54 protein-coding genes and 1 riboswitch (2 of these 55 only partly in view) are annotated in these 56,919 nt (G+C 53.7%); of the genes, 29 read left to right on the forward strand and 25 right to left on the reverse strand.

Going from position 1 to position 56,919, the window contains the following annotated elements; genetic code table 11:
• A protein-coding gene (gene pgl / locus FDW96_RS20675; protein WP_042309651.1) for a 6-phosphogluconolactonase crosses the window boundary here: on the forward strand, positions 1-237 show its final stretch. It extends 759 nt beyond the left edge of the window; 237 of the gene's 996 nt are visible here — the last part of the coding sequence; its start codon lies beyond the left edge, outside the window; the stop codon is at positions 235-237.
• An 82-nt stretch (positions 238-319) separates the two neighbouring features.
• On the opposite strand, the gene FDW96_RS20680 is transcribed toward pgl, so the two are convergent.
• Entirely contained in the window at positions 320-1,603 is a 1,284-nt protein-coding gene (locus FDW96_RS20680; protein ID WP_061381947.1) for a putative acyl-CoA thioester hydrolase, read from the reverse strand.
• Positions 1,604-1,827: 224 nt separating this feature from the next.
• On the opposite strand from FDW96_RS20680, the gene hutI reads away from it, so the two are divergent.
• The 5 genes from hutI (at position 1,828) to hutH (ending at position 8,140) form a co-directional block, all read left to right on the forward strand.
• On the forward strand, positions 1,828-3,051 hold the full coding sequence (gene hutI, locus FDW96_RS20685) for an imidazolonepropionase (protein WP_137366203.1): 1,224 nt from the start codon (positions 1,828-1,830) through the stop codon (positions 3,049-3,051).
• The gene (gene hutG / locus FDW96_RS20690) at positions 3,048-3,989 is read left to right on the forward strand and encodes a formimidoylglutamase (RefSeq protein WP_137350186.1); all 942 of its coding nucleotides are present in this window, start codon (positions 3,048-3,050) and stop codon (positions 3,987-3,989) included. The genes hutI and hutG overlap by 4 nt, the downstream gene beginning before the upstream one ends.
• Before the next feature lie 86 nt (positions 3,990-4,075).
• A complete protein-coding gene (locus FDW96_RS20695) occupies positions 4,076-4,795 on the forward strand; it encodes a histidine utilization repressor (protein ID WP_137350185.1) in 720 nt (239 codons plus the stop codon).
• Between the two features lie 137 nt (positions 4,796-4,932).
• A complete protein-coding gene (hutU, locus tag FDW96_RS20700) occupies positions 4,933-6,618 on the forward strand; it encodes a urocanate hydratase (RefSeq protein ID WP_137366204.1) in 1,686 nt (561 codons plus the stop codon).
• Position 6,619: 1 nt separating this feature from the next.
• Positions 6,620-8,140 carry a histidine ammonia-lyase gene (hutH, locus tag FDW96_RS20705; protein WP_137366205.1) on the forward strand — a complete coding sequence of 507 codons (1,521 nt, stop codon included), beginning with the start codon at positions 6,620-6,622 and terminating at the stop codon, positions 8,138-8,140.
• Between the two features lie 96 nt (positions 8,141-8,236).
• Here the strand turns inward: hutH and FDW96_RS20710 are convergent, their stop codons facing one another.
• Both FDW96_RS20710 and bioA read right to left on the reverse strand, forming a co-directional pair.
• Positions 8,237-8,713 carry a kinase inhibitor gene (locus FDW96_RS20710; RefSeq protein WP_038639028.1) on the reverse strand — a complete coding sequence of 159 codons (477 nt, stop codon included), beginning with the start codon at positions 8,711-8,713 and terminating at the stop codon, positions 8,237-8,239.
• A 57-nt stretch (positions 8,714-8,770) separates the two neighbouring features.
• On the reverse strand, positions 8,771-10,060 hold the full coding sequence (bioA, locus tag FDW96_RS20715) for an adenosylmethionine--8-amino-7-oxononanoate transaminase (RefSeq protein WP_137366206.1): 1,290 nt from the start codon (positions 10,058-10,060) through the stop codon (positions 8,771-8,773).
• Positions 10,061-10,136: 76 nt separating this feature from the next.
• Here bioA and bioB point away from each other — a divergent pair, with 76 nt between their 5' ends.
• The 5 genes from bioB (at position 10,137) to uvrB (ending at position 16,400) form a co-directional block, all read left to right on the forward strand.
• A complete protein-coding gene (gene bioB / locus FDW96_RS20720; RefSeq protein WP_061381921.1) occupies positions 10,137-11,177 on the forward strand; it encodes a biotin synthase BioB in 1,041 nt (346 codons plus the stop codon).
• The gene (bioF, locus tag FDW96_RS20725; protein ID WP_137366207.1) at positions 11,174-12,331 is read left to right on the forward strand and encodes an 8-amino-7-oxononanoate synthase; all 1,158 of its coding nucleotides are present in this window, start codon (positions 11,174-11,176) and stop codon (positions 12,329-12,331) included. The genes bioB and bioF overlap by 4 nt, the downstream gene beginning before the upstream one ends.
• Positions 12,315-13,070, forward strand: coding sequence for a malonyl-ACP O-methyltransferase BioC (gene bioC, locus FDW96_RS20730; RefSeq protein WP_137366208.1), 756 nt, complete (start codon positions 12,315-12,317; stop codon positions 13,068-13,070). Before bioF ends, bioC begins: the two co-directional genes overlap by 17 nt.
• Positions 13,063-13,761 (forward strand): dethiobiotin synthase, encoded by a 699-nt coding sequence (gene bioD, locus FDW96_RS20735; protein WP_137366209.1) that lies wholly within the window; start codon positions 13,063-13,065, stop codon positions 13,759-13,761. Before bioC ends, bioD begins: the two co-directional genes overlap by 8 nt.
• A gap of 617 nt (positions 13,762-14,378) precedes the next feature.
• The gene (gene uvrB, locus FDW96_RS20745) at positions 14,379-16,400 is read left to right on the forward strand and encodes an excinuclease ABC subunit UvrB (RefSeq protein ID WP_042309626.1); all 2,022 of its coding nucleotides are present in this window, start codon (positions 14,379-14,381) and stop codon (positions 16,398-16,400) included.
• Positions 16,401-16,491: 91 nt separating this feature from the next.
• Here uvrB and yvcK read toward each other — a convergent pair whose 3' ends face one another.
• Positions 16,492-17,400, reverse strand: coding sequence for a uridine diphosphate-N-acetylglucosamine-binding protein YvcK (gene yvcK / locus FDW96_RS20750; RefSeq protein WP_137361551.1), 909 nt, complete (start codon positions 17,398-17,400; stop codon positions 16,492-16,494).
• A gap of 289 nt (positions 17,401-17,689) precedes the next feature.
• A riboswitch (molybdenum cofactor riboswitch) is annotated at positions 17,690-17,835 on the forward strand.
• Here yvcK and moaA point away from each other — a divergent pair.
• From moaA to FDW96_RS20780, 6 genes are all read left to right on the forward strand, one after another.
• Positions 17,823-18,812: a GTP 3',8-cyclase MoaA gene (gene moaA, locus FDW96_RS20755; RefSeq protein WP_061381916.1), complete on the forward strand. Its 990-nt coding sequence runs from the start codon at positions 17,823-17,825 to the stop codon at positions 18,810-18,812. It overlaps the preceding riboswitch by 13 nt.
• Before the next feature lie 18 nt (positions 18,813-18,830).
• Entirely contained in the window at positions 18,831-19,343 is a 513-nt protein-coding gene (gene moaB, locus FDW96_RS20760) for a molybdenum cofactor biosynthesis protein B (RefSeq protein ID WP_003035187.1), read from the forward strand.
• Positions 19,344-19,345: 2 nt separating this feature from the next.
• Positions 19,346-19,831: a cyclic pyranopterin monophosphate synthase MoaC gene (gene moaC, locus FDW96_RS20765; RefSeq protein ID WP_061381915.1), complete on the forward strand. Its 486-nt coding sequence runs from the start codon at positions 19,346-19,348 to the stop codon at positions 19,829-19,831.
• A complete protein-coding gene (gene moaD, locus FDW96_RS20770) occupies positions 19,824-20,069 on the forward strand; it encodes a molybdopterin synthase sulfur carrier subunit (RefSeq protein ID WP_042309621.1) in 246 nt (81 codons plus the stop codon). The genes moaC and moaD overlap by 8 nt, the downstream gene beginning before the upstream one ends.
• 1 nt (position 20,070) lies before the next feature.
• Positions 20,071-20,523 carry a molybdopterin synthase catalytic subunit MoaE gene (gene moaE, locus FDW96_RS20775; protein ID WP_137366211.1) on the forward strand — a complete coding sequence of 151 codons (453 nt, stop codon included), beginning with the start codon at positions 20,071-20,073 and terminating at the stop codon, positions 20,521-20,523.
• A gap of 41 nt (positions 20,524-20,564) precedes the next feature.
• Complete coding sequence (locus tag FDW96_RS20780; RefSeq protein WP_040230421.1) at positions 20,565-21,269, forward strand: Bax inhibitor-1/YccA family protein; 705 nt, start codon at positions 20,565-20,567, stop codon at positions 21,267-21,269.
• Positions 21,270-21,320: 51 nt separating this feature from the next.
• Here the strand turns inward: FDW96_RS20780 and FDW96_RS20785 are convergent, their stop codons facing one another.
• The 3 genes from FDW96_RS20785 to FDW96_RS20795 are packed head-to-tail and all read right to left on the reverse strand — an operon-like array spanning position 21,321 to position 24,282.
• Complete coding sequence (locus FDW96_RS20785) at positions 21,321-22,283, reverse strand: YbhN family protein (protein WP_047025514.1); 963 nt, start codon at positions 22,281-22,283, stop codon at positions 21,321-21,323.
• Positions 22,283-23,524 (reverse strand): cardiolipin synthase ClsB, encoded by a 1,242-nt coding sequence (clsB, locus tag FDW96_RS20790; RefSeq protein WP_061381914.1) that lies wholly within the window; start codon positions 23,522-23,524, stop codon positions 22,283-22,285. The genes FDW96_RS20785 and clsB overlap by 1 nt, the downstream gene beginning before the upstream one ends.
• A complete protein-coding gene (locus FDW96_RS20795) occupies positions 23,521-24,282 on the reverse strand; it encodes an endonuclease/exonuclease/phosphatase family protein (RefSeq protein WP_042309615.1) in 762 nt (253 codons plus the stop codon). The genes clsB and FDW96_RS20795 overlap by 4 nt, the downstream gene beginning before the upstream one ends.
• 132 nt (positions 24,283-24,414) lie before the next feature.
• Between FDW96_RS20795 and FDW96_RS20800 the strand changes: the two genes are divergently transcribed.
• Positions 24,415-24,825 carry a YbhQ family protein gene (locus FDW96_RS20800; RefSeq protein ID WP_042309614.1) on the forward strand — a complete coding sequence of 137 codons (411 nt, stop codon included), beginning with the start codon at positions 24,415-24,417 and terminating at the stop codon, positions 24,823-24,825.
• Here the strand turns inward: FDW96_RS20800 and FDW96_RS20805 are convergent.
• From FDW96_RS20805 to cecR, 5 genes are read right to left on the reverse strand one after another with little or no spacing between them, the layout of a single operon-like run.
• The gene (locus FDW96_RS20805) at positions 24,787-25,893 is read right to left on the reverse strand and encodes an ABC transporter permease (protein ID WP_003831543.1); all 1,107 of its coding nucleotides are present in this window, start codon (positions 25,891-25,893) and stop codon (positions 24,787-24,789) included. The genes FDW96_RS20800 and FDW96_RS20805 overlap by 39 nt on opposite strands.
• A gap of 10 nt (positions 25,894-25,903) precedes the next feature.
• On the reverse strand, positions 25,904-27,037 hold the full coding sequence (locus FDW96_RS20810) for an ABC transporter permease (RefSeq protein WP_137366212.1): 1,134 nt from the start codon (positions 27,035-27,037) through the stop codon (positions 25,904-25,906).
• Entirely contained in the window at positions 27,030-28,766 is a 1,737-nt protein-coding gene (locus tag FDW96_RS20815) for an ATP-binding cassette domain-containing protein (protein ID WP_137366213.1), read from the reverse strand. Before FDW96_RS20815 ends, FDW96_RS20810 begins: the two co-directional genes overlap by 8 nt.
• On the reverse strand, positions 28,759-29,754 hold the full coding sequence (gene hlyD, locus FDW96_RS20820; RefSeq protein ID WP_137366214.1) for a secretion protein HlyD: 996 nt from the start codon (positions 29,752-29,754) through the stop codon (positions 28,759-28,761). Before hlyD ends, FDW96_RS20815 begins: the two co-directional genes overlap by 8 nt.
• Entirely contained in the window at positions 29,751-30,428 is a 678-nt protein-coding gene (gene cecR / locus FDW96_RS20825; RefSeq protein WP_137366215.1) for a transcriptional regulator CecR, read from the reverse strand. The genes hlyD and cecR overlap by 4 nt, the downstream gene beginning before the upstream one ends.
• A 221-nt stretch (positions 30,429-30,649) precedes the next feature.
• On the opposite strand from cecR, the gene rhlE reads away from it, so the two are divergent.
• Complete coding sequence (gene rhlE / locus FDW96_RS20830) at positions 30,650-31,993, forward strand: ATP-dependent RNA helicase RhlE (RefSeq protein ID WP_137366216.1); 1,344 nt, start codon at positions 30,650-30,652, stop codon at positions 31,991-31,993.
• 68 nt (positions 31,994-32,061) lie between these two features.
• Here rhlE and FDW96_RS20835 read toward each other — a convergent pair whose 3' ends face one another.
• Positions 32,062-32,796 carry a GntR family transcriptional regulator gene (locus FDW96_RS20835; protein WP_003831553.1) on the reverse strand — a complete coding sequence of 245 codons (735 nt, stop codon included), beginning with the start codon at positions 32,794-32,796 and terminating at the stop codon, positions 32,062-32,064.
• Between the two features lie 202 nt (positions 32,797-32,998).
• Here FDW96_RS20835 and FDW96_RS20840 point away from each other — a divergent pair, with 202 nt between their 5' ends.
• The 5 genes from FDW96_RS20840 (at position 32,999) to FDW96_RS20860 (ending at position 40,367) form a co-directional block, all read left to right on the forward strand.
• Entirely contained in the window at positions 32,999-34,351 is a 1,353-nt protein-coding gene (locus tag FDW96_RS20840; RefSeq protein ID WP_137366217.1) for an adenylosuccinate lyase family protein, read from the forward strand.
• A gap of 33 nt (positions 34,352-34,384) precedes the next feature.
• Positions 34,385-35,806, forward strand: coding sequence for a DASS family sodium-coupled anion symporter (locus tag FDW96_RS20845; protein ID WP_137366218.1), 1,422 nt, complete (start codon positions 34,385-34,387; stop codon positions 35,804-35,806).
• Positions 35,807-35,973: 167 nt separating this feature from the next.
• Positions 35,974-38,124, forward strand: coding sequence for an ATP-dependent DNA helicase DinG (gene dinG, locus FDW96_RS20850; RefSeq protein ID WP_137366219.1), 2,151 nt, complete (start codon positions 35,974-35,976; stop codon positions 38,122-38,124).
• A gap of 28 nt (positions 38,125-38,152) precedes the next feature.
• Positions 38,153-39,121 carry a DNA-binding protein YbiB gene (ybiB, locus tag FDW96_RS20855; protein WP_079224882.1) on the forward strand — a complete coding sequence of 323 codons (969 nt, stop codon included), beginning with the start codon at positions 38,153-38,155 and terminating at the stop codon, positions 39,119-39,121.
• A gap of 160 nt (positions 39,122-39,281) precedes the next feature.
• The gene (locus FDW96_RS20860) at positions 39,282-40,367 is read left to right on the forward strand and encodes a malate/lactate/ureidoglycolate dehydrogenase (protein ID WP_079224880.1); all 1,086 of its coding nucleotides are present in this window, start codon (positions 39,282-39,284) and stop codon (positions 40,365-40,367) included.
• A gap of 97 nt (positions 40,368-40,464) precedes the next feature.
• Here the strand turns inward: FDW96_RS20860 and ybiJ are convergent, their stop codons facing one another.
• The 3 genes from ybiJ to mcbA form a co-directional block, all read right to left on the reverse strand.
• Entirely contained in the window at positions 40,465-40,725 is a 261-nt protein-coding gene (ybiJ, locus tag FDW96_RS20865) for a DUF1471 family protein YbiJ (protein ID WP_006685371.1), read from the reverse strand.
• Positions 40,726-41,026: 301 nt separating this feature from the next.
• Positions 41,027-41,293 carry a DksA/TraR family C4-type zinc finger protein gene (locus FDW96_RS20870; protein ID WP_042309595.1) on the reverse strand — a complete coding sequence of 89 codons (267 nt, stop codon included), beginning with the start codon at positions 41,291-41,293 and terminating at the stop codon, positions 41,027-41,029.
• Positions 41,294-41,436: 143 nt separating this feature from the next.
• Positions 41,437-41,697 (reverse strand): DUF1471 family periplasmic protein McbA, encoded by a 261-nt coding sequence (gene mcbA / locus FDW96_RS20875; RefSeq protein ID WP_006685368.1) that lies wholly within the window; start codon positions 41,695-41,697, stop codon positions 41,437-41,439.
• A gap of 211 nt (positions 41,698-41,908) precedes the next feature.
• Between mcbA and rlmF the strand changes: the two genes are divergently transcribed.
• The gene (rlmF, locus tag FDW96_RS20880; protein ID WP_042309591.1) at positions 41,909-42,835 is read left to right on the forward strand and encodes a 23S rRNA (adenine(1618)-N(6))-methyltransferase RlmF; all 927 of its coding nucleotides are present in this window, start codon (positions 41,909-41,911) and stop codon (positions 42,833-42,835) included.
• On the opposite strand, the gene ybiO is transcribed toward rlmF, so the two are convergent.
• The 6 genes from ybiO to rhtA form a co-directional block, all read right to left on the reverse strand.
• On the reverse strand, positions 42,832-45,069 hold the full coding sequence (ybiO, locus tag FDW96_RS20885) for a mechanosensitive channel protein (RefSeq protein ID WP_137366220.1): 2,238 nt from the start codon (positions 45,067-45,069) through the stop codon (positions 42,832-42,834). The two genes, rlmF and ybiO, sit on opposite strands and share 4 nt — an antisense overlap.
• 117 nt (positions 45,070-45,186) lie before the next feature.
• Complete coding sequence (gene glnQ / locus FDW96_RS20890) at positions 45,187-45,909, reverse strand: glutamine ABC transporter ATP-binding protein GlnQ (protein ID WP_042309588.1); 723 nt, start codon at positions 45,907-45,909, stop codon at positions 45,187-45,189.
• On the reverse strand, positions 45,906-46,565 hold the full coding sequence (gene glnP / locus FDW96_RS20895) for a glutamine ABC transporter permease GlnP (protein WP_006685364.1): 660 nt from the start codon (positions 46,563-46,565) through the stop codon (positions 45,906-45,908). The genes glnQ and glnP overlap by 4 nt, the downstream gene beginning before the upstream one ends.
• A 137-nt stretch (positions 46,566-46,702) precedes the next feature.
• A complete protein-coding gene (glnH, locus tag FDW96_RS20900; protein WP_061381903.1) occupies positions 46,703-47,449 on the reverse strand; it encodes a glutamine ABC transporter substrate-binding protein GlnH in 747 nt (248 codons plus the stop codon).
• Positions 47,450-47,814: 365 nt separating this feature from the next.
• Entirely contained in the window at positions 47,815-48,318 is a 504-nt protein-coding gene (gene dps / locus FDW96_RS20905; RefSeq protein ID WP_038639118.1) for a DNA starvation/stationary phase protection protein Dps, read from the reverse strand.
• A gap of 304 nt (positions 48,319-48,622) precedes the next feature.
• The gene (rhtA, locus tag FDW96_RS20910; protein WP_042309586.1) at positions 48,623-49,510 is read right to left on the reverse strand and encodes a threonine/homoserine exporter RhtA; all 888 of its coding nucleotides are present in this window, start codon (positions 49,508-49,510) and stop codon (positions 48,623-48,625) included.
• Between the two features lie 400 nt (positions 49,511-49,910).
• On the opposite strand from rhtA, the gene ompX reads away from it, so the two are divergent.
• Positions 49,911-50,426 (forward strand): outer membrane protein OmpX, encoded by a 516-nt coding sequence (gene ompX / locus FDW96_RS20915; protein WP_003035257.1) that lies wholly within the window; start codon positions 49,911-49,913, stop codon positions 50,424-50,426.
• Positions 50,427-50,489: 63 nt separating this feature from the next.
• Here ompX and FDW96_RS20920 read toward each other — a convergent pair whose 3' ends face one another.
• Positions 50,490-52,076: a phosphoethanolamine transferase gene (locus FDW96_RS20920; RefSeq protein ID WP_137366221.1), complete on the reverse strand. Its 1,587-nt coding sequence runs from the start codon at positions 52,074-52,076 to the stop codon at positions 50,490-50,492.
• Positions 52,077-52,353: 277 nt separating this feature from the next.
• The gene (gene mntS / locus FDW96_RS20925; protein WP_042309581.1) at positions 52,354-52,482 is read right to left on the reverse strand and encodes a manganase accumulation protein MntS; all 129 of its coding nucleotides are present in this window, start codon (positions 52,480-52,482) and stop codon (positions 52,354-52,356) included.
• Between the two features lie 186 nt (positions 52,483-52,668).
• On the opposite strand from mntS, the gene mntR reads away from it, so the two are divergent.
• The gene (gene mntR / locus FDW96_RS20930; protein ID WP_042309579.1) at positions 52,669-53,142 is read left to right on the forward strand and encodes a manganese-binding transcriptional regulator MntR; all 474 of its coding nucleotides are present in this window, start codon (positions 52,669-52,671) and stop codon (positions 53,140-53,142) included.
• Positions 53,139-54,248, forward strand: a complete 1,110-nt coding sequence (locus FDW96_RS20935) for an anion transporter (protein WP_137366222.1) — start codon at positions 53,139-53,141, stop codon at positions 54,246-54,248. The genes mntR and FDW96_RS20935 overlap by 4 nt, the downstream gene beginning before the upstream one ends.
• Before the next feature lie 45 nt (positions 54,249-54,293).
• Here the strand turns inward: FDW96_RS20935 and ldtB are convergent, their stop codons facing one another.
• Entirely contained in the window at positions 54,294-55,214 is a 921-nt protein-coding gene (ldtB, locus tag FDW96_RS20940; RefSeq protein WP_042310152.1) for a L,D-transpeptidase, read from the reverse strand.
• A 232-nt stretch (positions 55,215-55,446) separates the two neighbouring features.
• Between ldtB and FDW96_RS20945 the strand changes: the two genes are divergently transcribed.
• Positions 55,447-56,919, forward strand: the 5' portion of a protein-coding gene (locus FDW96_RS20945; protein ID WP_042309575.1) for an ABC-F family ATPase. 123 nt of this gene lie beyond the right edge of the window; 1,473 of the gene's 1,596 nt are visible here — the first part of the coding sequence; the start codon lies at positions 55,447-55,449; its stop codon lies beyond the right edge, outside the window.

The raw sequence follows: 56,919 nt of genomic DNA on the forward strand, positions 1-56,919 counted from the left end.
ACGGTGTTTAGCGTCTCAGAAGACGGAAGTGTGCTGACGAAAGAAGGCTTCCAGCCGACCGAAACGCAACCGCGCGGTTTTAATATCGACCACAGCGGTAAATACCTGATCGCCGCCGGGCAAAAATCTCATCACATCGCGGTGTACGAGATCGCTGGCGAACAAGGGTTGCTGACGGAGAAAGGTCGTTACGCGGTAGGCCAGGGCCCGATGTGGGTGGTGGTTAACGCGTACTAATATTGCGTCTAATGCCGGATGAGTATCCGGCACATTGCCCGGCAGAGCATGAGTCTGCCGGGTTTACATCAGAGAATGGCGATTACTGCTTAGGTTCAGCAATCACTTTGCTACCAATACCGCGGTTGTTGTATTCCCACATGCGGTTGAAGTTGGTGTCGTTCAGGTTGCGCTGGATTTCGCCTTTATCATCTTCCGCACCGGTATTACCGGTAAATGGATGTTTTGAGATAACGCTGTCAGCCCACGGTTTCGCCATGTTAAAGCCTTCGTTAATCACGCTGTCGCGAATAACCACCTGTCCATTGGTGTTAGAATCAACATCCAGCGAGCGGCCCAACTGCGCCACGCCATCACCACTTGCCGTGAAGCGGCTATTGATAGCCAGGAAACCGTAGTAGATGTTTGACAGGGTAGCCGGTGCAAACACGTAAGCTTCCTGCTGGGTACGGGAGTTCACAACGCGGAAATCGGTGTTATCGAATACCACCGCGCCACGACCAGACACGATATCCACATCGCCTTCAATGTAGCTGTTCGTCACCAGCGTACGCGGCTGGCGATCGTTTTCCAGACGGTTTTGTACGCCGCTGTTGGTCACGAAGAAGGTATTCTGACGGCCCAGGATGTTGACCTTGTTGATCTGCACTTTATCGCCATCGGTACGCAGGGCGACGGCCGGATGGTTACCTGCATCAACGCTATCACCGAGGTTGTTTTCGATGGTCAGGTTCTGCAATTGCAGACCGTTATTTTGCGACCAAACGACGGCCGAACACATCACGCCAATATTCGTGCCGCGCTTGTTCTGGCAATTATCAAACATATACCACGCAGGTTTGCCCGGCATATATTTACCGCCCGGGTTCACCGTACGACGCCAGTCAGCGGTGCTCATATCACCGTCAATGGCCTGGCCAATTTTCACATCCAGCGGTTTTTCACCAGTACCATAAAGCGTCAGGCTACCCGTCGCTGCCGGAATATAGACCGTGCCCTGATACTCACCCGGCATGATCGCGATGTACTGACGTTTGTTGGTACGTTTGATGATTGCCGCATCAACCGCAGCCTGAATGCTGGTATGCGTCACGCCCTGGGTGCCTGCCGGGCCAACGACAAAGTCAGGCTGCGCGGGCAAAGTAATAGCAGAGGGGCTCCATGGCGCGGTATTTGGCGTCAGCGCGGAAAAATAGTGCGCGGCGACGAAGTTTTTCGCTTCATTGGCCGACAGAATCGGGCGCGAAGCGGTGCCTGGCGCGGTCTGATCGGAAGGAATTTGATCGGGCGGTGTAGAGCTACAGGCGGTCAGCGTCACGCCAAAAGCCATTGCCAGCGCCAGACGGGAAACTGATGATATGTTCACAGGTTGCTCCGGGCTTTGAAAGTTATCCATTGAAGCCTGCTTTTTTATACTAAGTTGAGCGAAACGGGAAGGTTAAAAGGTAAAAAGTTCTTTTTTATCGCCGTAATGCCCGGCGCGGAGAGACCTTATATCACAAATAGATAACAATTATGGTCCTTCAGGTTGACAACATCCGCGGAATCAAAAATAAATGTCTATACAACCTATGACAAGTGGTGAGTCAAATGCAGCAATTCTTCCCTGATGATGTTATCTGGCGCAATGTTCGCCTGGCGACCATGGATCCTGAACGTGATAACCCGTATGGGCTGGTGGATGGACATGCGTTGATCGTCCGCCAGGGTAAGATTCGCGCTATTGTGCCGGAGTCTTCGTTATACCTCACACATGACAATACCTTTGATATGCAGGGCCGGCTGGTTACCCCTGGCCTGATCGACTGCCATACGCACCTGGTCTTTGGCGGGAATCGCGCAGGTGAATGGGAGCAGCGGCTTAACGGTGTTTCCTACCAGCAGATAAGCGCCCAGGGGGGCGGTATTAATGCCACCGTGTCGGCGACCCGCAGCGCCACTGATGAACAACTTCTTCATATAGCGCATCAGCGTATGGAGCGGTTGATCAAAGAAGGCGTTACGCTACTGGAAATAAAGTCCGGTTACGGCCTTGATTTGCAAACAGAAGAGAAAATATTGCGCGTGGCGGCAGCGCTGGCGGCGGAAAATGTGGTTGAAATAAGCCCGACGCTGTTGGCTGCCCATGCTACCCCTGCGGAATACCAGGGCGATCCTGACGGCTATATTACGCTGGTGTGTGAGACGATTTTGCCGCAGTTGTGGGAGCAAGGGCTATTCGAGACCGTCGATCTGTTTTGTGAAAGCGTCGGTTTTACGCTGGCGCAGAGTGAGCGGGTGTTCCAGGCCGCACAGGCGCTGGGCATCCCGGTCAAAGCGCATGTTGAACAACTGTCACTGCTCGGCGGCGCCCAACTGGTGAGCCGCTACCACGGTTTATCAGCCGACCATATTGAATATCTTGATGAAGCGGGCGTGGCGGCGATGAGCCAAAGCGGTACGGTTGGGGTGTTGTTGCCCGGCGCTTTCTATTTCCTCAAAGAGCAACAGCGTCCGCCGATAGAGCTGTTACGGCAATATCAGGTGCCGATGGCGGTGGCGACTGACTTCAACCCTGGCACCAGTCCGTTTATCAGTCTGCACTGGGCGATGAACATGGCTTGCGTCCAGTTTGGCTTAACGCCGGAAGAAGCGTGGGCAGGCGTCACCCGTCATGCGGCCCGGGCGCTGGGACGTCATGCCACTCACGGTCAATTGAAGGCCGGGTTTGTGGCTGATTTTGTGGTGTGGGATGCCGAACTCCCGGTTGAGATCCTCTATGAGCCAGGGCGTAACCCGCTCTACCAACGTGTATTTAAAGGACAAGCTGCATGACTAACTGGCAACCTGCTTCTCCTGCACTATGGCAGGGGCGAGATGACCGCGCCGAGTCGCCGACTGCGCTGCGCCTGTTTCAGACGATTACGCTGAGTCCGGCGTTTTCCCCGGAAATGTACTCTGAGCAGATAGCACTGCTTGGTTTTGCCTGTGATGAAGGCGTTAAACGTAATCAGGGGCGTACGGGAGCCGCCGGAGCGCCAGACGCGCTACGTAAAGCGCTGGCGAATTTAGCCAGTCACGACGGGCATCAGCGGCTGGTGGATCTGGGCAATATTGTAGCGCAGGCCCCCGATCTTGAGGGCGCGCAGCAGGCGCTACGCAAGGCGGTACAGCGCTGTCAGCAGGAGAACATGCGTACCCTGGTGCTGGGGGGAGGGCACGAAACCGCGTTTGCGCATGGCGCTGGCGTGCTGGATGCGTTCCCGCAGGCAAAAGTGGGCATCATCAATCTCGACGCGCATCTCGATTTGCGTCATGCCGACCAGGCCACATCCGGTACGCCGTTTCGCCAGCTGGCGCACCTTTGCGATGAACAGCAGCGCGGATTTCACTATGCCTGTATCGGCGTCAGTCGGGCGGCAAATACCCAGGCGCTGTGGGATGAAGCGCAGCGGCTCGGTGTCACCGTGGTGGAAGATTTGCACTGTGATTCGGCACAGGCCCAGCTGGCGCAGTTTGCCTCTGGCGTGGATGTCATCTATCTGACTATCGACCTTGACGTGCTGCCGGTTTGGGAAATGCCCGCAGTGTCAGCGCCCGCTGCGCTGGGCGTACCGTTGGCGACGCTGTTGGGGCTGATTGAACCCCTTTGTCGTAGCGGTAAACTGCAGGCGGTGGATATGGTTGAATTTAATCCACGCTTTGACGATGATGGCAGAGCGGCACGCGTTGCGGCGCGATTAGGCTGGCAAATTGCGCACTGGTGGCACTGACATGCCTGAGGGCGTTACGCTTATCAGGTTCGGGTAATGTCTGTAAACTATACCCATTCACATTTCAGCTTAAGGAAGGCACACGCATGCTCCCATCCCGTTCTGCTCCGGCCCCTTTTTACGAAAAGGTAAAACAGGAGATCAGCGAAAAAATTGCCAGCGGCATCTGGCAAGCTCACGATCGTATCCCGTCTGAGGCAGAGCTGGTGGCACAGTATGGTTTTAGCCGAATGACCATCAATCGGGCACTGCGTGAGTTAACGGATGAGGGGTTGCTGGTACGTTTGCAGGGGGTGGGGACGTTTGTCGCCGAGCCAAAAGGTCAGTCTGCGCTGTTTGAAATTCGCAGCATTGCGGATGAAATCAACGCCCGTCAGCATCAGCACCGCTGTGAGGTACTGACCCTGGAAAGAACCCAGGCAAATGCGCAGCAGGCTTTGGTGTTAAACGTTAAAGAAGGCACCCCCATTTTTCACTCCATCATGGTGCACTACGAGAACGATTTGCCGGTACAAATTGAAGATCGCTGTGTGAATGCGGAGATTGTGCCGGAGTATCTGGCGCAGGATTACAGCCAGACCACGCCGCACGCTTACCTGTCGCTGATCGCCCCTTTAACGGAAGGTGAGCACATTGTCGAAGCGGTACGCGCCACTGCTGAAGAGTGCGCGTTGCTGAATATCAAAGAACACGATCCCTGCTTGCTGATCCGTCGCAAAACCTGGTCCGCGTCATCCATTGTCTCTCATGCCCGTTTGCTGTTTCCGGGTTCCCGTTATCGCCTGCAAGGACGGTTTATGTCCTGATGTCGGGATACCAAAACCGTGATTGCTGACGCAATATAATAAAAATGTATCTTAATTGTTAAAATCATCCTTGCGGCAGCTTGTATAGACAAGTATATGTTACTTATCTATCCGACGTCCGTGAGGAGTTTTCTGTCATGTCCCATAGCAAATATCGTCAGCAGGATATTCGTGCCCCGCGTGGCACCACCTTAATGGCCAAAAGCTGGCTGACCGAAGCCCCGCTGCGCATGTTAATGAACAACCTGGATCCCGACGTGGCGGAAAATCCGCATGAGCTGGTGGTATACGGCGGGATTGGCCGCGCCGCGCGTGACTGGGAATGTTACGACGCCATCGTTAATGCGCTGACGCAACTGGAGAGCGATGAGACCCTGCTGGTCCAGTCGGGTAAACCGGTCGGTGTGTTCAAAACCCATGACAACGCCCCGCGTGTACTGATTGCTAACTCTAACCTGGTTCCGCACTGGGCAACCTGGGAGCACTTCAACGAGCTGGATGCTAAAGGACTGGCGATGTACGGTCAGATGACCGCCGGGAGCTGGATCTACATTGGTAGTCAGGGCATCGTGCAGGGGACGTATGAAACCTTTGTTGAGGCCGGGCGTCAGCATTATCAGGGTAACCTGAGCGGACGCTGGGTGCTAACCGCCGGGCTGGGCGGGATGGGCGGGGCGCAGCCGTTAGCCGCGACGCTGGCTGGCGCATGCTCGCTGAACATTGAATGTCAGCAAAGCCGCATTGATTTTCGTCTGCGGACCCGATACGTGGACGAGCAGGCGACATCGCTGGACGATGCGCTGGCGCGTATCGATAAGTATACCCGTGAGGGTAAAGCGGTTTCCATTGCGCTGTGCGCGAATGCCGCCGACGTTGTGCCGGAGCTGGTGAAACGTGGTGTGTGCCCGGATATGGTGACCGACCAGACCAGCGCCCACGATCCACTGCATGGTTATCTGCCGTCCGGGTGGAGCTGGGAAGAGTATCAGGCGAAAGCGGTGTCCGATCCGCAGGGTACAGTGCAGGCGGCGAAACGCTCAATGGCAACGCATGTTGAAGCGATGCTGGCATTTAGCAAAATGGGCGTACCGACGTTTGATTACGGCAATAACATTCGCCAGATGGCCAAAGAGATGGGCGTGGAAAATGCCTTTGATTTCCCCGGCTTTGTGCCAGCGTATATTCGACCGCTGTTCTGTCGTGGCATTGGCCCGTTCCGCTGGGTGGCGCTTTCCGGCGATCCGCAGGATATTTATAAAACCGATGCCAAAGTGAAAGAGATCGTGGCTGACGATAAGCATCTACATCACTGGCTGGACATGGCGCGTGAGCGGATTAACTTTCAGGGCTTACCGGCGCGTATCTGCTGGGTCGGCCTGGAATGGCGCCAAAAGCTGGGGCTGGCGTTTAATGAAATGGTGCGCAGGGGGGAAGTGTCCGCGCCAATTGTTATTGGCCGTGACCATCTGGACTCCGGCTCCGTTGCCAGTCCGAACCGCGAAACCGAAGCCATGCGCGATGGGTCTGACGCCGTATCCGACTGGCCGCTGCTGAATGCGCTGCTGAACACCGCCAGCGGTGCGACGTGGGTGTCATTGCACCACGGTGGCGGAGTGGGAATGGGTTTCTCCCAGCATGCCGGGATGGTCATTGTTTGTGATGGCACTGATGAAGCCGCTGCGCGTATTGCCCGGGTATTGCATAACGATCCGGCCACCGGGGTGATGCGCCACGCTGACGCCGGGTATGATATTGCGGTGGAATGTGCTGTCGAAGAAGGATTGAATTTGCCGATGGTTGCTGCGACGCAGGGGAAACGCTGAGATGAATACCATGACATTAACGCCGGGCCAACTGACTTTTGCACAGCTCCGTGACATCTGGCAGCAGCCGGTCCAACTAAGCCTTGATGCCAGCGCGATTGACGCCATTAATGCAAGCGTCGCCTGCGTCAATAACATTGTCGCTGAAGGCCGTACGGCATACGGCATTAATACCGGTTTTGGCCTGCTGGCCCAGACCCGTATCGCCACAGAAGATTTGCAGAATTTACAGCGCTCGTTGGTGCTTTCCCATGCGGCTGGCGTCGGCGAGGCGCTGGACGACGCGATGGTGCGTCTGATTATGGTGCTGAAAATCAACAGCCTGGCGCGCGGTTTTTCCGGTATTCGCCTGAGCGTGATTGAAGCGCTGATTGCGCTGGTAAATGCCGAGGTGTATCCGCTGATCCCGGCGAAAGGCTCAGTGGGGGCATCGGGTGACCTGGCGCCGTTGGCGCATATGTCTCTGACGCTGCTGGGTGAAGGGAAGGCGCGCTGGCAGGGGGAATGGCTCCCGGCGACCGAAGCGCTGAAAAAGGCCGGGCTGGAGCCGATAACGCTGGAAGCAAAAGAAGGGCTGGCACTGCTCAACGGCACCCAGGCGTCCACCGCCTTTGCGCTGCGCGGGTTATTTGAAGCTCAGGAGCTGTTCGCGTCTGCGACGGTGTGCGGGGCGTTAACCACCGAAGCTGTGCTCGGTTCCCGCCGCCCGTTTGATGCCCGCATTCATGCGGCGCGAGGACAGCGTGGACAGATTGATGCCGCAGCACTTTATCGCCATGTGTTGAGCGACACCAGCGCGCTTTCGCAGTCGCATCATAACTGTGAAAAAGTGCAGGATCCGTATTCTCTGCGCTGTCAGCCGCAGGTGATGGGGGCGTGTCTGACGCAAATGCGCCAGGTATTGGATGTCCTGCTGGTGGAAGCTAACGCGGTTTCCGACAACCCGCTGGTATTTGCCGAAGAGGGCGATGTGATTTCAGGCGGCAACTTCCATGCCGAACCGGTGGCGATGGCGGCAGATAACCTGGCGCTGGCGATTGCGGAAATCGGGTCGTTATCGGAGCGACGCATTGCGCTGATGATGGATAAACACATGTCGCAGTTGCCGCCGTTCCTGGTGAAAAACGGCGGAGTTAACTCCGGCTTTATGATTGCTCAGGTGACGGCTGCCGCGCTGGCGAGCGAGAACAAAGCGCTGGCGCATCCGCACAGTGTGGACAGCTTGCCGACCTCCGCCAACCAGGAAGATCACGTCTCTATGGCTCCCGCGGCGGGTCGCAGATTGTGGGAGATGGCGGCGAATACGCGCGGCGTGATTGCCGTGGAGTGGCTGGCGGCGTGTCAGGGGATCGACCTGCGCGAAGGGTTAACCTCAAGTCCATTGCTCGAGCAAGCGCGCCAGGCGCTACGCGAGCGGGTTGCCCATTATACGCAGGATCGCTTTTTCGCCCCGGATATTGAGTGTGCGACTGAACTGTTAGCGCAAGGAACGTTGCTGAAATTGCTGCCTGAATTTCTGTAGAGAAATGCCTGATGGCGACGCTGACGCGTCTTATCAGGCCTACGGTCTGCTTTGTAGGCCGGATGAAGGCGAAGCCGACATCCGGCACAACAGCACTTAACTAAACATCGCCGTAATCGAGGCGCTGGCGAGCGAGTGGAAGTGAACATTAAATCCAACCATCGCGCCGCTGGCGTCCTCATCGACATCAATACGCTCTACATCCAGTGCGTGAACCGTAAAGATATAGCGATGAGTTTCCCCCTTCGGCGGCGCTGCGCCGCCATAACCGGCTTTACCAAAATCCGTACGGGTCTGAATCACCCCGTCCGGCAGTGCAACCAGCCCGGAGCCGAAGCCTTGCGTGAGAACGCGGGTATCCGCAGGCAGATTTACGACTACCCAGTGCCACCAGCCGGAGCCGGTGGGAGCATCAGGATCGTAACAGGTCACGACAAAGCTTTTAGTCCCGGCGGGCACATCATCCCATGCCAGATGCGGAGAAATATTATCCCCGTCATATCCCATGCCGTTAAAGACGTGACGATGCCCAAGCTTCTCCCCATCACGCAGATCGTTACTGATTAGTTTCATACTGACTCCTCTCGTTAGCCAAAAAGTGTAGCCAGAAACCGTAGAGCTTACCGCTGATTAATCGCTAAAAAATGTTGCATGGCACACAGCTTCATTGATGGCCTGAGTCAGGCGGCGCAACTGCTCGGGCTGAATAATGTACGGTGGCATCAGATAGATCAGCTTGCCAAACGGTCGGACCCACACGCCCTGTTCAACAAAGAACTTCTGCAGTGCCGCCATATTTACCGGCTGGGTGGTTTCTATCACGCCGATTGCGCCGAGCACGCGCACGTCGGCGACCCAGCTGGAGTCCGCCGCCGGGGCGAGTTCTGCACGCAACTGCGCTTCAATGGCCGCGACCTGCGAGCGCCACTCGCCAGTGTTGAGAAGCGACAGGCTGGCGGAGGCGACGGCACAAGCCAGCGGATTGCCCATAAAGGTCGGGCCGTGCATGAAGCAGCCCGCTTCGCCGTTGCTGATGATTTCTGCGACCAGGCGGGTGGTCAGGGTCGCGGAAAGGGTCATCGTTCCGCCGGTTAACGCTTTGCCGAGGCACAAAATATCCGGCGTAATATCGGCGTGCTCGCAGGCAAATAGCTTGCCGGTGCGGCCAAATCCGGTGGCAATCTCATCGGCAATCAGCAGGATGCCTTCCCGATCACACATCTTACGGATACGCTTTAACCACTCAGGATGGTACATGCGCATGCCGCCAGCGCCCTGCACAATTGGCTCAAGGATCACCGCCGCAATCTCGTGACGATGCGCGGCCATCAGGCGGGCAAAAGGCACCATGTCCAGTTCGTCCCACTCGCCACCCATGCGGCTTTGCGGCGCAGGCGCAAACAGGTTTTCCGGCAGATACCCTTTCCACAGACTGTGCATCGAGTTGTCGGGATCGCAGACCGACATCGCGCCGAAGGTATCGCCGTGATAGCCGTTACGAAACGTCAGGAAACGCTGACGGGATTCGCCTTTAGCCTGCCAGTATTGCAGCGCCATTTTCATTGCGACTTCTACGGCGACCGAACCTGAATCCGCGAGAAAAACGCACTCCAGCGCTTCGGGCGTCATGTCCACCAGTTGGCGACATAGCGTGATGGCCGGGGCATGGGTAATGCCGCCAAACATCACATGCGACATAGCGTCAATCTGCGTTTTCATTGCGGCGTTCAACTGCGGGTGATTGTAACCGTGGATCGCCGCCCACCAGGACGACATGCCGTCAATCAGCCGCTCACCGCTGGTTAAAACCAGTTCGCAACCTTCGGCCCGCGCCACCGGATAAACCGGCAACGGGGAGGTCATGGAGGTGTAAGGGTGCCAGATATGGCGTTGGTCAAATGCAAGATCGTCCGTTGTCATAATCGACTTGTAAACCAAATTAAAAAGATTTAGGTTTACGAGTCTACACCAAACTGACAACGAAACGTATATCAATATGGCTCATTCTTCTCGCTGGACAATGTCGCAAGTCACCGAATTATTTGAAAAACCACTGCTTGATCTGCTGTTTGAAGCGCAACAGATTCATCGTCAGCACTTCGATCCGCGGCAGGTACAGGTCAGTACGCTGTTGTCGATTAAGACCGGCGCCTGCCCGGAAGACTGCAAATACTGCCCGCAAAGTTCCCGCTATAAAACGGGTCTGGAAACTGAACGCTTGATGGAAGTGGAACAGGTACTGGACTCGGCGCGTAAGGCGAAGCAGGCCGGTTCAACGCGGTTTTGCATGGGGGCGGCGTGGAAGAACCCGCACGAGCGCGATATGCCTTACCTGGAACAGATGGTTCAGGGCGTGAAAGAGTTGGGGCTGGAAGCTTGTATGACGCTGGGCACGCTCAACGAAACCCAGGCCCAGCGCCTGGCCGATGCGGGTCTGGATTACTACAACCATAACCTCGACACCTCGCCGGAATTTTACGGCAATATCATCACCACCCGGTCTTATCAGGAACGTCTGGATACGCTGGATAAAGTGCGTGAAGCCGGGATTAAAGTCTGCTCAGGCGGTATTGTCGGATTAGGCGAAACGGTCACCGATCGCGCCGGTCTGCTGCTGCAATTAGCCAATCTGCCGACGCCGCCTGAAAGCGTGCCGATCAACATGCTGGTGAAAGTGAAGGGCACGCCGCTGGCGGATAACGACGACGTCGACGCGTTTGATTTCATCCGCACCATCGCCGTGGCGCGCATCATGATGCCAACCTCTTACGTGCGTCTTTCTGCCGGGCGCGAGCAGATGAACGAGCAAACCCAGGCGATGTGCTTTATGGCCGGGGCTAACTCGATTTTCTACGGCTGCAAATTGCTGACCACGCCGAACCCGAATGAAGATAAAGATTTGCTGTTGTTCCGCAAGCTGGGTCTCAACCCGCAGCAAACGGCGGTGCTGGCCGGGGATAACGAACAGCAACAACGTCTGGAGCAGGCGCTGCGTACCCCGGATACCGACGATTACTACAACGCGGCAACCGTATGACCTGGCAGCAAAAAATTGACGATGCGCTCACGGCGCGTCGTTGCGCTGATGCGTGGCGTCGGCGCTATGCGGTGACTCAGGGCGCCGGTCGTTGGTTGCAGACCGACGGCCGCCAGTATCTGAATTTCTCCAGCAACGACTACCTTGGCTTAAGCCATCATCCGCAGATTATCTGCGCGTGGCAGCAGGGAGCTGAACGTTTTGGCGTCGGCAGCGGCGGATCGGGTCATGTCAGCGGTTATTCCGTGGCTCACCAGGCGCTGGAAGAAGAGCTGGCGCAGTGGCTGGGCTATTCGCGGGCGTTGTTATTTATCTCCGGTTTTGCCGCTAATCAGACGGTGATAGCCGCATTGATGGAAAAAGACGATCGCATTGTCGCCGACAGGCTTAGCCATGCCTCGCTGTTGGAGGCCGCCAGCCTTAGCCCTGCTGTTTTACGTCGCTTTCCCCATAACGATCCGCAACATCTGGGTCGTCTGCTGACTGTCCCCTGTCCGGGGCAGCAGCTTGTGGTCACTGAAGGCGTATTCAGCATGGATGGCGACAGCGCGCCGCTCGCTGAAATCCACGCGGTGGCGGAACGTCACGGTGCGTGGCTGCTGGTGGACGATGCGCACGGCGTTGGCGTAACCGGTGAAGAAGGGCGCGGCTCCTGCTGGCGACAGCAGGTCAAACCCGAACTGTTAGTGGTGACGTTTGGTAAAGGATTTGGCGTCAGCGGCGCGGCAATCCTGTGTTCTGACAGCGTGGCCGACTATCTGTTGCAGTTTGCCCGTCATCTGATCTACAGCACCAGTATGCCTCCGGCGCAGGCTCAGGCTCTGCGCGCCGCGCTGGCGGTGATCCGCAGCCGTGAAGGCGATGAACGCCGGGAAAAGTTAGCGATGCTGATCCAGCGTTTTCGCGCCGGGGTGAATACGGCGGGCTTAACGCTGGCGAATTCTACCAGTGCTATTCAGCCGCTGATTGTTGGTGATAACCATAAAGCCTTACAGCTGGCGGATGCGCTACGACAACAGGGATGCTGGGTGACGGCAATTCGCCCGCCGACGGTGCCCACCGGTACGGCCAGATTACGGCTGACGCTGACGCAGGCACATGAGGTGCAGGATATCGATCGTCTACTGGAGGTGTTGCATGGCGCAGGTCAATAAACAGGCGATTGCCGCCGCGTTTGGCCGCGCTGCCACTCACTATGAGCAACACGCAGAGTTACAGCGTCAGAGTGCCGATGCGTTACTGGCGCTACTGGATGGCAGCACGTTCTCGCAGGTATTGGATGCGGGCTGTGGGCCGGGGCGTATGAGTCGCTATTGGCGCGAGCAGGGGAGCGAGGTTTGCGCGCTGGATCTGTCATCGCAAATGCTGGCTGAAGCGCAGCGTCACGATGTCGCCCATCACTATCTGCTGGCGGATATCGAAGCCATCCCGCAGGCAACTGCGAGCTTTGACCTGGCTTGGAGTAATCTGGCCGTACAGTGGTGTAGCGACCTGCGCGGCGCGTTAAGCGAGCTTTACCGGGTGGTGCGTCCTGGCGGGACGGTGGCGTTTAGTACCCTGGCGCAGGGGTCGATGCCGGAACTTCGTCAGGCCTGGCAGGCGGTTGACGATCGGGAGCATGCCAACCGTTTTTTGCCCGTGGAACAACTGGAAAACGCCCTGTATGACTGGGATGTTGAATACCAGTCTCATGCCGTCACGCTGTGGTTTGATGATGCGCTGAGCGCCATGCGCTCGCTAAAAGGCATTGGCGCGACGCATTTGCATGATGGGCGCGAGCAGCGTGTGCTAACGCGCTCTCAGCTGCGCCAGCTACAGTTAGCCTGGCCCTGTCAGCAGGGGAAATACCCGCTGACCTACCATCTTTTTTTAGGAGTAATTCAACGTGACTAAAACGTATTTTGTCACCGGGACGGACACCGAAGTCGGTAAAACTATCGCCAGCTGTGCGTTGCTTCAGGCTGCGGGACAGCTGGGGTTGCGAACCGTCGGCTACAAGCCGGTGGCGTCAGGCAGTGAAATGACAGCTGATGGCCTGCGAAACAGCGATGCGTTGGCATTACAACGCAATAGCGTTGTGGCGGCGGACTATGCGGCGATCAATCCCTACACCTTCGCCGAACCCACCTCGCCGCATATCATCAGCGCCGACGAAGGTCGTCCCATTCTGGCTTCCGTGATGTCTGCAGGGTTACGCACGCTTGAAGCGCAGGCTGACTGGGTACTGGTGGAGGGGGCAGGGGGATGGTTTACGCCGCTTTCGCCAACGCTGAGTTTTTCCGACTGGGTCAAAACTGAGCAGTTGCCGGTGATTCTGGTGGTTGGCGTTAAGCTCGGCTGCATCAATCACGCTATTCTGACCGCCCAGGCGGTGCAGCAGGCCGGACTGACGCTTGCCGGATGGGTAGCCAATGATGTGACGCCGCCCGGCAAACGTCATGCGGAATACATGGCGACGCTGAAGCGCGTGATTCCGGCACCTGGGCTGGGGGAAATTCCCTGGCTGGCAGAAGATCCTGAGCAGGCATCGACCGGACGTTATCTCGATCTCAGCATTTTGTCTTTGACGGCATCAGCCGGTTGAATCGAGGCGGGAAATAACGCTGGTCGCTATTGCAGTACGCGGACAAGAATATGGTGAAAATGCGAGCAAGATCTCGGCTCTCACTGACCGCCTCGTTAGCTGATAAATATCAAAAAATAGCGATAATTTTTTTTTATCCCCTCGGAAAAGAGAGTCAGTGCGTTTTTGCCAGGCTACAGTCCACACGGGCTGGAGGCAGTTATCCACTATTCCTGTGGATAACCTTGTGTATTAGGGTTAGAAAACACAATGTAAGCGAGAGAAGACGCGGCCTGCGACTAAATTGATGCGAAAGACGGCTTGAGATAATAATCATTAAATTACAGGTGGTTAGATAAAATCAATGGCTGTCGCAGAAGTGTCATGTGTTGCCATAAAACTTTCATCGGCTGGCTTGACAAATGTTAAAAAAGGCATTGGTTTGGGGATAACACATTTTTGCTGGTGTTTTATTTTGTCTGGGGGCAAATTTTGGCCTGCAGCCACGGCCATTTGACGGGTGTAACAGAAATATTCTGGCGCGTTACTGTTTTTTCATCCAGTATATTTTACTGGCAAAATATACTACTGCGAGTAAAATTACACACCTGCCCGCCCATTGCTTCAGGTAGCTGCTCATGAGTAAACCGTTCAAACTAAATTCCGCTTTTAAACCCTCTGGCGATCAGCCTGAGGCGATACGTCGCCTGGAAGAAGGTCTAGAGGACGGTCTGGCGCATCAGACGCTGCTGGGGGTGACGGGCTCGGGGAAAACATTCACCATCGCGAATGTAATTGCGGACCTACAGCGTCCTACCATGGTGCTGGCGCCTAACAAGACGCTTGCTGCGCAGCTGTACGGTGAGATGAAAGAGTTCTTTCCGGAAAACGCGGTGGAATATTTTGTCTCCTACTACGACTATTATCAGCCGGAAGCTTACGTACCGAGTTCTGATACCTTCATTGAGAAGGATGCATCGGTCAACGAACACATTGAGCAGATGCGTCTGTCGGCGACCAAAGCGCTGCTGGAACGTCGTGACGTCGTTGTGGTGGCGTCGGTTTCCGCCATTTATGGTTTGGGCGACCCGGACCTGTACCTGAAAATGATGCTGCACCTTACGGTGGGGATGATTATCGACCAGCGCGCGATCCTGCGTCGTCTGGCGGAGCTGCAATATACCCGTAACGATCAGGCATTCCAGCGCGGGACCTTCCGCGTGCGCGGTGAAGTTATCGACATTTTCCCGGCTGAATCCGACGACATTGCGCTGCGCGTGGAACTGTTCGATGAGGAAGTCGAGCGTTTGTCGCTGTTTGACCCGCTTACCGGGCAGGTTGAATCGACCATTTCCCGCTACACCATCTATCCGAAAACGCACTACGTCACGCCGCGCGAACGTATCGTGCAGGCGATGGAAGAAATTAAAGTCGAGCTGGCAGACCGCCGTAAAAATTTGCTGGCGAATAACAAGTTGCTGGAAGAGCAGCGCTTAAGCCAGCGTACACAGTTCGATCTGGAAATGATGAACGAGCTGGGTTATTGCTCGGGGATTGAAAACTATTCCCGCTATCTGTCCGGACGCGGTCCAGGCGAGCCGCCGCCGACGCTGTTTGATTACCTGCCGGCCGATGGTCTGCTGGTGGTAGATGAATCCCACGTCACTATTCCGCAAATTGGTGGCATGTACCGTGGCGACCGGGCGCGTAAAGAGACCCTGGTCGAATACGGATTCCGTCTGCCCTCGGCGCTGGATAACCGTCCGCTTAAATTTGAAGAGTTTGAGGCGCTGGCCCCGCAGACCATCTACGTCTCGGCAACGCCGGGGAACTATGAGCTGGAGAAATCCGGTGATGACGTGGTTGATCAGGTGGTACGACCGACCGGCCTGCTGGATCCGGTGATAGAAGTGCGTCCGGTGGCGACGCAGGTTGACGATCTGCTGTCGGAGATCCGCACGCGTGCGGCGATTAACGAACGTGTGCTGGTCACCACGCTCACCAAACGCATGGCGGAAGACCTCACCGAATACCTCGAAGAGCACGGCGAGCGGGTGCGCTATCTGCACTCCGACATCGATACCGTGGAACGCATGGAAATCATTCGTGACCTGCGTCTGGGCGAGTTTGACGTGCTGGTGGGTATCAACCTGTTACGCGAGGGCCTGGACATGCCTGAGGTCTCGCTGGTGGCGATTCTGGACGCAGACAAAGAAGGGTTCCTGCGCTCTGAACGCTCACTTATCCAGACCATCGGTCGCGCGGCGCGTAACATCAACGGCAAGGCCATTCTCTACGGCGATAAAATTACCGCCTCGATGGCCAGGGCGATTGGTGAAACTGAACGTCGCCGCGAGAAGCAGCAGCGTTACAACGAAGAGCACGGTATTACGCCGCAGGGGCTGAACAAGAAAGTGGTTGATATTCTGGCGCTGGGTCAGAATATTGCGAAGACCAAGGCGAAGGGCAAAGGGAAGTCACGTGCGGGTACGAAGTCTGACGTTGTCGAACTGGATATGACGCCAAAAGCTTTGCAGCAGAAGATTCACGAGCTGGAAGGGCAAATGATGCAGCATGCGCAGAATCTCGAATTTGAAGAGGCAGCGACGATCCGCGATCAACTGCATCAACTGCGCGAGTTATTTATTGCGGCATCGTAAACTTGTGCCGGATGCGGGGTATCCCCTTATCCGGCCTACGGGGTGCTTGCGTTTGTCGGCCTGATAAGCGCAGCGCATCAGGCAGGTCCGTTCAGCCTAATGCCTGTACCGCTTTCTCCAGAGCGCGGTGCAGCAGCTGACGGTCATGACGGTACGGAATATCGCTGGCCTCCAGTACTTCCTGAATCACAATGCGGCCGGTAACGGCGGAAACATCTACTTTCGGGCCGACAACCACCGCGTCTATCACTTTCTTGCCAACGTACTGTTCGATGATTGCCAGCTTATCGTTAAGCGTCAGGCTGGCTGCTGGCAGGCTTAATTCGCGACCCAGGTTGCCAATGTAGACCATCCTGGCGGGGGTACGCCGTAATGCCTGCGCCAGTTCGTCGAGCAGCAGGATCGGCATCAGGCTGGTATAAAAACTGCCTGGTCCTATCAGAATCAAATCCGCTTCGGCGATTGCCTCAACCGCTTCTCGCGTGGTGGGGACTTTTGGCGACAGCATCAGTTCCTGAGGAGGGATAGTGAGCTGATCGATATTCACTTCGCCATAGACTTCATGCCCCTGATCATCAATAGCCATCAGGTCCACCGGCAGCTCTGACATCGGAATTAAATGCGCATCCACCTTCAGCAGGTTGCGAATTAAATTAATGGCCTCCAGAGGCCGCACGCTGAGGTGATCGAGCGCCTTTAACATTAAATTTCCGAGGTTATGTCCGGAAAGCTCGCCATTACCGCCAAAACGGTATTCAAACATAGCGGATGCAACGCTGGGTTGGGTAATTAACTGGTTCAGGCAGTTACGCATGTCACCCCAGGCGATGCCGCCTTCAGAACGACGAATACGCCCCGTGGAGCCGCCATTATCCGTGGTGGTTACGATACCCGTCAGTCGTGAACCTAAAGGGGAAAGTGAGGAGAGAACGCGTCCTAATCCATGCCCTCCGCCGAGAGCGACAACGCGATCTAAATCTGCCAGCGTGCGAGTGCGCATAGAGTTTCCTGATATCAATTGATCGGCGCTACAGTACCGTAAATAGCGTGTTTTCAGCAATTATCCAGTTGGCATTTGCCGAAATTAATTTTCGGCGATCTACCCCTTTCTGACGACATGCACCTGACAGCAAGATGATGTATATCAATGCAAAACTGTGGTTTTTGCTTATTCTGTAGCGAAATTGCACGATCATGACGCTATATACATATTTATACAGCGTAAGTGTGCTTGGCATTATCGCCATTTACACGCTAGTATCGGCATAACCACTACGTACTCAAAGTATGATGAGTATAAACACTCTAGCCTCTGCACCTGGGTCAAATGATACGGTGCTTTGGCCGTGGCAATGCTCGAACGAGATTGTCACCAGGGCGCAGGAAGAAATGACTGCGTCTCCCGTATTTGGAAAGGTGTACATGGGCTCTCAGCTTACCGATGCTTTCGCGCGTAAGTTTTACTACTTACGTTTGTCGATTACCGATGTGTGTAACTTTCGTTGCACCTACTGCCTGCCGGATGGCTATAAGCCCGGTGGAGTCACCAATAACGGCTTTTTGACCGTTGATGAAATTCGCCGCGTCACCCGAGCGTTCGCCAGCCTGGGGACGGAAAAAGTGCGCCTGACAGGGGGCGAACCCTCATTACGTCGCGATTTTACCGATATTATTGCCGCTGTGCGTGAAAACGACGCCATCCGTCAGATTGCGGTAACGACCAATGGTTATCGTCTGGCGCGCGATGCTGCCGCCTGGCGCGATGCAGGTCTGACGGCACTCAACGTCAGCGTCGACAGTCTCGATGCCCGTCAGTTTCACGCCATTACCGGGCAGGACAAATTTCAGCAGGTGATGGCGGGCATTGACGCCGCCTTTGATGCCGGTTTTGAAAAAGTGAAGGTCAACACGGTGTTGATGCGCGATGTAAACCATCATCAACTGGACACCTTCCTGGCGTGGATCCAACCGCGTCCTATTCAACTGCGTTTTATTGAACTGATGGAAACGGGCGAGGGCAGCTCTCTCTTCCGTAAGCATCATATCTCAGGGCAAGTACTGCGCGATGAGCTTCTGCGTCGCGGCTGGATCCACCAGCAACGCCTGCGCAGCGACGGTCCGGCTCAGGTTTTCTGTCATCCAGATTATGCTGGCGAAATTGGTCTGATCATGCCTTATGAGAAAGACTTTTGCGCCACCTGTAATCGTCTGCGCGTTTCCTCTGTCGGCAAGCTTCATCTGTGTTTATTTGGTGAAGGCGGCGTAAGCCTGCGTGACTTGCTGGAAGATGACGCTCAGCAATCCGCGCTGGAAGAACGCATTTCAACCGCGCTGCTGGAGAAAAAGCAGACCCATTTCCTGCATCAGAACAATACCGGTATTACGCAAAACTTATCTTACATTGGCGGCTGATCGCTAAAAGGAGTTTTCATGAGTCAGGTAAGCGCTGAATTTATCCCGACACGCATTGCTATTCTTACTGTTTCCAACCGTCGCGGCGAAGAGGATGACACCTCTGGTCACTACCTGCGTGACTCGGCGCAGGAAGCGGGCCATCAGATTGTTGACAAGGCGATTGTCAAAGAGAACCGCTATGCCATCCGCGCCCAGGTTTCCGCCTGGATTGCCAGTGACGATGTGCAGGTCGTGCTCATTACCGGCGGCACCGGACTGACCGAAGGTGACCAGGCGCCGGAAGCGCTGCAACCGCTGTTCGACAGAGAAGTTGAGGGTTTTGGCGAAGTATTCCGTATGCTCTCGTTTGAAGAGATCGGCACCGCGACGCTGCAATCCCGGGCAATTGCCGGGGTCGCGAATAAAACGCTGATTTTCGCCATGCCGGGTTCGACCAAAGCGTGTCGTACCGCCTGGGAAAATATCATTGCGCCGCAGCTTGATGCCCGTACGCGTCCGTGTAATTTCCACCCACATTTGAAGAAATAAGTATGTCGCAACTGACTCATATTAACGCCGCTGGCGAAGCCCACATGGTGGATGTCTCTGGTAAAGCAGAAACGGTACGCGAGGCGCGTGCTGAAGCATTCGTGACGATGCGTAGCGAAACGCTGGCGATGATTATCGATGGTAGCCACCATAAAGGCGACGTTTTCGCCACGGCGCGCATTGCCGGTATTCAGGCGGCCAAACGGACCTGGGATCTTATCCCGCTGTGTCACCCGCTGATGCTGAGCAAGGTCGAAGTTAACCTGCATGCCGAACCGGAACACGATCGTGTACGCATTGAGACGCTGTGTCGCCTGAGTGGGAAAACCGGTGTGGAAATGGAAGCGTTAACGGCGGCCTCCGTGGCGGCGTTGACCATCTACGACATGTGCAAAGCGGTACAAAAGGACATGGTGATTGGTCCGGTGCGCCTGCTGGCAAAAAGTGGTGGTAAGTCGGGCGATTTTAAGGTGGATGCGCATGATTAAGGTTCTTTTCTTTGCCCAGGTCCGTGAGCTGGTCAACACGGATGCGTTAGAGGTCACCGCTGAATTTGCAACGGTCGAAGCGCTGCGCCAGCATCTGGCGACGAAAGGCGATCGTTGGGCGCTGGCGCTGGAAGACGGCAAGCTGCTGGCGGCGGTGAACCAGACGCTGGTCAGTTTTGACCACCCTCTTAACGCGGGTGATGAAGTGGCTTTCTTCCCACCGGTAACCGGAGGTTAAGATGGCTGAGACGCGAATTGTTGTCGGGCATGCGCCGTTCAGCGTTGGGGAAGAGTATCCCTGGCTTGCCGAGCGCGATGAAGACGGCGCGGTGGTGACCTTCACCGGTAAAGTGCGTAACCACAATCTCGGCGACAGTGTGCAGGCGTTAACGCTGGAACACTATCCCGGCATGACCGAAAAAGCGCTGGCGGAGATTGTCGACGAGGCGCGTACGCGCTGGCCATTAGGTCGCGTGACGGTGATCCATCGCATTGGCGCGCTGTGGCCCGGCGACGAAATCGTTTTTGTCGGCGTAACCAGCGCGCATCGTAGTAGCGCGTTTGAAGCCGGGCAGTTCATTATGGATTATCTGAAAACCCGCGCACCGTTCTGGAAGCGCGAGGCCACGCCGGAAGGTGAACGTTGGGTGGATGCCCGTGACAGCGATAAGCTAGCAGCAAAACGCTGGTAGAGTACAATTGTTGTAGGCTCATACTGATTCAGGAGATTGTCATGGACCGATTCCCACGATCCGATTCTATTGTGCAGGCGCGTTCCGGTCTGCAAACGTATATGGCGCAGGTTTATGGCTGGATGACCTGCGGGTTGTTGCTGACGGCGTTTATCGCCTGGTATGCGGCAAATACGCCCGCGGTAATGATGTTTGTCTTCTCCAGTAAAATCACCTTCTTTGGCCTGATTATCGCCCAGCTTGCGCTGGTGTTCGTTTTGTCCGGCATGGTGCAAAAGCTCAGCGCCGGTATGGCAACCACGCTGTTTATGCTCTATTCGGCGTTAACCGGGTTAACGCTGTCGAGCATCTTCATCGTCTATACCTACTCGTCTATCGCCAGTACCTTTGTGGTCACCGGCGGGATGTTTGGCATCATGAGCCTGTATGGTTATACCACTAAGCGCGATCTCAGCGGTTTCGGCAATATGCTGTTTATGGCGCTAATCGGTATTGTGCTGGCTTCACTGGTTAACTTCTGGCTGAAGAGCGAAGCGTTGATGTGGGCGGTAACCTACATTGGGGTGATTGTGTTTGTCGGTCTGACCGCCTATGACACGCAGAAGCTGAAAAACATCGGTGAGCAGATCGACCTGCGCGACAGTTCAAATCTGCGCAAATACGCGATTCTTGGCGCACTAACGCTGTATCTGGACTTTATCAACCTGTTCCTGATGCTGCTGCGCATCTTCGGCAATCGTCGTTAATTATCTGTTGCCGGATAAGGCATTACGCCGCATCCGGCACTATATACACCATCATTTCGCCATTGCCTTCTCGTTTTTCGCCCGCAGCTTCTTCGCCCGACTTTCCAGCAACAGGTAGCAAATAAGCGCCAGCAGCAGCGGAATAAAATAATAGAGGACGCGATACGCAAGCAGGGCGGCGATAATCTTGCCTTGAGAAGTATCTTCTCCCGCCAGCAACGCCATAAAGACCGCCTCCAGAACACCGATCCCCGCCGGAATATGTACGATAACCCCGGCAATACTGCTCACCAGCAGCACGCCCAGCACGAAGAAATAGTTGATATCCTGACCCAGCAACAGCCAGATAATGGCTCCCATCACCATCCAGTTGGTACTGGATATCGCCATTTGCGCGATGGCGAATTTCCAGGAGGGCAGCACCAGCTTTTGGCCCCTGATGGTGATGTGGCGATGTTTAGCGAAGGCGCAAAACCACAGATAAACGACAATAATCAGTAGCAGCGCAATGCCTAAAATGCGCAGCGTACCTTCATCGATATACCAATGCGCGGGCAGCTCGACCACGCCAAAGGTAAAAATAAAACCTCCCAGCAGAATATAGCCCAACCAGTTGGTGGTAATACTCAGCGAAAAAATCCGCGTAATAGTGCTCCCCGGCAACCCGAGGCGCGAGTAGAGCCGGTAACGCATCCCAATACCGCCCACCCAGGTGCTTAACGTCAGGTTGAAGGCGTAACAGATAAACGACACCAGCATGACCTGGCGTTTTGCCAGCTTGTGCCCACAGTAATGTCGGCCGAGCAGGTCATAGCAGCCGTAGAGTAAATAACTGACGATCACCAGCCCCACGGCGCTGAGCAGGGCAGTCCGATTGTAATCCCGGATTACCGTCCAGACCTCTTCCCAGTTGACCTTGCTGGCATAAATGACCAGCAACACGATGACGGCAATGAAAAATAGCCACGTGAGTATTTTTTTCGCTAACCGCCAGCGCGGGTGTGCTTTGGCCATCAGGATTTTCCTCCGACATCCTCAGTTTGAATGCGATCCTGCGTTTCCATGGCAGGCTGTGCGGGCGGTTCTACCTCGGTCAGATGTGGTGTATGTGCGGGTAGCCAGCCGACCAGCGCCGGGAAATGGCGTAAAAAGTGGAACGCCAGCACGCTTTTAGTCAGGTTCCACCAGGTGCGTTTGGGCAGCATGGATTCATCAACCCGCTTGCAGTCCTGCGCAATAATAGGGTTCAGGTTATCGCGCAGAGTCTGGTTAAACGCACGGTCATGAATAATGAGATTCGCTTCCAGATTCAGCGACAGGCTGAGCGGGTCAAGATTGCTGGAGCCTACCGTCGCCCAATGATCGTCCATTAGCGCGACTTTGCCATGCAGAGGTTTACGGCGATATTCATAGACATGGACGCCGCCTTTTACCAGATAGTTGTACAGCAGGCGGGCGCCCACTTTCACAATCGGCATATCCGGTTCACCCTGCACGATGAGTTTTACCCGAACGCCGCGTCGGGCCGCTTTACGCAGGGCATGCAGAAAGCGATAACCGGGAAAGAAGTAGGCATTGGCAATGATCACTTCCCGTCTGGCCTGGGTAAGCATTTTCAAATAATGGCGTTCAATATCATCGCGATGTTCTTCGTTGTCGCGCCAGACAAACAGCACCTGCGCTTCGCCAGGCCGATGATTTTCGATTGCCCGATGATGACGTCGCCACCAGCGGCGTACGGCGCTCTGGCCCGGCAGGTTTTCCAGTACGAATGTCAGGATGTCGGCCACGATGGGACCTTCAACGCGTACGGCGTAATCCTGCTTGGCCTCAGGGCCGTAATCAGACATATGTTCAGCGGAATAATTGATGCCGCCGACGAAAGCAACGCGGTCATCAATGACCACAATTTTACGATGCATACGGCGAAAGAGATTAGTGCGCATGCCGAACAGACGCGGGCGCGGATCGTAGTAGCGGAAAACAATGCCAGCTGCGGTTAGCTCATTAACGAAGCTTTCGCTGAGGTCCGGCGAGCCATAGCCATCCAGCAGTACTTCGGCTTTGACGCCGCGACGTGCTGCACTCAGCAGCGCGGCATGCAGCTGTTTTCCGACCGCATCCTCAAACCAGATGAAGGTTTCGAGGATAATCTTTTGTTGCGCCTGTTCAATGGCGTCAAACACAGCGGGGTAGAACTGATCGCCGTTTTCCAGTAGTTGAATTTGATTGCCTTCACGCCAGCCAAATTTCATAAATGAATCTCCGCACTCAGAGGGGCATGATCGGACAAATGTCGCCAGTGACGCAGCGCCAGCGCCGTTGGGGTGCTGGCATTCGCATTTTTCACATAGATCCTGTCGAGACGTAGCAGGGGAAACTGCACCGGAAACGTCCGCGCCGGGCGACCGTGGGCGCGGGTAAAAATCTCGTCAAGGTCGGCATTGGCTTTCAACGGATGATTGGCTTTTTGTCGCCAGTCGTTGAAATCTCCGGCGACCACAACGGGCTCACCCTCAGGTAAGGCATTCACCCAATCTGCCAGCATAGCGAGCTGGGCCTGACGGTGAGCTTCACGCAAACCGAGATGGACACACATCACGTGAACCGGGTGGGAGAGCATCGGCGGCACGATGCGGCAGTACAGGACCCCGCGTTTTTCACTCGCGCCGACCGACACATCGCGATTTTCATAATGTTCAATAGGATAGCGCGACAGCACGGCGTTACCGTGATGCCCCTGCGGATACACGGCGTTACGTCCATAAGCGAAGTCGCTCCACATGGTATCCGCCAGAAATTCGTAGTGCGTGGTGTCCGGCCAGTTTTCCACATGCAGAGGATGCACCTCGTGTGCGCCCATTACCTCTTGCAGGCACACAATATCCGCCCCGACCGTTCTGACGGCTTCCCGCAGCTCAGGCAAAATAAAACGCCGATTGAAGGCGGTAAACCCTTTATGAGTATTAATGGTGAGCACATTGAATGAAAACCGTTCTGTTTGTCTGGCCATGATTCTCCCGTTGGCGTCACTTTCCTGATTAAAATAGTGTAGTCGTCGTCACAAAAAGATGCGGTGTTGCGGAATTTTCCGTAAAGTCCGGTACTCTGAACAATTAGTCGAAAATCCTTCAGGAGAAAAGCCATGAGGTGGCAACAACGTGTTCGTGTCGCAACGGGTCTAAGTTGCTGGCAGATTGTGTTGCATTTACTGGTAGTGGCATTGCTGGTAATGGGCTGGATGAGCGGCACGCTGGTGCACGTCGGCCTGGGATTATGCGTCGTTTACGGCGTAACGGTTTTATTAATGCTGGCCTTGCAACGTCACCATGAACAGCGCTGGCGCGACGTGGCGGATGTGCTGGAAGAACTCACTACGACGTGGTATTTCGGTGCCGCGATGATCGTACTGTGGCTGCTGTCGCGCGTGCTGCAAAACAACGTCTTGCTGGCCCTGGCGGGGCTGGTGATCCTTGCCGGACCCGCCGTGGTGTCGCTGTTGGCGAAAGACAAAAAGCTACATCACCTTGCGGCGAAACATCGCATACGCCGCTGAGCCGGTTGTGGCCGCTATCACCAACAGCGGCCACAAACTTCCCCAGACAATCTTCAGACTCGCATCCTTCAGGTAAATCTGTTTCGTGATGTCCGTAAAATGGCGGATCGGGTTTATCCACGTCAGATTCTGTAACCATACCGGCATATTTTCGACCGGCGAGACGTAGCCTGAGAGCAATATCGCCGGCATCATAAAGACAAATACGCCGATAAACGCCTGCTGCTGGGTGGCGCACAGCGATGAAATCAGCAGACCAAAGCCGACCAGCGACAGTCCGTAAATCACCATCGTGAAATAGAACAGTCCCAGTGAACCGGCAAACGGAATGTGATAAGCCCAGATGCCGATCGCCAGCACAATGGTGGCCTGAAAAGTGGCCACAATCAGCGCGGGTACTGCCTTGCCGATGAAAATTTGCCAGGTTGTAAGCGGGGAGACCAGCAGTTGATCGAGCGTGCCCTGTTCGCGCTCGCGGGCCACCGACAGCGAGGTGACGATCATCACGCCGATGGTGGTGATCATGGCGATCAGCGACGGAACCACGAACCATTTGTAGTCCAGATTCGGGTTATACCAGTTACGTACCACCAGTTCGCTGTTGTTCGGTTTTGGCTTGCCGTCCATCAGCTCCTGCTGGTACTCCTTCACGATCTGCTGCAGGTAATTGGCGGCAATTTGCGCGCTGTTCGAGTTACGCCCATCGAGGATAATTTGCATGGGCGCTTGCTGGAAGGTATCCAGATTCCGCGAAAAGTTTGCCGGGAAGCGCACCAGCAGCAGCGCTTTTTGCGTGTCGATGGTCGGCTGGATCTCCTGCGGGCTTTTCAGTAACAGAACATGCGTAAAGGCGCTGGCGCGGGCGAAGCGCTGAGTAAGCTCCACCGAGTGTTTGCCATTGTCTTCGTTATAGATAGCGATAGTGGCGTTGGTCACTTCCAGCGTCGCGGCGAACGGGAACAGAATGACCTGAATCAGCACCGGTAGAATCAGAATGGCTCGCGTCTGTGGTTCGCGTAATAGCGATTGCAGCTCTTTGCGAATCAATGTCCATAAACGATGAAACATGCCCGTCCCCTTAATCCAGCCGACGTTTGGTTTTCAGCCACGTCAGGCCAATAAACATTACCGCCGAAGCGATTAAAAACAGCACGTTGATAACCAGCACCACCGGAATGTTGCCCGCCAAAAAAAGGCTTTGCAGGGTGCTGACGAAATAGCGCGCCGGAATAATGTAAGTCACCGCGCGGATAATCGCCGGCATGCTGTCTATCTGGAAGATAAACCCCGACAACATAATCGAGGGCAGGAAAGCGGCGTTCAGCGCAACCTGCGCGGCGTTAAACTGATTACGGGTGATAGTGGAGATAAGCAGGCCCATGCCGAGCGTACTGAGCAGGAACAGGCTGGTAATAAAAAACAGGATTAACAACGAGCCGCGATAGGGCACGCCAAGAATAAACACCGACACCAGCATACACAGCAGCATCGCCAGCATGCCTAAAAAGTAATAGGGGATCAGTTTGCACAGCAGCAGCTCAACGCGGGTAACTTCGGTAGACAACAGAGCTTCCATGGTGCCGCGCTCCCATTCACGCGCCACCACTAACGAGGTGAGGATCGCGCCAATCACCGTCATGATGATGGTTACCGCCCCGGGAATAATAAAGTGCTGGCTGATAGCCGCCGGGTTAAACCAGTAGCGGGTCTGCACATCGATTAACGGCTTGAACGATTCCCCGCGATCCTCTGCCCGCTGTTGCTGCCAAATCTGCCAGATACCTTCGACATAACCCTGCACAAAGTTGGCGGTATTCGGTTCGCTGCCGTCAGTAATCACCTGAATAGGGGCTGTGTCGCCGGGTCGCGCCATTTGTTGGGCAAAATCTACCGGGATCACCACCAGCCCGCGAATGCGCCCGGCCTGCATTTTCTCAATCAATTCCTGACGGTTATCGCTGATGGTGGCGTCAATGTACGGCGAACCGGTCATGGTGTGGGTGAAATCCAGCGCCTCTTCGCTCTGCTGTTCGAGCAAAACTCCCACTCGCAGCTTGCTGGAGTCGAGGTTGATCCCGTAGCCGAAGATAAACAGCAGCAACAACGGGATCACCACCGCAATCAGCCAACTGCTGGGATCGCGGACGATCTGGCGCGTCTCTTTTACGCACAGCGCGCGTACGCGTCGCCATGAGAGCGCGGAGTTACTCATGCGTATGCTCCTTATCCCAGTCATTGATGAGCGTAATAAACGCCTGCTCCATGGTTGGGTCCGGTGTGTCGCTATCGGCAGCCTTTGCTTTCAGGTCGTCCGGCGTGCCGCTGGCGATCAGTTTGCCGCGATACACCAGCCCGATGCGATCGCAATATTCCGCCTCATCCATAAAGTGGGTAGTCACCATCACCGTGACGCCTTTTTCCACCATACTGTTGATATGCAACCAGAATTCTCGACGGGTAAGGGGATCAACCCCGGAAGTGGGTTCATCGAGAAACAGGATATCTGGCTCATGCATCAGCGAGCAGGCCAGCGCCAGACGTTGTTTAAAGCCCAGCGGTAGCTCGTCGGTAGCGTGGGAGGCGATGCTTTTCAGGCCAAATGCCTCACTCATGCGATCGATCTTCTCTTTCTGCGCTCGACCGCGCAGGCCGTAGACGCCGGAGAAAAAACGCAGATTCTGTTCAACCGTCAGGTTGCCGTACAGGGAGAATTTCTGCGCCATATAGCCCAGATGCTGACGCGCTTTGCCGGAGCTGACTTTGAGGTCCATATCCAGCACCAGCGCTTTGCCGGAGGTGGGAACCAGCAGACCGCACATCATTTTAAAGGTGGTGGATTTTCCGGCGCCGTTGGGGCCTAACAGGCCAAAAATCTCGCCGCGCTGCACGGCAAAGTCTACATGGTCGGTCGCGGCAAAATCGCCGAACTTTTTGGTCAACGCTTTGGCTTCGATCACCGTTTCGCCAGGCGTGCCTTCCACGGTATGCAGGATGGCACCCAGCGGCGACTCTGATGTTCCGGCCCCGCCGAGTAAATCGATAAAAGCATCCTCGAAACGGGGAACGGTTTCGTTGATGGTTATCTCCGGCATACCGTTCGCGTCTTGAATCTGCTTGGCCGTGGCCTCTTTTTTCAGGATCAAACGGACGGATTTCCCCTGAATCATCCCGTCGCTGACCTGCGGCAGTTTTAACACGCGTTGCAACAGTCGGCGGTTATTTTCCTGCGGGCTGCTCATTAAAAAACTGCGTCCGGCCATCGTCTGCGTAAGCTGGGTCGGATCGCCCTGATACAGCAATTCGCCTTCATTCATCAGCAGCACATCACGACACTGTTCAGCTTCATCCAGGTAGGAGGTACTCCAGAGGATCAGCATCCCGTCGCCCGCCAGTTCATGGACCATTTGCCACAACTCGCGGCGGGATATCGGGTCGACGCCCACGCCGGGCTCATCCAGCAGCAACACTTTGGGCTCGCCCACCAGCGTACAGGCAAGCCCGAGCTTCTGTTTCATGCCTCCGGAAAGCTTGCCAGCCAGTCGTCCGGTAAACGGCCCCAGCGAGGTAAATTCCAGTAACCGGGCAAAGGTTTTTTCTCGTACGTCGCCGGTGACGCTGCGCAAATCGGCATAGAGATTGAGGTTCTCCATGACCGTTAAATCTTCGTACAGGCCAAATTTCTGTGGCATATAACCGAGCACGGCATGCAGGGCGCTGTCGTCTTTGATGGGATCAAAGCCAATTACCGCAGCACTTCCGGCGTCGGGTTTTAACAAACCCGCCAGCATGCGCATCAGCGTAGTTTTGCCCGCGCCGTCCGGCCCGACAAGCCCGGTCACGTAGCCGGCATGAACGGTACAGTCGAGCGGGGCGACGGCCGGTTTTTCCATTCCGGCAAAGTTTTTCGTCAGCCCATTCAGCGTAATGACGGCGTCAGTCATGCCGCGCCTCATCGCCAAACTTTATTGTTACCGGCATCCCCTGGCGCAGCGCATCGTCTGCGTCGGTCACCACAATGCGCAGACGATAAACCAGGTCGGTACGCAGGTCAGGGGTCTCGACCGTTTTCGGGGTAAACTCGGCGGTGGGCGACACGAAGCCAATTTTACCGTGATACGGTTTGTCCGGGCGGCCATCGGTGTAGAGCAGAATTTCGCGTCCTGGCTGCGCCTGGCTCAGATTTCGTTCGTCAACGTAGGCGCGAATCCAGACCGGACGCGTGAGTGATAGCGTCAGTACTGTGCCTCCTTCGTTCAGCATGCTACCCGGTTCAACCGCCCGGGTGAGAATCGTGCCGTCAGACGGAGAGGTTAACGTAGTGTCATGCAAATTCAGCTCAGCCTGCGCCAGCTCAGCTTGCGCTTGTTCGAGTGTGGCTTTCGCCTGCTCAATATCCTGCATACGATTACCGCTGCGATACTGGGCGAGTTTATCCTGGGCTGATTTCAGTGAGGCCAGCGCCTGGTCACGTGATGAACGGGCGTTTTCCAGATCGTTAGCGGAGATGGTGCGGCTTTTCCACAGTCCTACCTGGCGATTGTAAAAGTTCTGCGCATAATCATAGGCGGCCTGCGCCTGTTTGACCGCCGCTGCGGTTTGCGCAATCTCTTCTTCGCGATATCCTGCCAGCATCAGATCGTATTGCGCCCGGACGGCGGCAACATTCGCTTTTGCCTGCATTAATGCGTTTTCATACGGCGCGTGGTCCAGTTCGCCCAGCACCTGACCGGCGGTAATGGCGTCGCCTTCGTCAACCGCCAGCGAGGCCAGCCTGCCGCCGACGCGAAAACTCAGGTTGACGCTTCGGATATCGACGTTGCCGTAGAGCGTCAGACCGTTATCTTGCCGACTTTGATACCACCACGTTCCACCGGCAATCACGGCAACGAGGGCCGCGATGACCAGCCCGAGAACGACAGGTTTTTTCATGACTCCAGACTCCTTTGCGTTAAACCTTGCAGAATAAGATCGATGTGACAGGTAACGGTTTGCTCAATCAGCGCGGTTTTATCCTCATCAAATTGTGACCAGCCCGTCCGCAACAGAATAGTTTCTTTCCCCAGACGAAAGGCCAGCACCTCGCCGAGTATGGCGTGGGTGTGCAGAATCATTTGGGTATCGTTGGCATCGCGACCAGTATAGGCAGCAATCAGGCGCGTCAGGTGGGTATGCAGCGGATTGATAACCTGGTCGTGCACCAGTTGATAAGCCGCGGTGGGTGAAAGCTGTTCGCGCGAGATAAATTTGCTCAGGTTAACGGTGCCGTCCTGGGTTAACAGCATGATCATATTTTTACAGGCGCGCAGGATAAGTTCGCGCATCGCGCCACGATCCGGCTCCGGCTGAGCAAACAGACGTTCGGCTTCTTCTGCATGCGGGCGAAACTGTGAGCCAATAAAATCAGCAATCCACTGGGCGCAGGCGAGGTATAAATCCTCTTTTGAGCCAAAATAGTAGGTGATGGCCGCAATATTTTGCCCAGCCTGTGCGGCGATATCGCGCGTTGTGGCGTGCAGACCATACTCGCCGAACTGCGCCAGTGCGGCGGCGATGAGCTGATTTTTCGCCTGTTCACCTTTGGTTGTCATGGTGGGTGTATTCATGGCACGACTCTGATCTTAATCAATCGATTGATTAAGATTATGACTGATGTGCAACCTTGTCCAGTCCGCGAGGTTATTTTCTGTTGAAGGGATAATTTATGCGGTACATCACAAAAACTGCTACACTCCGCCCCTTCATGACATTGTGGTTTTTGTCATCTCTATTGTGTGTATCTCCCTGAAAACGACACCGGTAACGGTCAGGGCGGTTCGGAGTTGTTATGTCTTTTGATTCCCTTGGTTTGAACCCTGATATTTTACGTGCCGTTGCCGAGCAGGGTTACCGTGAACCTACCCCTATTCAGCAGCAGGCGATCCCTGCCGTGCTGGAAGGCCGCGATCTGATGGCCAGCGCCCAGACCGGTACGGGGAAAACGGCAGGTTTTACCCTGCCGCTGTTGCAGCACCTGATTACTCATCAGCCGCATGGTAAAAGCCGCCGTCCGGTTCGTGCGCTGATCCTCACGCCCACTCGCGAACTGGCAGCCCAGATTGGCGAAAACGTTCGTGATTACAGTAAGTATCTCAATATTCGCTCGCTGGTGGTTTTCGGCGGTGTCAGCATTAACCCGCAGATGATGAAGCTGCGTGGCGGTGTAGACGTGCTGATTGCCACCCCGGGTCGTTTGCTCGATCTGGAACACCAGAATGCGGTGAAACTGGATCAGGTGGAAATTCTGGTGCTGGATGAAGCTGACCGCATGCTGGATATGGGCTTTATTCATGACATTCGTCGCGTTCTGGCCAAACTGCCGGCAAAACGCCAGAACCTGCTGTTCTCGGCAACGTTCTCTGACGATATTAAATCGCTGGCCGAAAAGCTGCTGCATAACCCGCTGGAAATCGAAGTGGCGCGTCGTAATACCGCGTCTGAGCAGGTGACTCAGCATGTGCATTTCGTGGATAAAAAACGCAAACGTGAACTGTTGTCGCAGATGATTGGTCAGGGCAATTGGCAGCAGGTGCTGGTGTTTACCCGTACCAAACACGGTGCAAACCATCTGGCGGAACAACTGAATAAAGACGGCATCCGCAGCGCTGCGATCCACGGTAACAAATCTCAGGGGGCGCGTACGCGTGCGCTGGCCGATTTTAAATCCGGTGATATTCGCGTGCTGGTGGCGACCGATATTGCCGCGCGCGGGCTGGATATTGAAGAGCTGCCGCACGTGGTGAACTACGAGTTGCCAAACGTCCCGGAAGATTACGTGCACCGTATTGGTCGTACCGGTCGTGCGGCTGCCACCGGCGAAGCGTTGTCTCTGGTGTGCGTCGATGAACACAAACTGTTGCGCGACATCGAGAAGCTGCTGAAAAAAGAGATCCCGCGTATTGCAACGCCAGGCTACGAGCCAGACCCGTCCATCAAAGCTGAGCCGATTCAGAACGGTCGCCAGCAGCGTGGTGGTGGCGGTCGCGGTCAGGGCGGAGCAGGGCGTGGACAGCAGCCGCGTCGTTCGGATGGCGGAGCGCCAAAAGCGAAGCCGCGTAATGGCGAAGGCAAACCGGCAGGTGATAAACCTCGTCCACCGCGCCGTCCGCGCAAACCGTCTGCAGCGCAGTAATTCACCTTGCTGTATGGCAGTATAAACATGCTATCCGGTCTACACACTGTGTAGGCCGGCCAGGTCAATCACTCCCCCGAACTTTGCGATTTCAGCACGATTGAGCAGGTATATCGTCCTGCCGGGTGAATCGAAATCGTCGTCTCAAATACTTTCCCGTCCCTGTCCAGATAACGACGCACGATTCTCATTGCTGGTGAATCAGGTGCTACATTGAGAATCTTTGCCACCTTTTTGGGCACGCCGACAGCCGTAATGGTCTGATGCACCTCATGGCTTTTAATACCGTAATGGGTTTCGATCAAATCGCTGATTAACGAGTGTGGGTCGTCACGGATGTACGTACGCAGTTTGGCGTAATCCGTGCTGGCATAGCTGTCCGTCCAGCAGATTGGCGCGTCGGGGTTTTGCGCATCTTCGCGAGTGCTGGCAATGTGCAGCCAACGGGAACCTGGCGGGCAGCCAATCATCTGGGACAACTCTATGTCCGCCACAATCTCATCAATTTTCTTGATGACGCGCAGATTGTTTTTGGCCAGCAGCAACAGATCCTCAAGATGCGATAGCGGGTGATTGACGCCGTTAGCCTTAGGTTCGCAAACGCGAGTTCCCGCGCCTTTACGCCGTGATATCAGACCTTGCTCTGTTAATTCCCTTAACGCCTCACGCATGGTGTGGCGGCTGACCTGCCATGTTTCACACAGTTCCATTTCCGTAGGAAACAGCGAACCGGGGGCAAAGGTTCCCACCGCAATTTGCTGCGCCAGTTCACGTGCTATTCGCTTGTACAGAGATTCTTTCATCGCAGTTTCATCAAAATATTAGTGATCTTTATCACGAAAATTTGTACGGACTATTCCCTACATTTCTTATAAATACTATAAATGTCCGTACATTTAAATGTACGGACATTTGTTTATGTCTGGACATTGTGGCGGCATTTGAATATCCAACAAACTGCCGTAAACACGCATCTTATCATTATCAGATTTTCCAGGGGGATTTATGGCTTCGAATGTACTTGATTCTGTTCTGTTCAGGGACTCTTTCGGCACACCGGCGATGCGCGCTGTGTTTGACGATCGCGAGCTGGTGCGCAAATACGTGGAAGTGGAAGTGGCATTAGCCAAAGCCCAGGCACGCTGTGGTGTGATACCCGAGGCTGCGGCGCAGGAAATTGCAGAAAAATGTAATGCTGACACGCTCGATTTTGATTTATTGCGCCATGAAACCGAAATTGTGGGTTATCCGATCCTACCGCTGGTGCACCAGATTTCTAAACAGGCAGGCGAGTCCGGCGGTTATGTGCACTGGGGGGCCACCACTCAGGACATTATGGACACCGCAGTGGTTCTGCAAATTCGTGATGCTTTTGCGCTCATTGAGTCCGATATGGACAAACTCCGCGCCACGCTGGCCGATCTTTCACGCCGCTACCGTGATACGCCGATGGCCGGGAGAACCCATTTACAACAGGCTTTGCCCGTGACATTCGGCTACAAAGCGGCCATCTGGCTGGATATGTTTGAACGCCACGCGGAACGTCTTTCCCAGGCGCGTCCTCGTGTATTGGTCGGCGAATTTGCGGGAGCGGCCGGTACGCTGGCATCGCTGGGGGATAAAGGGCTGGCGGTACAAAAAGCGATGATGGAAGAGCTTGGGCTAAATGTCCCAACATCCACCTGGCACGTCGCGCGTGATGGTTTTGCCGAAGCGGTGAACCTGTTAGCGGTGATTACCGGGTCGCTGGGCAAGATTGCCTACGACGTAATGCTGCTGGCAACAAATGAGTTTGGCGAACTGTATGAGCCGTTTGTTAAAGGGCGTGGCGCCAGCAGTACCATGCCGCAGAAACGCAACCCTATTTCCAGCGAGCTGATGCTGGCCTGTGCCAAAGGCGTTCGCCAACAGGCAGGGTTGATGCTTGATGCGATGGTGCAAGATCTGGAGCGTGCAACCGGGCCGTGGCATGCCGAATGGATTGCTATCCCAGAAAGTTTCGTGCTCAGCGCGGGGGCATTGCATCAGGCCAATTTTATGCTGGCGGGGCTGGTGGTCGATGAAGAGGCGATGAAACGTAACCTCGGCATGACTAATGGATTGATTGTGGCTGAAGCGGTCATGATGGGGTTGGCTCCGTATATTGGTCGTCAGGATGCACATGACGTGGTGTATGACGCCTGTCGTATCGTCAACGAACAAGGTGGACGATTGGCTGATGTGCTGAATGCGATGCCATCCGTTGCAGAAAGACTGGATCCGCAATTGATTGAAAAACTGACCGACCCGGCAAATTACCTGGGAATGGCTCCCGCGATGGTCGATCAGGTGCTGGCCAAATATATGTCGCAGAAATGAAGGTTCTCGGGCTAACGGAATAAGGATATTTTTATGTCAACGAATTCTGTCGCGGGAAAATCCATTCTGGCGTTCCTGATACCGCTGGCGATTGGGGGGATGATTTGGTTTTATCCCGTACCTGATGGTCTGACGCCTCAGGCCTGGCATATGTTTGCTATTTTTGCCGCGACCATTGCTGCTATTCTTACCCAACCGCTCCCTTCGGGGGCGGTAATGTTGATTGCGCTTTGTGTGGTGATTTTTACCAAGACATTGCCAGAGGCGAAAGCGCTGTCAGGGTTTGCGTCCGGTACAGTATGGCTCATCTTCTGCGCCTATGTTCTTTCTCTGGGGTTTGTCACCTCTGGGCTTGGGAAACGTATTGCGTATAAAATGTTATCGCTATTTGGCGGCAGTAGCCTGGGTATCGCCTACTCGCTGGGGGTATCCGATCTGATTATGGCTCCGGCAATGCCGTCAGTTACAGCCCGTTCTGGAGGGATTATTTTCCCTATCACTCGTTCAATCAATGACGTATTAGGCTCGGCTCCGGGAGTAACCGGCAAGCGTATTGGTGATTTTTTAACCATGGTGTGCTTTCAGTTTACGCCCATTACCGGGGCGATATTCCTCACCGGGATGGCGGCAAATCCGCTGGTGGCGAGTCTGGCTAAATCCTCATTAGGCGTTGAGATAACCTGGGGCGGGTGGTTTGTTTCCGCTGTTGTTCCTGCGATGGCCTGTTTCTGTTTGATGCCGCTTCTGGTCTATAAGTTGCTGGATCCTGAGCTTAAACGTACGCCAGAGGCAAAAGCGATGGGCAAGCAGGCGCTCGGTGAACTCGGTGCGATGAGCGGTAATGAGAAAAAGGTCGCGTTTGGCTTCGTGTTGGCATTGGTCGGCTGGGGCACCAGCTTAATCACGGGATTATCGGCAACCTCGGTTGGACTGGGATTGGCTGCTTATCTTTTCGCCTCTGGCGCAGTCAGCTGGAAAAGCCTGCTCAATGACCATGCAGCGTGGGACACGGTGATCTGGTTTAGCGTCATTATTAGCCTGGCAACCGGGCTTGCCGATCTGGGCTTTATTAAATGGATGACGATAAAACTGGGCAGCGGTATTCAGGGATTTGGCGCGATAGAGTCCTTTATTTTGCTGGGGATCCTCTATATTTACGTCCATTACCTCTTTGCGACCGCCACCGGCCACGTGGCTGCGCTGTATGCCCCTTTTGCGGCAACGGCGATCGCTGCGGGCGCACCGCCGATGATGGTCGCGATTTGCTTTGGTATCTTCAGTAATCTGATGTGGGGCAATACGGAATACGGTGGTGGACCTGGCCCTATCTATTTTGCCCAGGGTTATTTTGAACGCCCGCGCTTTTACAAAATCAACCTCTGTGTGGTGACGGCAAATGTCATTATCATTTTTGCCGTGGGTATGCTGTGGTGGAAGCTGCTGGGATACTATTAACCGACACGTTTATTCGGCCTGCAATGTACCTGACTGTAGGCCGTATAGGGTTCCCGGCAATTTAAGTCAACGCTGCGAAGCGCTTTCCAGAATGAGGGAAAAAGGTACATCCAGCGCCTGAAATGTGCCACAATAGTGGCTGTTTATACAGTATTTCAGGTTTTCTCATGGCACTTACGGCTGCGCTGAAAGCGCAAATCGCCGCCTGGTACAAGGCGCTTCAGGAACAGATCCCCGACTTTATCCCCCGGGCACCGCAGCGGCAGATGATTGCTGACGTCGCGAAAACGCTCTCCGGGGAAGAAGGGCGGCATCTGGCGATTGAAGCGCCGACTGGGGTGGGGAAAACCCTCTCCTATTTAATTCCGGGAATCGCCATTGCCCGTGAAGAACAAAAAACGCTGGTGGTTAGTACCGCCAACGTCGCTTTGCAGGATCAGATCTACAGCAAAGACCTGCCGTTACTGCGCAAAATTATTCCTGACCTGCGTTTTACCGCCGCGTTCGGTCGTGGGCGCTATGTCTGCCCGCGTAACTTAGCGGCGCTTGCCAGTACTGAACCCAATCAGCAGGATCTGCTGGCTTTTCTCGACGACGATCTGACGCCAAATAACCAGGAAGAACAAAAGCGCTGCGCCAGGCTGAAAGGCGACCTCGACACCTATAAATGGGACGGGCTGCGCGATCACACGGATATCGCTATTGATGACGGACTCTGGCAACGCCTGAGCACCGATAAGGCCAGCTGTCTGAATCGTAATTGTCATTATTATCGTGAATGTCCTTTTTTTGTCGCCCGCCGGGAGATTCAGGAAGCCGAAGTGGTGGTTGCCAACCATGCGCTGGTGATGGCCGCTATGGAAAGTGAAGCTGTTTTGCCGGAGCCGAAAAACCTGCTGCTGGTGCTTGATGAAGGACACCACTTGCCGGACGTTGCACGCGATGCGCTGGAGATGAGTGCGGAAATCAGCGCCCCTTGGTATCGACTACAGTTGGATCTGTTTTGTAAGTTAGTGGCAACCTGCCTGGAGCAGTTTCGCCCCAAAACCACGCCGCCGTTGGCAAATGCCGAGCGTCTGAACGGCCACTGCGAAGAACTGTATGAACTGATTTCATCGCTCAACAATATTCTTAATCTGTATATGCCCGCCACCCAGGAGGCAGAACACCGTTTTGCGATGGGGGAATTGCCAGCGGAAGTGATGGAGATTTGTCAGCGCCTGGCGAAGCTTACGGAAATGCTGCGCGGTCTGGCGGAACTGTTCCTCAACGATCTCAGCGAAAAAACCGGCACCCACGATATTGTGCGTCTGCATCGGGTTATTTTGCAGATGAACCGGGCGCTGGGTATGTTCGAAGCGCAAAGCAAGCTGTGGCGGCTGGCCTCGCTGGCGCAGTCGTCAGGCGCTCCGGTGAGTAAATGGGCGACGCGTGAAGTGCGTGACGGGCAGATCCATGTCTGGTTCCACTGCGTGGGGATCCGCGTGAGCGATCAACTGGAAAGACTGCTGTGGCGCAGCGTACCACATATTATCGTTACCTCCGCCACGCTGCGCTCGCTCAACAGCTTCTCGCGTCTGCAGGAGATGAGCGGCCTGAAAGAAAAGGCCGGTGACCGCTTCGTCGCACTGGATTCTCCGTTTAATCATGTTGAGCAAGGCAAAATTGTTATTCCGCAGATGCGCTACGAACCGTTGATGGAGAACGAAGAGCAGCATATCGCGGAAATGGCCGCCTATTTCCGCGAACAACTGGAAAGCAAAAAGCATCAGGGCATGCTGGTGCTGTTTGCCAGCGGTCGGGCGATGCAGCGTTTTCTTGAGCACGTCACCGATCTACGTCTGCTGTTGCTGGTACAGGGCGATCAGCCGCGCTATCGTCTGGTGGAGCTACACCGCAAACGGGTACAAAACGGTGAGCGTAGCGTGCTGGTGGGGCTGCAATCTTTTGCCGAAGGTCTGGATTTGAAAGGCGACCTGCTGACTCAGGTGCATATTCATAAAATCGCCTTTCCGCCAATCGATAGCCCGGTAGTGATCACCGAGGGTGAGTGGCTGAAAAGTCTGAATCGTTATCCTTTTGAAGTGCAAAGTTTACCGGCGGCATCGTTTAATTTAATCCAGCAGGTCGGGCGACTCATCCGTAGCCATGGCTGCTGGGGGGAAGTAGTTATTTATGACAAGCGTTTATTGACCAAAAACTACGGTAAGCGTTTACTGAATGCGTTACCCATATTTCCGATAGAGCAACCTGCTGTACCAGACGTTATAGTAGAACCAAAAGAAAAAGCGAAACCCACGCGCCGCCGCAGGCGTTAACGATGTGAGCAACAGCAAGGAGTTATCGATGGATTACCGCAAAATCATCAAAGAGATTGGGCGAGGGAAAAATCACGCGCGTGATCTGGATAAGGATACTGCTCGCGGACTGTATACCCATATGCTGAACGGCGACGTACCGGAGCTTGAGATGGGTGGCGTACTGATTGCGCTACGTATTAAAGGCGAGGGTGAAGCGGAGATGCTGGGTTTTTACGAAGCGATGCAGAACCATACCATTCGCCTGACGCCGCCGGTTGCTAAACCCATGCCCATTGTTATTCCCAGCTATAATGGCGCACGCAAGCAGGCGAATCTGACTCCGTTGCTGGCAATTTTACTGCACAAGCTGGGCTTTCCGGTAGTGGTGCACGGCGTCAGTGAAGATCCAACCCGCGTGCTGACAGAAACCATTTTCGAACTGATGGGCATTACGCCAACGCGGCATGCGGGACAGGCACAGGCAAAACTCGATGGTCATGAGCCGGTGTTTATCCCGGTGAGCGCGCTGTGTCCTCCGCTGGAGAAACAGCTGGCGATGCGCTGGAGAATGGGCGTGCGTAACAGCGCGCATACGCTGGCTAAACTCGCCACGCCGTTTGCTGAAGATGCCGCGCTGCGTCTTTCCAGCGTGTCGCATCCGGAATACGTATCGCGCGTGGCGAAATTCTTTGGCGACATCGGTGGTCGCGGTCTGTTGATGCACGGCACCGAAGGCGAAGTGTATGCCAACCCGCAGCGCTGCCCGCAGATAAGCCTGATCGATTCCTCCGGCGTGCGCGTATTGCACGACCGCCAGAGTGAGATGCCTGACGAACCGGTACCGCTGCCGGTGGCAAAAGATCCGGAAACTACCGCGCGCTGGATAGAACGTTGTCTGGCCGGTAGCGAGCCTGTTCCGGCTTCGTTGAAAATACAGATGGCCTGCTGCCTGGTCGCAACCGGCGAATCTTCCTCGCTGGCTGAAGGTCTGGCTCGCGTCGGGCAAAGCTTCTAATTTCTTGTTTCCCCGACAGGCCATTTCCAGGCCTGTCGGTTCATTCTTTGCAACAACGTGAAATTTCTGCACGTTTATTGACCTCCTGACTGGCGTGGCGCAGCATAGTTTGTTGAAAAATAAGAAACACAACAAACACGCGACACAACAGGAGATAACAATGAACAGTGGACATCGCTTCCATGTGCCAACGCTGCACGCCTTCATTCAGGCCATTTTTCACCAGATGGGGAGTAACGAGCAGGAAGCGCGGCTGGTGGCCGACCATCTGATTGCCTCTAACCTCGCCGGGCACGACTCCCACGGCATCGGCATGATCCCAAGCTATATTCGCTCCTTCTCGCAGGGACATCTGCAGATCAACCGTCATGCCAAAGTGGTAAAAGATGCGGGAGCGGTGATTACGCTTGATGGCGATTGCGCATTTGGTCAGGTGGCGGCGCATGAGGCAATGACGCTTGGGATTGAAAAAGCGCGCCAGTACGGTATCGCCGCCGTGGCGTTACACAATTCGCACCATATCGGACGCATTGGTTACTGGGCGGAACAATGTGCGGCGGCGGGTTTTGTCTCAGTACACTTTGTGAATGTGGTGGGTATCCCGATGGTCGCACCGTTCCACGGTCGCGATAGCCGTTTTGGCACCAACCCTTTCTGCGTCGTTTTTCCGCGTAAAAATACCTTCCCGCTGTTGCTGGACTATGCAACCAGCGCCATCGCCTTTGGCAAAACCCGTGTGGCATGGCATAAGGGGGAACCTGTGGCTCCGGGATGTCTGATTGATGCCGAGGGAGCGCCGACCACCGATCCTGCTGTGATGCAGGTCTCTCCGCTGGGTTCGTTGCTGACCTTCGCTCAACACAAGGGTTATGCGCTGGCGGCGATGTGCGAAATTATGGGCGGCGCGCTTTCTGGTGGTAAAACCACACATGAGGAGAGCCTGCAGACCAGCGCAGACGCCATCATTAACTGCATGACCACCATCATTATGAACCCGGAACTGTTCGGCGCGCCGGACTGCGATAACCAGGTCGCGGCATTTGCTGAGTGGGTAAAAGCGTCCCCGCATGCCGATGACGCTCCGATCCTGTTGCCAGGGGAGTGGGAGGTGAATACTCGTGAGGAACGGCTGGAACAAGGTATTCCGCTGGATGCCGGAAGCTGGCAGGCAATTTGCGAAGCAGCGCGGCAAATAGGGATGTCCGACACCGTGTTACGAGAGTTTCGTCAACGGTTGGAACAGTAGGCAAAAAAAAGCCCGTCCAGTGGCGGACGGGCAAACAAAGGGTAACAAACAGGGTCAATGAGGGTTGGAGCATTGGGTCGTACAGGTATTCTTTCGGTTATTTATAGATAACCGCGGTGCCGCTCATTTTGTCGTTGCCGACAGCGGAGGTGATGTTGTAACCCGTTGCGCCGGCAGCGGCGGCTTTCTCAGCCAGTTTTGCTTCCAGACCATCCAGCGTGGTGGCGCCATCTGCAGAAACTACACCAATTTTATTCATGCTTTGTGCCTGAGTGGAGGAAACCGGCTCGGCAGCGAAAACGCCAAATGACAGGGTAGAAAGGGCGATGGCGGCAACGGCAAATTTGATATTTTTCATGATTAATCTCTCGCAGGTTTGTTCTGTTAGTCAGTGTTCTGGTAAGAAGACGTTGTTTCGTCGATGTGAGAAGTATCACGTTTTTTTATGCGAGAGAAAATCGAATAGAATTGACGGCATCAATCAAAAAAATTGAATGACAAATAACTTATTGAATATTAATAAATTCGAAAGAGGGATTTACAGTTCTTGTCATTGCGCTTTACAGAGAAAGCGGCAACGGCACATTTTGCTACACAGCATGCGAAAAAGCGTGCTCGTAAAGGAAATCGTCTGCGCTGAAACTTTTGGTAAAGATGAGTCAACGTAGCTGGCTGTCTTTCGAACCTCTGCGATTATATCCTGAAAATGCTAATTTATGTGAATCTTTATCCTGCTGGCAGGCGACGCATAAGCGTACGCCCGGTACCGCCTCACGTCTGGCCTGTGGGATAGGATTACCGCATTCTTCGCATTCATACAGACTTTCCCCGGTCGGTAATTCACCGCGGGCGCGGGCAACAGCATCTTCAATAGTATTGTTGATCTGCTCGTTAACTGCGTCGTCATTTGCCCATCCGGATGCCATATGTACCTCCTGTCATTGTCTACAGAATAAGTATAGCGAATATGATGGCTGAAAAACGACCACGCATCAGCGGTATCAGATTTCAGACCATTCGTGCAGGAAACTGCATTCGGGACGAATGCAGTTGGGCTGAGTGAAGTGGGTTACTTATAGATAGTGGCGCTGCCGTACATCTGGTTTTTACCGCCCGCAGAGTTAACGACAAAGCCTTTTGCGCCTTGCTCTTTTGCTTTCTCTGCCAGCTTGTCTTCGAGATCGCTCAGGTTAGAGGCTCCGGTAGCGAATACTGTACCGGAGGCCTGGAGCTGACCGGTTGCTGGGCTGGTGTTGGGCTGTGCGGCAAAGGACGCGAACGTCATACCGGTTAGTACGGTAGCAGCAAGTAATGTGAGGCATTTCTTCATGGTGATATCCTCTGAGAAACAACAGGTGGTGCCTGATAAGTTTAGGTCGCCTGCGAATGATATTTACCGCAAAAAATCGATGATGAATCGTCTATTTTTTGAACGATTTATTCGGCATGAAACTGGCATAAAGAATCAAATTTCCTTGATGAGTGTGTTTACCGCGTGGCGTTATGCGGGTATCTTACGCCGCTGTTAAAAGGAGAATGCTATGTCCCCCCAGAAACCGGGATTACACCCACGCAACCGCCACAATGGCCGTTATGATCTTGCGACTTTATGCCAGGTTACCCCCGAGTTGACGCAATTTCTCATCCTCACGCCCGGCGGCGAGCAGAGCGTTAACTTCGCCAATCCGCAGGCAGTGAAGGCGCTCAATAAAGCACTGCTGGCGCATTTTTATGCGGTGAAAAACTGGGATATTCCAGACGGTTTTCTGTGCCCGCCAGTTCCTGGTCGTGCGGACTACATTCACCATCTGGCCGACCTGTTAGGTGAAACGACAGGAACCATTCCGGCAAATGCGAGCGTACTGGACGTGGGAGTAGGGGCCAACTGTATTTATCCGCTGATTGGCGTGCATGAATACGGCTGGCGATTCACCGGTAGCGAAACCAGTAGCGAAGCGTTTCACAGCGCTCAAGCGATCGTTAACGCCAATCCGGGGTTAACTCGCGCAATTCGTTTGCGCCGACAAAAAGATGCTGCGTCAATCTTCAACGGTATCATTCATAAAAACGAGCAGTATGAAGCCACTGTATGTAACCCGCCATTCCATGATTCTGCGGCCTCTGCGCGTGCCGGAAGCGAACGTAAGCGTCGTAATCTGGGTCAGGACAAAGATGATGCGCTGAACTTTGGCGGACAGCAGCAGGAGTTGTGGTGTGAAGGCGGCGAAGTGGCGTTCATCAAGAAAATGATCGCCGAAAGCCAGGCCTTTGGTCGGCAGGTGATGTGGTTTACCACGCTGGTTTCGCGCGGTGAGAATTTACCTCCGCTGTATCATGCATTAACGGATGCGGGCGCGGTGAAAGTGGTTAAAAAAGAGATGGCCCAGGGGCAAAAGCAGAGCCGCTTTATTGCCTGGACCTTTATGGATAACGATCAGCGTCGTCGTTTTATGGCGCGTAAACGCTAAAGCGTTGGCTCCCCTGGCGGCAGTTGATCGCTTGCCGCCGACGGAGGGCCATTCACCGGTGCAGGCAAGACCTGATACGTCTGTACCGGGGCGCGTACGTTGGCCAGATCGAAATGTTTCTTCACCTGGCTGTCGAGCGCGAAACGTACGGTCCACTGTTTCAGCGGCAGGGTCGTAAATGAGACCCGTAGCGTGAAAGCCGTATTAGTTAACCCGACGATCCCGGCAAACGATGGCTCGCCGATAATAAGCCCGCGAATATCGTCCTTTTCCATCAGCTCAGCGACAGCGTCTTTCAACGCCTGATTGGCTTTATCCGCATCCTCATGACGGTCGACATCGTAATTGGCGACGACCGAGCCAATGCCACGCACAAAGTTGGCGAAGGTGGTTATCGATGACCAGGGAATGATATGGTACGCCCCGGTATCCTGACGCACCCCCACAGAACGAATGGACATCCTTTCAACCGTACCGGTGAGTGGACCGATAGTGACTAAATCCCCGGTGTTCATACCATTTTCGAACTGAATGAAGATCCCGGTGATAATGTCTTTTACCAGCGTTTGCGAGCCAAAAGAGATCGCCAGCCCCAGCGCCCCGGCCCCGGCCAGCAAGGGGGCGATATTGACGCCAATTTCGGACAGCACAATCATGATGGTGATGGTGCTGATAATCACCGCCAGCGCATTGCGGAACAGCGTTAACAGCGTGCGGGTACGGGCACTGGGCAACGGGCGACCGTGAATATCGGAAGCCAGACGATTTTCAATCAGGCTGGCAAGGATCGTCCAGCCAATGGCGGAGAAGAAAAGAATCAGCGCGATACGAATCAGGATATCCACCGTTTTTTCTCCGGCGCCGTAATGCAGCCAGTTCCAGAAGTCGAACAATCCCCAGGCATTGAGCAGTAGCATCACCGCGACGCACACCGTCAGGATCCGGGCCACGCTTAACGCCGTCGACAGCCAGCCATTCAACCGTTTTTGTAATTCCGGATAGCTGCGCTGGGTATGTGGCGACAGGGTAATCGTTTTGGCTATCCAACGCGAAAGCATGCCGGAAACAAAGGCGGCAATGCCGATAATCACCAGGCTGCGTAACGTTGCGCCCATCATGAATTTCAGACTGTTACCAGGGTCAAACAGCGAGAAGAAAAACAGCACAATGAAGTAAGCGCTGGCCAGCCAATGCCATACCAGCGCGAAGGCGCGGATAAACAGGCTGAAAAAGGCTAACGATCTTTCCGCCAGATTGAGCAAATGCTGTGTGATCTCTTTCTTATTTCTAAAAATAAGATACAGCGCCCATAGCGTGATACACAGCATGATGATGACGTTTGCCATCGCACCGACCTGCACGTTGACCTGATTTGAGATAATAGGAACAGCAACAATCAGTCCGTAACCAATCAGGCTGCTTAATGAACTCAAACGGCGATTCCAGTAGCGCGCGCCGTCATCCTGAATGTTAAACGGGCGTAGCTCCGCTACCGTCGGGCAAAATATCAGACGTAAAATCGCCTTGAAGAACTCAATCAACGCAAAGGCATTGAGGAACAGGCTTTGCTGGAAAGCGATGGTGCGGCTCCCGGCGTTCATTCGATCGCTCAGAATCTGCCCTATAAACAACGTCAGCGCCAGCAGTAATAAATCGATAATAAATGCGCCGACGATCATTGCCGGAAGCTGTAGCCAGTTGCTGCGTTCGCGGTTTTTCCGTCGCGCCCATTGTCCCATTTTGCGATACAGCGGCAGCGCGCACAGGCGGATCAGCCAGTAAAACCCAAACACTGACGCTGCCAGCATTAAAAAATGGGTCAGGGCATTGGTGAAGGTTTGCGGGTTAAAGGTTTTATGCGGGGCGTCGGTGATGTTGCGGTAAAGCTGAGCAAAGCGGCCGGAAAGAACTTCACTATAGTGACGACTGACATCTGTCACGTTTTCCAACACCGTTTTTTCTTCAGTTAGCGTGGGGGGGACAATTACAGGCACGGGCTCGGGAGGAGGCGTTGCCGCGACTTTGCGCAATTGACCGATCAACTCCTGGCGCGATGCTTCATTGTCCAGTACGTCAGCCAGCGCGGCGTAAGCGGCTTTCTTTTGCTCAACATCAGGCTCTTTTGCGGGGGTGGCTTGCGGGTCGGCTGAAGTCGAGGTTGTGACGCCGGGTATCGTCACCGCGTGAGACGGTATGCTCAGCAGACAAAAGAAGACCAACAGGATCCAGCGCATGACTCCTCCCATGAGAAAATAAATTCAAAAGGATAAGTATAGATGCCAGAGCGTAAGAGAATGGAAATGAGAGGATTCTGGTGAAAACCTCCCTTCGGGCGAAGGGAGGTCAACGCATCAGGAAACGTGCTGCAAGAATTCCTGTAAACGCTGGCTGGGTGGATTTTCAATCAGGGCTTGCGGATTACCGTCTTCGGCAATACGTCCCTTATCAATGAAAATCAGACGTGAGGCCACTTTTTCGGCAAAGCCGATCTCGTGGGTCACAATCACCATGGTCATCCCTTCTTCCGCCAGATCCTGCATGACTTTCAGAACTTCGTGGCGCAGTTCAGGGTCAAGCGCTGAGGTTGGTTCATCAAACAGCATCATTTTCGGCTTCACTGCCAGTGCACGGGCGATAGCCACACGCTGTTGTTGACCACCGGACAGTTCAGAAGGGTAGTGATGCGCACGCTCGGCCAGGCCGACCTTCGCCAGTAATTCTTTCGCCAACTTCTCTGCCTGTTCTTTATTCGCCCCGCGTACGCGCTGCGGTCCAAACATGACGTTTTCCAGCGCCGTCAGGTGGGGGAACAGGTAGAACTGCTGAAATACCATCCCGGCTTCCTGGCGAATTAACCGCTCATCGACCTTGGGATCGTTTACTTTCAGACCGTCGACGATCAGATCGCCAGAGGTTATCTCTTCCAGCTTGTTAATGCAGCGCAGCAGAGTAGATTTACCGGAACCGGACGGCCCGATGATGACCACGACTTCGCCCTGCTTAATGTTCAGATCAATATTGTGCAGCACCTGGGTAGGGCCAAAGTGCTTAGAAACGTTTTTAAATTCAATCACAGGATTTTCATCCTTCTTTCCAGACGACGCAGAATGAAGCTCAGCACCAGAGTAATGATCAGATAGAACACCGCAACGGCGCTCCAGATTTCCAGTGCGCGGAAGTTACCGGCAATGATTTCCTGCCCCTGACGGGTCAGTTCAGCGACGCCAATGACGATAAACAGCGAGGTATCTTTAATGCTGATGATCCACTGGTTGCCCAGCGGCGGCAGCATACGACGAAGTGCGAGAGGCAAAATAACGTGACGGATGGTCTCAGTGCGTGAAAGCCCAAGCGCCAGTCCGGCTTCGCTGAATCCTTTATGGATTGAGAGCACCGCACCGCGGGTGATTTCCGCAATATAGGCACCGGAGTTGATCATGATGGTGACAACGGCGGCGCTAAAGGGGTCAATACGTAAATCGTTAAACGCCATTGGCAGGGCGAAGTAGATAAACATCACTTGCACAACGATTGGTGTGCCACGAATGACTTCGATAAACACCAGCGCTACGTGGTTGGCTATCCAACCGCCGAAAGTACGTGCAAACCCTGCTGCAAGCCCGATTACCAGACCGCCAGCCAGACCAAGGATCGAGATCCATAAGGTCATTTTGGCGCCTTCAATTAGAAGCGGGATGGCGGGCCAGATGGCACTCCAGTCAAACTGCATATGTCGTTCCTGTTACCGTGGTGTAAAGATTCAAATGCCCGTTTTGCCAGATGCGCTGTGCTTATCCGGTTTACAGGTCTCAAAAATACTGGGAAAGGCCCGGTATGCATCGCGCCACCGGGCATCACTGCCAGTTATTATTTAGGTTCAGTACCGAACCATTTTTTGTAGATCTCGTTATATGTGCCGTTCTCTTTCAGCGTTTTCAGCGCGCCGTTCACTTTCTCACGCAGGTCATCGCTGCCTTTCGGGAAGGCGATACCGTATTGTTGAGCTTCCAGCGAGTCACCTACGGCTTTGAACTGGCCGTTACCCGCGGTTTTGATGAAATAAAGAATGTTTGGCGTGTCATGCAGCACGGCGTCTGCTCGGTTGGTGCCCAGTTCCATATAGGCGTTATCGATATTCGGGAACTGACGCAGGTCTTTGGTTTTGATATTAGCTTTAGCGTAATCAACGGAACCGGTGCCGCTCTTCACAGCAACAACTTTACCATCCAGGTCTTTCACGCTTTTAACGTCGTTATTATTCGCTTTGACCATCACTAACAGACCGCTTTTGTAGTAGCCGTCAGAGAAGTCGATCGCTTTTTTACGCTCGTCGGTGATGGTGATACCCGCCAGTGCCAGGTCGACGTTTTTGGTTTGCAGAGCCGGGATGATGCCGCTGAAATCCATTGGTTTCAGTTCATAATCCAGCTTCAATTCTTTGGCGACGGCAGCCCACAGATCCACATCAAATCCAACGTATTTGTCACCCTGTTTGAATTCGAACGGTACAAACGCGGTGTCAGTTGCGACAACCAGTTTCTTATCTGCGGCATGGGAGGACACCGCAAAAGCCAGGGTAAGTGCAGCCAGTGAAACTTTTAATACAGACTTCATAGGATTTCCTTTTATATCCACGGGGCGATCCCCTGCGAGAACATATAGCTTAATGAAAAAATCGTGCCACTTTTGCAACTCATTGTTTTAAAAAGAAGGTATTTCTTTTCTCTGCACAATAAGTAGGGCAAAGCGGAAAATCTGCACTATTTTGGGGCACCCATTTGGTGCGTACCTGACACGGTGCAAACGGTATGACTATTTAGCGTAAAAATTGTTGATAAAACAATCTTTCGTTAACGATTGTGTGAGGTGATTATTACAATTAATTTACTTTGGAGTGACGAATGATCAATGTTATGCACCATAAATGTGCAAAACCCCCGCCGGAGCGAGGGTTTTATAGGTAATTCTTATGTCTGCTGTTATTCAATGTTGGCTTCGATAAACCACAGGAATTTGTCGAGATCGCGTGACGCAGCGGTGAAGATATCCGCTGTATCTTCGTCTTTTGCTTCGCTAATGGCTTTACGTACGCTGTTGGCGACCACTGCATAACGATCGGCCAGTTCTTTTAAGTGGTCCTGCACGCTATGGATATCCAGCGGATAGCTTTTCAGCGGCGTTTTGCTGTTAATCACCTGGGTCGTACCCAGTGCCACACCGCCTAACTGTACGGCGCGCTCAGCCATGGTATCGAGATGATCGGTCAGGGCAGTACGGAAGCCATCCAGCATTTCATGGACAGCAATAAAGTTCGCGCCGCGCATGTTCCAGTGAGCCTGTTTAGTGATCAACGACAGGTCGATGAACTGGATCACTTGCTGATTCAGCAGTTCTACCGTGGCTTTCTTTTCGCTGTCTGTCACATCGTTGCGAGTATAAACGAGGGCGGATGCTTTTGTTTTTACCAGTTTTGCGGTACTCATATTTTCATATCCTCTTGATATTTATGTCCCAACTCTTCAACGGGAATAAGTATAGCGCTAATTTTGGATTTATTTTTCCGGTGTTACCTATTGCTTTAATAGTGAAGAGATGAATGGAAATAAAATAATTAATAAAATCATATGCATACATGATTTTATTGCAACGAAATGTTATTTTTATGTTAATGTAAAAAATTAAAAGAAATATGTGGGTGGGTACAAGATATTTATTAGAAAATTATCACGCAGATTAACAAGTGGATATTCTGCATGATTATGCAAACCATGCAGAATATTAAGGGGGTTAATTCACGTCAACTTGCTTAATTTGCGGTTCTTTGCGAATAGTGAGTGTAGAACCCATTGATGCGGCAATAATAGCCCCCAGGGCCAGCGTCTGGATAAGCGTTAACGTTTCACCAAGGAAGATCATTCCCGAAACCGCAGCCAGCGCGGGTTCCATGCTCATCAACGTACCAAAAGTACGCGTTGGCAGTCGCGTTAGTGCGATCATCTCTAATGAGTAGGGCAGCGCGGTGGAGAGTACGGCCACGGCCAGGCCCAACGGCAGTATTGACCAGTGCCACAGGGCATCGCCGGCCTGAATCGCGCCAATGGGAACAAAAATCAGCGCAGCGATTAATGAACCGACCGCTACGGTTGCCGGACCGTGTTCTGCGCCGGCACGCTGGCCGGTGAGAATATAAACGGCCCAACAGGCGCCAGCTCCCAGCGCCAGCGCTGCGCCGGTTAAATCAACATGAGAAACGTCCTGGCCAAGCGGTAACAGGAACCAAAGCCCAAGAACGGCCAGGGCTACCCAAATAAAATCTACAGGGCGTCGGGATGAAAACAGCGCCACTGCGAGCGGGCCGGTAAACTCCAGCGCCACGGCAATTCCCAGCGGGACGGTCTGAATAGACAGATAAAAGAGGTAGTTCATCCCGCCAAGAGACAGACCATAAAACAGCAGCGGCAGGCGCTGTTCTTTAGCAAAACGTAAACGCCAGGGTTTAAAGAAGGCGATAAGGATGAGTGTGCCCAGCGCGAGGCGCAGCGCGGTAACACCAGGTGCACCGACGAGTGGGAACAGCGATTTTGCCAGTGATGCACCGCTTTGAATGGAAGACATAGCAATGAGTAAAACCAAAATAGGTAACCAAACTGGCGCTTTACGTAACGACCCCGGCATCCTTTCTCCTGACAAATGATGGTTACATCTCTTCATCTGCGCGGCGTTGCGACGCGGATGGCAAAATGTATAGAAAAGTAAAACAGCGAGTGTAATGGAAATACACTCAACTGGTTGAGTATTGGTTGAAAAAAAAATTCTTCAGATCCGTAAAATGGTACGAAATTGGTGGATTAATAATCTGCGTGATTAGGAATTATCTGGATGAATGTGTCGTATTGTGCGCGCAATAATGGCTCATTAACTTAAAAAAGTGGTGTAAATTGAAAGGTATAGCTGGTTTGTGAAATGTTTTGTTACATGAAAGAGCCCCTTAGACACCGCGAATCGCAAAGAGTTTCCCATCAATTTTTGTTATATTTAAAACTTAGGATTTACTTGAAGCACATTTGAGGTGGTTATGAAAAAAATTGCATGTCTTTCAGCACTGGCCGCTGTTCTGGCTTTCTCCGCAGGTACTGCTGTAGCTGCTACTTCTACCGTTACTGGTGGTTACGCTCAGAGTGATGCTCAGGGCGCAGCGAACAAAATGAACGGTTTCAACCTGAAGTATCGCTACGAGCAGGACAACAACCCGCTGGGTGTAATCGGTTCCTTCACTTACACTGAAAAAGACCGTACCGATGCTTCTGGCGACTACAACAAAACCCAGTACTACGGCATCACTGCTGGTCCGGCTTACCGTCTGAACGACTGGGCAAGCATCTACGGTGTAGTGGGTGTTGGTTACGGTAAATTCCAGAACGCAGCATCTCCGGCTGACAACCACACCACCAGCGACTACGGTTTCTCTTACGGTGCTGGTCTGCAGTTCAACCCGATCGAAAACGTTGCTCTGGACTTCTCCTACGAGCAGAGCCGTATTCGTAGCGTTGACGTCGGCACCTGGATCGCTGGCGTGGGTTACCGCTTCTAATCACTTCGGTGATATAAAAAATCCGCCTTTTGAGGCGGATTTTTTTTGCGTGTAATTTAGAGATTAACGAGATTTGGTCTCAAAGATATCGGTACCCAAATGGTTGTAATCCACCTTCTGCAGTTTGAAGTTGGTGATATACACTGGCCCGGCCTTTTTCTCTGAGATAAAACGGTAGCTGTTGGTAATTTCCTTCGCGCTGATCCCCGTCCATTGAGAGAAAAAGCTAAGAAAATCATTCGCAGAGCGACGGGCTTTTATCACCCGATGGGCTTTATCATCGCTCGACAGCACCATAAAAGGCACCTGGAAATTCTGCTGGAACCGATCGTCATGCGCCAGGTACTGCACCTCTTTTCCCCGCTCTTTAAAGGCGAGACCATGGTCAGAGAAATAGACCATCGAGAAGCTGGTACCGCTGTTGCGTAATTGTTCGTAAAGCTGGCGCAGCAGGTCATCCGTCTGCGTCATGGTGTACAGATAGCAAGATGTCTCCTTTGACTGGACGAAGGTCTCGTATTTTCCTTGCGTACGGTCGCAGGCCTGCGGATGTGAACCCATTAAATGCAGCACGATGAGCTGCGGCTGAGTTCGCTCGGTGGCCAGCACCTGGGCAGTCATCTTCAACAGTTCTTCGTCACGGGTATTTTTATCCGCTTCGAAATCACCGTTTTTGAGGAAGTGCACTTCATCAGCTCGTTTTGCGATACTGGCGATAGCCGTATCGTATTCACCAATCTGCCCCTGATTGGAAAACCACCACGTCTGGAATCCCGCGCGGTTGGCCAGAGTGACAAAGTTATCCTGGAACTGGGGTTTATTATCAACAACCCGATTAAGCGTTAAGCCAAGCGATTTTTGCGTTGAACCGCTTGCGGCAATGTAATCTGCGAACAGATAGCCGTTAACGGAACTGGCAAACGGGGTGTTGTCCCAGTGACCGCCAAACGCACCTAATGCGTCGCGGCGGGCGCTTTCACCAATGACCACGACATAAGTGTGATACTTTGGTTTCACGGCGGTTACCGTCCAGCTATCTTTCACACTCGACAGCTTCGCCATGCGCTCCTGTTCATCAAGCACTTCGTTATTATTGACGATCACGTCTTTGGCAAAGCGGAAAACCGGATAACCGGTGTCCTTAAGCTTGAACACGCCGCCCCAGGCCAGGTTTTGTACCGGAGTAACAAAAAACGCGACGACGCTAAACAACAAACACAGGCTGTCGTATTTATTCCAGCCGCGCTTTTGCGCTTCTTTTTTACGGCGTACGGCGATAACGCCGAGGGCAAAAATAAATACCCCAACCAGATAATTGTACCAGGGGAAGATGGTCAGGATTTCGGTGGACTCTTCCATATTGGTTGAGTGCAGCGCCAGCAACGTATTGAAGTTAGGCGAACCATAAGCCTGACCAAACGGAAAGTACATTGCCGCAATAAGTGAGCAAATGCCAATCAGCACTTTCTGCGCGCGCGGGGCGCTGCGCCACAGCAGCATTAATATACAGGTGAAAGCAACGCTGTAGAGCAAGCTAAGCGGATAGCCCAACGCCAGGTTGATCAACATAGACTGTAAGAAATAGAGGCCAGTCCACGGACTAATGGCCCGGCTACGAGCAATGATTGAATCTTTGAGGGTTAAATTCATACGCCACTAATGCAAAAACGCCATGTGCTTACCCTGGCGTTAAGGGTCATTGCCTGCCTGAGAGAGCGAGAAGAGGGATAGGGTCCGCATCCGCGAGCCGCAATATACGCAGGGCTGCGAAAAGATAGAGTGTGCATGAGAGAAGGTCAACTACTACAAGGAAATTGTTTTGCGAGAGAGGTGGCAAAACTGACAAAAAGAAGGGTTATTGGGACGAAAACCACTACTGCACCCCGGATGACAGCAGGGAAAGGAAGCGGCGTACCGCGACGCCGCATTATTTTCCTGAAGGTTTATCCTGCTCTGGTTTGCTGTTGATCATGTCACACAGCATAGAGATCAGCATCAACCGTACTTTAAAGGGAGAGTGGCTAAACACGCGTATACACCTCTTAAATTCATTCATATAAACCTCCTGACTTCACGATCCCATCGGTCCTTGAGGGATGTCTTTATTATATACAGATATAGCACAGGCTATATTATATAGCTATTGCTAAAACGTTAATTTTTTGTGCCCACGCAACTCTGGTTTACAATGAGCGCTCTCTAATCAGATGCCGTTAACGCGTCACAGTAACGAGGAAGCAGAATGAGTCGTCGCGCAGGTATGCCAACAACAAAAAAAGTGACGCAATTGGTGAATGTCGAAGAACACGTTGAAGGATTTCGTCAGGTCCGGGAGGCGCATCGCCGCGAGCTGATTGATGACTACGTAGAGCTGATTTCCGATCTCATTATTGAGGTGGGTGAAGCGCGCCAGGTGGATATGGCTGCCCGACTCGGGGTTTCCCAGCCGACGGTTGCCAAAATGTTGAAGCGCCTTGCTTCAGTCGGGTTGATTGAAATGATCCCCTGGCGCGGGGTGTTTTTAACCGCAGAAGGCGAACGCCTGGCCCAGGAGAGCCGGGAGCGTCATCAGATTGTGGAAAATTTCCTGTTGATGTTAGGTATCAGCCCGGAAATTGCCCGCCGTGACGCTGAGGGAATGGAGCACCACGTCAGTAAGGAAACGCTGGAGGCTTTTAGCCGTTTTACGCAACAGCAAGGATCTGGCTCTGAATGAGTTTTCCTTTACTACGCGCCTTGCAGCGCGATCGTTTTTTCCAGCTGTTAATCATCGTCGGGGTTGTTCTGAGCGTGTTCACGCCATTTACGCCCCGCTCCTGGCCTGGAGCGATTGACTGGCACACCATTATTACCCTTAGCGGCCTGATGTTACTGACCAAAGGCGTTGAATTAAGCGGTTACTTCGATGTGTTAGGGCGCAAGATGACCCGCCGTTTTCACACAGAACGCCAACTGGCGATATTTATGGTGCTGGCGGCGGCGCTACTGTCGACGTTTCTGACCAACGATGTTGCGTTGTTTATTGTTGTCCCGCTGACCATCACCCTGAAAAAATTGTGCGCCATTCCGGTAAATCGTCTGATTATCTTTGAGGCGCTGGCGGTAAACGCTGGATCGTTGCTTACGCCAATAGGCAATCCGCAAAATATCCTGATGTGGGGGCGCTCCGGGTTGTCATTTACCGCGTTTACGTGGCAAATGGCGCCGCTCGCGGGGGCCATGATGCTGACGCTGGTGGTGCTGTGCTGGTTCAGTTTCCCGAACAAAGCATTGCACTATCATACCGGGACGCGCGCGCCGGACTGGCAACCACGCCTGGTGTGGAGCTGTCTGGCGCTGTATATCATCTTTCTGACGGCGCTGGAGTTAAAACAAGAGTTGTGGGGCCTGGCGATTGTGGCGGCGGGATTCATGGTTCTGGCGCGTCGCGTCATCCTCAGCGTGGACTGGACGCTGCTGCTGGTATTTATGGCGATGTTTATTGATGTGTATTTGCTGACGCAGCTACCGGCATTGCAGGGGATAACCCACCAGATTGGCACGCTCTCAGCGCCGGGTCTGTGGTTGACGGCCATTGGCCTGTCGCAGTTTATCAGTAATGTGCCCAGTACAATTTTATTGCTGAACTACGTTCCGCCGACGCTGTTGCTGGCCTGGGCAGTTAATGTGGGCGGCTTCGGACTGCTGCCGGGATCGCTGGCAAATCTTATTGCTTTACGCATGGCAAACGACCGACGGATTTGGTGGCGTTTTCATTGGTATTCGCTGCCGATGCTGATATGGGCGGGACTGGTAGGGTATGGTTTGCTGCAGGTGATGTGAGGATTATGCCCGATAAGCGTGGCGCCATCGGGCATATATAGCAGATTAGTTCAGACGAACCGGCATACCAGAACGGTTCTGTACCGCCTGATCAACGACGGACTGATCAACGTCAGACTGACCGGTGACGCTGGTAATGCTCTTGTTCAGCGTAATCGGTACGATTTCCCCGCCTTCAAACTGTGCTTCAGTGGTGGACAGTGGGTTGTGTACCTCGATGTAACGGCTGCCGTCTGGTTCGGTAGTGGCTTTCACCGGCTCATCGATAAACTGTACGCGAGTGCCGACCGGCACATTTTCAAACAGGAATTTGATGTCGTCATTACGCAGACGGACGCAACCGTGGCTGACACGTAAGCCAACGCCGAAGTTAGCATTGGTGCCGTGAATAGCATACAGACGACCGATATACAGGGCGTACAGACCCATCGGGTTATCCGGGCCTGCCGGAACCACGGCTGGCAGCGGTTCGCCCGCAGCGCGGTATTCCGCATGCATTTTCGCCGTTGGCGTCCAGGTTGGGCCCGCTTTCTTACGTTCTACTTTGGTGGTCCAGTTGATTGGCGTGTCTTTGCCTAACTGACCGATACCAATCGGCAGAACGATAACGGTGTTGGTGCCTTTCGGGTAGTAGTACAGACGCATTTCAGCGCTGTTGATAACAATACCTTCATGCACGGTATCCGGCAGGATCAACTGCTGAGGAATGTTCAGTACGGTGCCGCCCTTCGGCAGGAAAGTATCCACGCCAGGGTTGGCTTCCAGCATGTTAGACAGACCCATCTGATATTCTGCCGCAAAATACTCCAGCGGTTGGGTATTGCCTTCAGGAATGGTGATGACCTGGTTTTGGCCAATCAAACGGCTACCATCGGTAGGCAGCGGGTACGTGACGGCTGAGGCAGTGTTGCAAAAACCAACTACCGCAAGTGCCGCCGCGAAAAGCGTTGTCAATTTCATATTCATCTTCATGTATGCGAGATTCAGTGCCAGGCAGGCCAGTGGGTTGAGATTTATGTAGTGTTGGGCACGCATTATATGTGCAATCTGAGCAACAAGGAATTCGGATGTGTACTAAATCACATTTTTTTCCTTTTGCTTTCACTTTAGCCCTTCAGCATGAAGGGGCGATCTTATCGTAGACTTATGGCATAATAAGCAGTTTGTCACATATTTCTTTCTCTTTCAGGATACGCCAGTGTTAGTTTCCAGCAACGTCACCATGCAGTTCGGCAGTAAGCCGCTGTTTGAAAATATTTCCGTCAAATTTGGCGGCGGCAACCGTTACGGCCTGATTGGCGCGAACGGTAGCGGTAAATCCACTTTTATGAAAATTCTTGGCGGTGATCTCGAACCGACGCTGGGTAACGTTTCCCTCGATCCGAATGAGCGCATCGGTAAACTGCGCCAGGATCAGTTCGCCTTTGAAGAATTCACCGTGCTTGACACCGTAATCATGGGTCACGGTGAACTGTGGGAAGTGAAGCAGGAGCGCGATCGTATATACGCGCTGGCCGAAATGAGCGAAGAAGACGGCTATAAAGTGGCTGACCTCGAAGTTCAGTACGGTGAAATGGACGGCTACTCTGCGGAAGCGCGTGCGGGCGAACTGCTGCTGGGCGTGGGTATTCCGGTAGAACAACATTACGGCCCGATGAGCGAAGTCGCACCCGGCTGGAAGCTGCGTGTGCTTCTGGCCCAGGCACTATTCTCAAACCCGGATATTCTGCTGCTCGACGAACCAACGAACAACCTGGATATCGACACCATCCGCTGGCTGGAGCAGACGCTGAACGAACGTGACAGCACCATGATCATCATTTCGCACGACCGTCACTTCCTGAACATGGTCTGTACGCACATGGCGGATCTGGACTACGGCGAACTGCGTGTGTATCCAGGTAACTACGACGAATACATGACGGCGGCGACTCAGGCGCGTGAACGTCTGCTGGCCGATAACGCCAAGAAGAAAGCACAGATTGCCGACCTGCAATCCTTCGTCAGCCGCTTTAGCGCTAACGCATCGAAATCTCGTCAGGCGACTTCCCGCGCCCGTCAGATCGATAAAATTAAACTGGAAGAAGTTAAAGCTTCCAGCCGTCAGAACCCGTTCATCCGCTTCGAGCAGGATAAGAAACTGTTCCGTAACGCGCTGGAAGTGGAAGCGCTTACCAAAGGTTTTGATGAAGGCCCATTGTTTAAAAACTTCAATCTGCTGCTCGAAGTGGGTGAGAAGATTGCCATTCTGGGTGCCAACGGCGTGGGTAAATCCACTATGCTGAAAACGCTGGTCGGTGATTTGCAGCCGGATAACGGTACCGTGAAGTGGTCCGAAAACGCGCAGGTCGGTTACTACGCGCAGGATCATGAATATGAGTTTGAAAACGATCTGACGGTCTTCGAATGGATGAGTCAGTGGAAACAAGAAGGCGACGACGAGCAGGTTGTGCGCAGCTTCCTCGGTCGTCTGCTGTTCAGCCAGGATGATATCAAGAAGCCTGCAAAAGTGCTCTCCGGTGGTGAAAAAGGGCGCATGCTGTTCGGTAAGCTGATGATGCAGAAACCGAATATTCTGGTAATGGATGAACCAACCAACCACCTGGATATGGAATCAATTGAGTCGTTGAACATGGCGCTGGAAATGTATCAGGGCACGTTGATTTTCGTT

The sequence above is a fragment of the Citrobacter sp. TBCS-15 genome (assembly GCF_005280815.1).
GTDB classification, from domain to species: Bacteria; Pseudomonadota; Gammaproteobacteria; order Enterobacterales; family Enterobacteriaceae; genus Citrobacter; species Citrobacter werkmanii.

What these genes read in the sequence shown, in the direction of transcription:
- FDW96_RS20935 (WP_137366222.1), top strand. Translation starts at nt 53,139, where the DNA reads ATGAGTTTTCCTTTACTACGCGCCTTGCAGCGCGATCGTTTTTTCCAG.
- hlyD (WP_137366214.1), bottom strand. Translation starts at nt 29,754, where the DNA reads ATGAAAAAACCTGTCGTTCTCGGGCTGGTCATCGCGGCCCTCGTTGCC.
- FDW96_RS20845 (WP_137366218.1), top strand. Translation starts at nt 34,385, where the DNA reads ATGTCAACGAATTCTGTCGCGGGAAAATCCATTCTGGCGTTCCTGATA.
- dinG (WP_137366219.1), top strand. Translation starts at nt 35,974, where the DNA reads ATGGCACTTACGGCTGCGCTGAAAGCGCAAATCGCCGCCTGGTACAAG.
- rhtA (WP_042309586.1), bottom strand. Translation starts at nt 49,510, where the DNA reads ATGCCGGGGTCGTTACGTAAAGCGCCAGTTTGGTTACCTATTTTGGTT.
- moaE (WP_137366211.1), top strand. Translation starts at nt 20,071, where the DNA reads ATGGCTGAGACGCGAATTGTTGTCGGGCATGCGCCGTTCAGCGTTGGG.
- ompX (WP_003035257.1), top strand. Translation starts at nt 49,911, where the DNA reads ATGAAAAAAATTGCATGTCTTTCAGCACTGGCCGCTGTTCTGGCTTTC.
- FDW96_RS20780 (WP_040230421.1), top strand. Translation starts at nt 20,565, where the DNA reads ATGGACCGATTCCCACGATCCGATTCTATTGTGCAGGCGCGTTCCGGT.
- dps (WP_038639118.1), bottom strand. Translation starts at nt 48,318, where the DNA reads ATGAGTACCGCAAAACTGGTAAAAACAAAAGCATCCGCCCTCGTTTAT.
- rhlE (WP_137366216.1), top strand. Translation starts at nt 30,650, where the DNA reads ATGTCTTTTGATTCCCTTGGTTTGAACCCTGATATTTTACGTGCCGTT.
- hutI (WP_137366203.1), top strand. Translation starts at nt 1,828, where the DNA reads ATGCAGCAATTCTTCCCTGATGATGTTATCTGGCGCAATGTTCGCCTG.
- hutU (WP_137366204.1), top strand. Translation starts at nt 4,933, where the DNA reads ATGTCCCATAGCAAATATCGTCAGCAGGATATTCGTGCCCCGCGTGGC.
- FDW96_RS20805 (WP_003831543.1), bottom strand. Translation starts at nt 25,893, where the DNA reads ATGTTTCATCGTTTATGGACATTGATTCGCAAAGAGCTGCAATCGCTA.
- FDW96_RS20870 (WP_042309595.1), bottom strand. Translation starts at nt 41,293, where the DNA reads ATGGCATCCGGATGGGCAAATGACGACGCAGTTAACGAGCAGATCAAC.
- FDW96_RS20840 (WP_137366217.1), top strand. Translation starts at nt 32,999, where the DNA reads ATGGCTTCGAATGTACTTGATTCTGTTCTGTTCAGGGACTCTTTCGGC.
- FDW96_RS20920 (WP_137366221.1), bottom strand. Translation starts at nt 52,076, where the DNA reads ATGAATTTAACCCTCAAAGATTCAATCATTGCTCGTAGCCGGGCCATT.
- moaC (WP_061381915.1), top strand. Translation starts at nt 19,346, where the DNA reads ATGTCGCAACTGACTCATATTAACGCCGCTGGCGAAGCCCACATGGTG.
- FDW96_RS20810 (WP_137366212.1), bottom strand. Translation starts at nt 27,037, where the DNA reads ATGAGTAACTCCGCGCTCTCATGGCGACGCGTACGCGCGCTGTGCGTA.
- FDW96_RS20785 (WP_047025514.1), bottom strand. Translation starts at nt 22,283, where the DNA reads ATGGCCAAAGCACACCCGCGCTGGCGGTTAGCGAAAAAAATACTCACG.
- ldtB (WP_042310152.1), bottom strand. Translation starts at nt 55,214, where the DNA reads ATGAATATGAAATTGACAACGCTTTTCGCGGCGGCACTTGCGGTAGTT.
- moaA (WP_061381916.1), top strand. Translation starts at nt 17,823, where the DNA reads ATGGGCTCTCAGCTTACCGATGCTTTCGCGCGTAAGTTTTACTACTTA.
- bioB (WP_061381921.1), top strand. Translation starts at nt 10,137, where the DNA reads ATGGCTCATTCTTCTCGCTGGACAATGTCGCAAGTCACCGAATTATTT.
- hutG (WP_137350186.1), top strand. Translation starts at nt 3,048, where the DNA reads ATGACTAACTGGCAACCTGCTTCTCCTGCACTATGGCAGGGGCGAGAT.
- bioF (WP_137366207.1), top strand. Translation starts at nt 11,174, where the DNA reads ATGACCTGGCAGCAAAAAATTGACGATGCGCTCACGGCGCGTCGTTGC.
- yvcK (WP_137361551.1), bottom strand. Translation starts at nt 17,400, where the DNA reads ATGCGCACTCGCACGCTGGCAGATTTAGATCGCGTTGTCGCTCTCGGC.
- clsB (WP_061381914.1), bottom strand. Translation starts at nt 23,524, where the DNA reads ATGAAATTTGGCTGGCGTGAAGGCAATCAAATTCAACTACTGGAAAAC.
- FDW96_RS20695 (WP_137350185.1), top strand. Translation starts at nt 4,076, where the DNA reads ATGCTCCCATCCCGTTCTGCTCCGGCCCCTTTTTACGAAAAGGTAAAA.
- moaB (WP_003035187.1), top strand. Translation starts at nt 18,831, where the DNA reads ATGAGTCAGGTAAGCGCTGAATTTATCCCGACACGCATTGCTATTCTT.
- FDW96_RS20860 (WP_079224880.1), top strand. Translation starts at nt 39,282, where the DNA reads ATGAACAGTGGACATCGCTTCCATGTGCCAACGCTGCACGCCTTCATT.
- glnP (WP_006685364.1), bottom strand. Translation starts at nt 46,565, where the DNA reads ATGCAGTTTGACTGGAGTGCCATCTGGCCCGCCATCCCGCTTCTAATT.
- FDW96_RS20710 (WP_038639028.1), bottom strand. Translation starts at nt 8,713, where the DNA reads ATGAAACTAATCAGTAACGATCTGCGTGATGGGGAGAAGCTTGGGCAT.
- ybiO (WP_137366220.1), bottom strand. Translation starts at nt 45,069, where the DNA reads ATGCGCTGGATCCTGTTGGTCTTCTTTTGTCTGCTGAGCATACCGTCT.
- FDW96_RS20815 (WP_137366213.1), bottom strand. Translation starts at nt 28,766, where the DNA reads ATGACTGACGCCGTCATTACGCTGAATGGGCTGACGAAAAACTTTGCC.
- uvrB (WP_042309626.1), top strand. Translation starts at nt 14,379, where the DNA reads ATGAGTAAACCGTTCAAACTAAATTCCGCTTTTAAACCCTCTGGCGAT.
- FDW96_RS20795 (WP_042309615.1), bottom strand. Translation starts at nt 24,282, where the DNA reads ATGGCCAGACAAACAGAACGGTTTTCATTCAATGTGCTCACCATTAAT.
- ybiB (WP_079224882.1), top strand. Translation starts at nt 38,153, where the DNA reads ATGGATTACCGCAAAATCATCAAAGAGATTGGGCGAGGGAAAAATCAC.
- moaD (WP_042309621.1), top strand. Translation starts at nt 19,824, where the DNA reads ATGATTAAGGTTCTTTTCTTTGCCCAGGTCCGTGAGCTGGTCAACACG.
- mntR (WP_042309579.1), top strand. Translation starts at nt 52,669, where the DNA reads ATGAGTCGTCGCGCAGGTATGCCAACAACAAAAAAAGTGACGCAATTG.
- FDW96_RS20835 (WP_003831553.1), bottom strand. Translation starts at nt 32,796, where the DNA reads ATGAAAGAATCTCTGTACAAGCGAATAGCACGTGAACTGGCGCAGCAA.
- hutH (WP_137366205.1), top strand. Translation starts at nt 6,620, where the DNA reads ATGAATACCATGACATTAACGCCGGGCCAACTGACTTTTGCACAGCTC.
- ybiJ (WP_006685371.1), bottom strand. Translation starts at nt 40,725, where the DNA reads ATGAAAAATATCAAATTTGCCGTTGCCGCCATCGCCCTTTCTACCCTG.
- FDW96_RS20800 (WP_042309614.1), top strand. Translation starts at nt 24,415, where the DNA reads ATGAGGTGGCAACAACGTGTTCGTGTCGCAACGGGTCTAAGTTGCTGG.
- rlmF (WP_042309591.1), top strand. Translation starts at nt 41,909, where the DNA reads ATGTCCCCCCAGAAACCGGGATTACACCCACGCAACCGCCACAATGGC.
- bioA (WP_137366206.1), bottom strand. Translation starts at nt 10,060, where the DNA reads ATGACAACGGACGATCTTGCATTTGACCAACGCCATATCTGGCACCCT.
- glnH (WP_061381903.1), bottom strand. Translation starts at nt 47,449, where the DNA reads ATGAAGTCTGTATTAAAAGTTTCACTGGCTGCACTTACCCTGGCTTTT.
- mcbA (WP_006685368.1), bottom strand. Translation starts at nt 41,697, where the DNA reads ATGAAGAAATGCCTCACATTACTTGCTGCTACCGTACTAACCGGTATG.
- bioC (WP_137366208.1), top strand. Translation starts at nt 12,315, where the DNA reads ATGGCGCAGGTCAATAAACAGGCGATTGCCGCCGCGTTTGGCCGCGCT.
- mntS (WP_042309581.1), bottom strand. Translation starts at nt 52,482, where the DNA reads ATGAATGAATTTAAGAGGTGTATACGCGTGTTTAGCCACTCTCCCTTT.
- cecR (WP_137366215.1), bottom strand. Translation starts at nt 30,428, where the DNA reads ATGAATACACCCACCATGACAACCAAAGGTGAACAGGCGAAAAATCAG.